General features: G+C 72.5%; 49 protein-coding genes and 1 pseudogene (2 of these 50 cut by a window edge). 23 read left to right on the top strand and 27 right to left on the bottom strand.

Translation table 11 applies throughout. From position 1 onward, the window contains the following. Positions 1-285 carry the 3' portion of an MFS transporter gene (locus ACZ6J5_RS18255; RefSeq protein WP_469392861.1) on the top strand. 2,136 nt of this gene lie to the left of the window's left edge, so only the last 285 of its 2,421 coding nucleotides appear in the window; its start codon lies beyond the left edge, outside the window; it ends in the stop codon at positions 283-285. 96 nt (positions 286-381) lie between these two features. Here ACZ6J5_RS18255 and ACZ6J5_RS18250 read toward each other — a convergent pair whose 3' ends face one another. Further along, entirely contained in the window at positions 382-1,146 is a 765-nt protein-coding gene (locus ACZ6J5_RS18250) for a response regulator (RefSeq protein WP_469392616.1), read from the bottom strand. A gap of 312 nt (positions 1,147-1,458) precedes the next feature. Here ACZ6J5_RS18250 and ACZ6J5_RS18245 point away from each other — a divergent pair, with 312 nt between their 5' ends. The 9 genes from ACZ6J5_RS18245 to ACZ6J5_RS18205 all read left to right on the top strand — a co-directional run bounded on the left by ACZ6J5_RS18245 (position 1,459) and on the right by ACZ6J5_RS18205 (position 11,384). Continuing rightward, complete coding sequence (locus ACZ6J5_RS18245) at positions 1,459-2,682, top strand: arginine deiminase (RefSeq protein ID WP_469392614.1); 1,224 nt, start codon at positions 1,459-1,461, stop codon at positions 2,680-2,682. Positions 2,683-2,879: 197 nt separating this feature from the next. Next, on the top strand, positions 2,880-3,881 hold the full coding sequence (argF, locus tag ACZ6J5_RS18240) for an ornithine carbamoyltransferase (RefSeq protein WP_469392612.1): 1,002 nt from the start codon (positions 2,880-2,882) through the stop codon (positions 3,879-3,881). Positions 3,882-4,046: 165 nt separating this feature from the next. After that, positions 4,047-5,012 (top strand): carbamate kinase, encoded by a 966-nt coding sequence (gene arcC / locus ACZ6J5_RS18235; RefSeq protein ID WP_469392609.1) that lies wholly within the window; start codon positions 4,047-4,049, stop codon positions 5,010-5,012. Then, positions 5,009-6,589, top strand: a complete 1,581-nt coding sequence (locus ACZ6J5_RS18230) for a YfcC family protein (protein ID WP_469392607.1) — start codon at positions 5,009-5,011, stop codon at positions 6,587-6,589. The genes arcC and ACZ6J5_RS18230 overlap by 4 nt, the downstream gene beginning before the upstream one ends. Next, positions 6,589-6,879 carry an arginine repressor gene (locus tag ACZ6J5_RS18225; RefSeq protein ID WP_469392605.1) on the top strand — a complete coding sequence of 97 codons (291 nt, stop codon included), beginning with the start codon at positions 6,589-6,591 and terminating at the stop codon, positions 6,877-6,879. Before ACZ6J5_RS18230 ends, ACZ6J5_RS18225 begins: the two co-directional genes overlap by 1 nt. 205 nt (positions 6,880-7,084) lie before the next feature. Beyond that, complete coding sequence (gene argS / locus ACZ6J5_RS18220) at positions 7,085-8,860, top strand: arginine--tRNA ligase (protein ID WP_469392603.1); 1,776 nt, start codon at positions 7,085-7,087, stop codon at positions 8,858-8,860. Positions 8,861-8,980: 120 nt separating this feature from the next. Then, positions 8,981-9,622: a DUF1326 domain-containing protein gene (locus ACZ6J5_RS18215; RefSeq protein ID WP_469392601.1), complete on the top strand. Its 642-nt coding sequence runs from the start codon at positions 8,981-8,983 to the stop codon at positions 9,620-9,622. Between the two features lie 236 nt (positions 9,623-9,858). Next, positions 9,859-10,689 carry a thioredoxin family protein gene (locus ACZ6J5_RS18210; RefSeq protein ID WP_469392599.1) on the top strand — a complete coding sequence of 277 codons (831 nt, stop codon included), beginning with the start codon at positions 9,859-9,861 and terminating at the stop codon, positions 10,687-10,689. Between the two features lie 95 nt (positions 10,690-10,784). Beyond that, positions 10,785-11,384 (top strand): hypothetical protein, encoded by a 600-nt coding sequence (locus tag ACZ6J5_RS18205; RefSeq protein ID WP_469392597.1) that lies wholly within the window; start codon positions 10,785-10,787, stop codon positions 11,382-11,384. A gap of 26 nt (positions 11,385-11,410) precedes the next feature. Here ACZ6J5_RS18205 and cynR read toward each other — a convergent pair whose 3' ends face one another. Beyond that, positions 11,411-12,316, bottom strand: coding sequence for a transcriptional regulator CynR (gene cynR / locus ACZ6J5_RS18200; protein ID WP_469392596.1), 906 nt, complete (start codon positions 12,314-12,316; stop codon positions 11,411-11,413). Positions 12,317-12,440: 124 nt separating this feature from the next. Between cynR and ACZ6J5_RS18195 the strand changes: the two genes are divergently transcribed. The 5 genes from ACZ6J5_RS18195 to ACZ6J5_RS18175 all read left to right on the top strand — a co-directional run bounded on the left by ACZ6J5_RS18195 (position 12,441) and on the right by ACZ6J5_RS18175 (position 16,185). Next, a complete protein-coding gene (locus ACZ6J5_RS18195; RefSeq protein WP_469392594.1) occupies positions 12,441-13,031 on the top strand; it encodes a carbonic anhydrase in 591 nt (196 codons plus the stop codon). Positions 13,032-13,106: 75 nt separating this feature from the next. After that, positions 13,107-13,577: a cyanase gene (gene cynS, locus ACZ6J5_RS18190; RefSeq protein WP_469392593.1), complete on the top strand. Its 471-nt coding sequence runs from the start codon at positions 13,107-13,109 to the stop codon at positions 13,575-13,577. Between the two features lie 174 nt (positions 13,578-13,751). Further along, a complete protein-coding gene (locus ACZ6J5_RS18185; protein WP_469392592.1) occupies positions 13,752-14,252 on the top strand; it encodes a nucleoside deaminase in 501 nt (166 codons plus the stop codon). A 368-nt stretch (positions 14,253-14,620) separates the two neighbouring features. Then, a complete protein-coding gene (locus ACZ6J5_RS18180; RefSeq protein WP_469392590.1) occupies positions 14,621-14,821 on the top strand; it encodes a hypothetical protein in 201 nt (66 codons plus the stop codon). Positions 14,822-14,943: 122 nt separating this feature from the next. Then, positions 14,944-16,185 carry a phenylacetate--CoA ligase family protein gene (locus ACZ6J5_RS18175; protein WP_469392588.1) on the top strand — a complete coding sequence of 414 codons (1,242 nt, stop codon included), beginning with the start codon at positions 14,944-14,946 and terminating at the stop codon, positions 16,183-16,185. A 195-nt stretch (positions 16,186-16,380) separates the two neighbouring features. Here the strand turns inward: ACZ6J5_RS18175 and ACZ6J5_RS18170 are convergent, their stop codons facing one another. The 10 genes from ACZ6J5_RS18170 to ACZ6J5_RS18125 form a co-directional block, all read right to left on the bottom strand. Beyond that, on the bottom strand, positions 16,381-17,181 hold the full coding sequence (locus tag ACZ6J5_RS18170) for a hypothetical protein (RefSeq protein WP_469392586.1): 801 nt from the start codon (positions 17,179-17,181) through the stop codon (positions 16,381-16,383). A gap of 145 nt (positions 17,182-17,326) precedes the next feature. Continuing rightward, entirely contained in the window at positions 17,327-18,136 is an 810-nt protein-coding gene (gene ehuA / locus ACZ6J5_RS18165) for an ectoine/hydroxyectoine ABC transporter ATP-binding protein EhuA (protein WP_469392585.1), read from the bottom strand. Beyond that, positions 18,126-18,761: an ectoine/hydroxyectoine ABC transporter permease subunit EhuD gene (gene ehuD, locus ACZ6J5_RS18160; RefSeq protein WP_469392859.1), complete on the bottom strand. Its 636-nt coding sequence runs from the start codon at positions 18,759-18,761 to the stop codon at positions 18,126-18,128. Before ehuD ends, ehuA begins: the two co-directional genes overlap by 11 nt. Further along, positions 18,761-19,438 (bottom strand): ectoine/hydroxyectoine ABC transporter permease subunit EhuC, encoded by a 678-nt coding sequence (gene ehuC / locus ACZ6J5_RS18155; protein WP_469392583.1) that lies wholly within the window; start codon positions 19,436-19,438, stop codon positions 18,761-18,763. Before ehuC ends, ehuD begins: the two co-directional genes overlap by 1 nt. 12 nt (positions 19,439-19,450) lie before the next feature. Then, positions 19,451-20,368, bottom strand: a complete 918-nt coding sequence (gene ehuB / locus ACZ6J5_RS18150; protein WP_469392581.1) for an ectoine/hydroxyectoine ABC transporter substrate-binding protein EhuB — start codon at positions 20,366-20,368, stop codon at positions 19,451-19,453. 32 nt (positions 20,369-20,400) lie between these two features. Next, on the bottom strand, positions 20,401-21,300 hold the full coding sequence (gene thpD, locus ACZ6J5_RS18145) for an ectoine hydroxylase (RefSeq protein ID WP_469392579.1): 900 nt from the start codon (positions 21,298-21,300) through the stop codon (positions 20,401-20,403). 80 nt (positions 21,301-21,380) lie between these two features. Continuing rightward, positions 21,381-21,785 carry an ectoine synthase gene (locus ACZ6J5_RS18140; protein ID WP_469392577.1) on the bottom strand — a complete coding sequence of 135 codons (405 nt, stop codon included), beginning with the start codon at positions 21,783-21,785 and terminating at the stop codon, positions 21,381-21,383. Positions 21,786-21,814: 29 nt separating this feature from the next. Next, positions 21,815-23,086, bottom strand: a complete 1,272-nt coding sequence (ectB, locus tag ACZ6J5_RS18135; RefSeq protein ID WP_469392575.1) for a diaminobutyrate--2-oxoglutarate transaminase — start codon at positions 23,084-23,086, stop codon at positions 21,815-21,817. A gap of 65 nt (positions 23,087-23,151) precedes the next feature. Then, entirely contained in the window at positions 23,152-23,700 is a 549-nt protein-coding gene (gene ectA / locus ACZ6J5_RS18130; protein WP_469392573.1) for a diaminobutyrate acetyltransferase, read from the bottom strand. Positions 23,701-24,017: 317 nt separating this feature from the next. Continuing rightward, positions 24,018-25,325, bottom strand: a complete 1,308-nt coding sequence (locus ACZ6J5_RS18125; protein WP_469392572.1) for a YhgE/Pip domain-containing protein — start codon at positions 25,323-25,325, stop codon at positions 24,018-24,020. A 261-nt stretch (positions 25,326-25,586) separates the two neighbouring features. Here ACZ6J5_RS18125 and ACZ6J5_RS18120 point away from each other — a divergent pair, with 261 nt between their 5' ends. Beyond that, positions 25,587-27,905 (top strand): SpoIIE family protein phosphatase, encoded by a 2,319-nt coding sequence (locus ACZ6J5_RS18120; protein WP_469392571.1) that lies wholly within the window; start codon positions 25,587-25,589, stop codon positions 27,903-27,905. A gap of 64 nt (positions 27,906-27,969) precedes the next feature. Here ACZ6J5_RS18120 and ACZ6J5_RS18115 read toward each other — a convergent pair whose 3' ends face one another. From ACZ6J5_RS18115 to ACZ6J5_RS18105, 3 genes are all read right to left on the bottom strand, one after another. After that, a complete protein-coding gene (locus ACZ6J5_RS18115; protein WP_469392570.1) occupies positions 27,970-29,421 on the bottom strand; it encodes a PP2C family protein-serine/threonine phosphatase in 1,452 nt (483 codons plus the stop codon). 153 nt (positions 29,422-29,574) lie between these two features. Continuing rightward, a complete protein-coding gene (locus ACZ6J5_RS18110) occupies positions 29,575-30,120 on the bottom strand; it encodes a TetR/AcrR family transcriptional regulator (RefSeq protein ID WP_469392568.1) in 546 nt (181 codons plus the stop codon). Between the two features lie 103 nt (positions 30,121-30,223). Next, positions 30,224-31,723: an MFS transporter gene (locus ACZ6J5_RS18105; RefSeq protein WP_469392566.1), complete on the bottom strand. Its 1,500-nt coding sequence runs from the start codon at positions 31,721-31,723 to the stop codon at positions 30,224-30,226. A gap of 300 nt (positions 31,724-32,023) precedes the next feature. Here ACZ6J5_RS18105 and ACZ6J5_RS18100 point away from each other — a divergent pair, with 300 nt between their 5' ends. Further along, complete coding sequence (locus tag ACZ6J5_RS18100; protein ID WP_469392564.1) at positions 32,024-33,301, top strand: Vps62-related protein; 1,278 nt, start codon at positions 32,024-32,026, stop codon at positions 33,299-33,301. Positions 33,302-33,544: 243 nt separating this feature from the next. Here the strand turns inward: ACZ6J5_RS18100 and ACZ6J5_RS18095 are convergent. Beyond that, positions 33,545-34,929 (bottom strand): annotated as a pseudogene (locus ACZ6J5_RS18095) (glutamate decarboxylase). A 356-nt stretch (positions 34,930-35,285) separates the two neighbouring features. Here ACZ6J5_RS18095 and ACZ6J5_RS18090 point away from each other — a divergent pair. Then, on the top strand, positions 35,286-35,885 hold the full coding sequence (locus tag ACZ6J5_RS18090) for a DUF421 domain-containing protein (protein ID WP_469392563.1): 600 nt from the start codon (positions 35,286-35,288) through the stop codon (positions 35,883-35,885). Positions 35,886-36,102: 217 nt separating this feature from the next. On the opposite strand, the gene ACZ6J5_RS18085 is transcribed toward ACZ6J5_RS18090, so the two are convergent. The 4 genes from ACZ6J5_RS18085 to ACZ6J5_RS18070 form a co-directional block, all read right to left on the bottom strand. Next, positions 36,103-36,714: a YdeI/OmpD-associated family protein gene (locus ACZ6J5_RS18085; protein ID WP_469392561.1), complete on the bottom strand. Its 612-nt coding sequence runs from the start codon at positions 36,712-36,714 to the stop codon at positions 36,103-36,105. A gap of 113 nt (positions 36,715-36,827) precedes the next feature. After that, entirely contained in the window at positions 36,828-37,001 is a 174-nt protein-coding gene (locus ACZ6J5_RS18080) for a hypothetical protein (RefSeq protein WP_469392559.1), read from the bottom strand. 356 nt (positions 37,002-37,357) lie between these two features. Continuing rightward, on the bottom strand, positions 37,358-38,404 hold the full coding sequence (locus tag ACZ6J5_RS18075; RefSeq protein WP_469392557.1) for a GDP-mannose 4,6-dehydratase: 1,047 nt from the start codon (positions 38,402-38,404) through the stop codon (positions 37,358-37,360). Next, positions 38,401-39,615 carry a UDP-N-acetylglucosamine--N-acetylmuramyl-(pentapeptide) pyrophosphoryl-undecaprenol N-acetylglucosamine transferase gene (locus ACZ6J5_RS18070; RefSeq protein WP_469392555.1) on the bottom strand — a complete coding sequence of 405 codons (1,215 nt, stop codon included), beginning with the start codon at positions 39,613-39,615 and terminating at the stop codon, positions 38,401-38,403. The genes ACZ6J5_RS18075 and ACZ6J5_RS18070 overlap by 4 nt, the downstream gene beginning before the upstream one ends. Before the next feature lie 72 nt (positions 39,616-39,687). On the opposite strand from ACZ6J5_RS18070, the gene ACZ6J5_RS18065 reads away from it, so the two are divergent. Together ACZ6J5_RS18065 and ACZ6J5_RS18060 are read left to right on the top strand one after the other, a co-directional pair. After that, on the top strand, positions 39,688-40,422 hold the full coding sequence (locus ACZ6J5_RS18065; RefSeq protein WP_469392553.1) for a response regulator transcription factor: 735 nt from the start codon (positions 39,688-39,690) through the stop codon (positions 40,420-40,422). Positions 40,423-40,595: 173 nt separating this feature from the next. After that, positions 40,596-42,023 (top strand): sensor histidine kinase, encoded by a 1,428-nt coding sequence (locus tag ACZ6J5_RS18060; RefSeq protein ID WP_469392551.1) that lies wholly within the window; start codon positions 40,596-40,598, stop codon positions 42,021-42,023. A gap of 14 nt (positions 42,024-42,037) precedes the next feature. Here the strand turns inward: ACZ6J5_RS18060 and ACZ6J5_RS18055 are convergent, their stop codons facing one another. After that, a complete protein-coding gene (locus tag ACZ6J5_RS18055; RefSeq protein WP_469392549.1) occupies positions 42,038-42,763 on the bottom strand; it encodes an NAD-dependent epimerase/dehydratase family protein in 726 nt (241 codons plus the stop codon). A 271-nt stretch (positions 42,764-43,034) separates the two neighbouring features. On the opposite strand from ACZ6J5_RS18055, the gene ACZ6J5_RS18050 reads away from it, so the two are divergent. Next, positions 43,035-43,958 carry a serine hydrolase gene (locus tag ACZ6J5_RS18050; protein ID WP_469392547.1) on the top strand — a complete coding sequence of 308 codons (924 nt, stop codon included), beginning with the start codon at positions 43,035-43,037 and terminating at the stop codon, positions 43,956-43,958. Between the two features lie 31 nt (positions 43,959-43,989). On the opposite strand, the gene ACZ6J5_RS18045 is transcribed toward ACZ6J5_RS18050, so the two are convergent. The 3 genes from ACZ6J5_RS18045 to ACZ6J5_RS18035 all read right to left on the bottom strand — a co-directional run bounded on the left by ACZ6J5_RS18045 (position 43,990) and on the right by ACZ6J5_RS18035 (position 48,885). Beyond that, positions 43,990-44,508: an anthrone oxygenase family protein gene (locus tag ACZ6J5_RS18045; protein WP_469392545.1), complete on the bottom strand. Its 519-nt coding sequence runs from the start codon at positions 44,506-44,508 to the stop codon at positions 43,990-43,992. Positions 44,509-44,696: 188 nt separating this feature from the next. Further along, positions 44,697-48,062 carry a S8 family peptidase gene (locus ACZ6J5_RS18040; protein WP_469392543.1) on the bottom strand — a complete coding sequence of 1,122 codons (3,366 nt, stop codon included), beginning with the start codon at positions 48,060-48,062 and terminating at the stop codon, positions 44,697-44,699. Positions 48,063-48,417: 355 nt separating this feature from the next. Beyond that, positions 48,418-48,885: an NUDIX hydrolase gene (locus ACZ6J5_RS18035; RefSeq protein WP_469392541.1), complete on the bottom strand. Its 468-nt coding sequence runs from the start codon at positions 48,883-48,885 to the stop codon at positions 48,418-48,420. 104 nt (positions 48,886-48,989) lie between these two features. Between ACZ6J5_RS18035 and ACZ6J5_RS18030 the strand changes: the two genes are divergently transcribed. Beyond that, positions 48,990-49,454, top strand: coding sequence for a hypothetical protein (locus ACZ6J5_RS18030; protein ID WP_469392539.1), 465 nt, complete (start codon positions 48,990-48,992; stop codon positions 49,452-49,454). Then, the gene (locus ACZ6J5_RS18025; protein ID WP_469392537.1) at positions 49,448-50,071 is read left to right on the top strand and encodes a hypothetical protein; all 624 of its coding nucleotides are present in this window, start codon (positions 49,448-49,450) and stop codon (positions 50,069-50,071) included. The genes ACZ6J5_RS18030 and ACZ6J5_RS18025 overlap by 7 nt, the downstream gene beginning before the upstream one ends. Here ACZ6J5_RS18025 and ACZ6J5_RS18020 read toward each other — a convergent pair. From ACZ6J5_RS18020 to ACZ6J5_RS18010, 3 genes are all read right to left on the bottom strand, one after another. Further along, a complete protein-coding gene (locus tag ACZ6J5_RS18020) occupies positions 50,043-51,080 on the bottom strand; it encodes a YihY/virulence factor BrkB family protein (RefSeq protein WP_469392535.1) in 1,038 nt (345 codons plus the stop codon). The genes ACZ6J5_RS18025 and ACZ6J5_RS18020 overlap by 29 nt on opposite strands. A 91-nt stretch (positions 51,081-51,171) precedes the next feature. Next, positions 51,172-51,411, bottom strand: a complete 240-nt coding sequence (locus ACZ6J5_RS18015; RefSeq protein WP_469392534.1) for a hypothetical protein — start codon at positions 51,409-51,411, stop codon at positions 51,172-51,174. 140 nt (positions 51,412-51,551) lie between these two features. Continuing rightward, a protein-coding gene (locus ACZ6J5_RS18010; RefSeq protein WP_469392857.1) for a DNRLRE domain-containing protein crosses the window boundary here: on the bottom strand, positions 51,552-56,698 show its 3' portion. 952 nt of this gene lie beyond the right edge of the window; the window shows 5,147 of its 6,099 coding nt (coding positions 953-6,099); the start codon falls outside the window, past its right edge; its stop codon occupies positions 51,552-51,554.

Here is a 56,698-nt window from a genome sequence, read left to right as displayed (position 1 = left end):
GACGCCGGTGCGGTGATCTCCGTCGTGCCCGCCCTCGCGGTTGGCGGGTTCGGCGCCGGACTCGCGCTCGCCGCGCTCTACGCGGACCTGGCCGAGGACGCGCCTGTCGGTTTCGTCGGGGCCGTTGGAGCGCTCGCCGCCGCGGCGGCCCAGGCCGGAGAGAGCATCGGCACCGCGCCCATGGGATTCGGCCCCTCCGTGGCTGTCCTGGTGGGTCTGGCCGCCGCCCTGCTCGCCGCCCTCGTCGGCGGCACCCTGCTGGGCTCCCGCCGGACCAGCTCCTGAAAGCGCCACCACGGTCGGGTGAGCTGTGGGGCCGGGCCGCTGTGCGGGACGTGGGTGGTCCTCGGGTGCGGTGGTCGGCCGGGCCCGGCCCGGGTCTCAGTCGGCGAGGGCGCCGCCCGCGGCCGCGGCGAGAGGCGCGTGGCCGGGACGGTGCGGCGGTTCGGCGGGCCGGGGCCCTTCGCCGGGGCCGGGGTCGGAGTCGGGGGTCTCCAGGCCGTTCAGCCAGGCCCATCGGGCCAGTTCCACGCGGTTCTTCGCGGCGACCTTGCGCCGGCAGTGCGAGACGGTCTTCTTGACGGCGGAGACCGACACCCCCCGGCGGTCCGCGATCTCCTGGTCGGTGCGGCCGGCCGCGACGAGGCCGGCGACCTGGAGCTCGCTGGGGCTCAGCGGGTGCGTGGGTTCGGTGGGCAGGTGTCCGCAGCCCTCGTCGGGCAGGTGCCGGCAGCCGTTGAGGAGCCCGCGCAGGCTGTCGGCGGCCGAGGGCGAGAGGGCGTAGGCGCCGGAGGCGGCGAGGCGGATGCCCTGGCGGAGGAGGGGTGGGGAGAGGCTCTTGGCGAGGAAGGCGTGGGCCCCGCCGCGCATCGCCGCGCAGAAGTCGTCGTCCGAGGTGGAACTCGTGAAGACCACGACCCTGCACCCGGTGCCGGTGAGGGCGCGGACCACGGCGAGGCCGTCGAGGCCGCCGAGGGTGGTGCCCATGACGCACACGTCGGGGCCGTCCGCGAGGGCCCGTTCCACGGCCTCCTTGCCGTCCCCGGTGTCGGCCACGACCTCGAATTCCGTACCCGACGCCAGGATGGCGCGCAGGCCGACCCGGACGACTTCCTCGGCGTCCGCGATCAGCACCCGTGTGGGCATTTCGTCCTCCCCAAATCCCGCCACGCGGGGCGGAATTCCGCCCCTGCGGGCTCGTCATCCCAACGTACGCGGACCGATGGTCGAGTCGGGTGGGGCACAAGGACAGCATCCACCCGGCCTAAGGTCCCGATACCCACAGCCCAGGGGTGCCGGAAAGATCAGGGCTAGGGGGGTGCGGGAAACCTGACAGGAAGGACAGGGGACCTTGGGAAACGCAGGTCTTTTCGCTACAAGACCATGGATTCACAGGGAATACGTTTCTTCCACGAGGTCGACGCAACGGCGCGGCGGCCACGGACCGAGGAGGACCCCATGTCTTTCCATGTCGATTCCGAAGCGGGCAAGCTCAAGCAGGTCATCCTGCACCGTCCGGGCCTTGAACTGGAGCGCCTGACGCCCAGCAACAAGGACGATCTCCTCTTCGACGACGTGCTCTGGGTCGAGAGGGCCCAGGAGGAGCACGACTACTTCGCGCAGACCCTGCGCGACCGCGGTATCACGGTCCATCTCTTCACCGACCTGCTCGCCGAGACCATGAAGAACGACGAGGCCCGCTCCCTCGTCCTCGGCCGCCTCTTCGACGAGCGCGAGTACGGCCCCATCGCCACCGACCGGGCCCGCAACGTCTACGAGGCCTTCGACACCGAGGAACTGACCAGGCATCTGGTGGGCGGCATCACCAAGAGGGAGCTCGTCGACAGGATGGGCAGGCCGCGATCCGTGCGGGTCCAGGTGATGGACGACGAGGACTTCGTGATCGCCCCCCTCCCCAACCACCTGTTCACCCGCGACACCTCCTGCTGGGTCTACGACGGCGTCTCCATCAACGCCATGAAGAAGACGGCCCGGCGCCGCGAGACGGTCCACTTCGAGGCCATCTACCGCTACCACCCGCTGTTCGCGGACCGTCAGTACAAGGTGTGGAACGAGGGCCAGAGCTCCTACCCGTCCACCATGGAGGGCGGCGACGTCCTGGTCATCGGCAACGGGGCCGTCCTGGTCGGCATGAGCGAGCGCACCACCCCGCAGGGCGTCGAGGACCTCGCGATCCAGCTGTTCAAGGAGGGCTCCGCCCAGCGGATCGTGGCCCTGGACATGCCCAAGGGCCGGGCCTTCATGCACCTGGACACGGTCATGACCATGGTCAACGGCAACACCTTCACCAAGTACGCCGGCCTGGGCATGCTGCCCTCCTACACCATCGAGTCCCAGGGCGCCCCGGACGACCTGAAGGTCACCCGGCACGCCCCGGAGGAGATGCACACGGTCATCGCGAACGCGCTGGGCCTGGACGAGATCAACATCCTCACCCCGCGTCAGGGCGCCTTCGCCGCCGAGCGCGAGCAATGGGACGACGGCTGCAACGTCCTCACCATCGAGCCGGGCGTGGTCGTGGCCTACGACCGCAACGTGGCCTCCAACAAGTACCTGGAGGAGAACGGCGTCGAGGTCATCCGGGTGCGCGGCAGCGAGCTGGGCCGTGGTCGCGGCGGTCCGCGCTGCATGAGCTGCCCGATCGAGCGCGAGGCGGTCTGAGCCGAGGGCCCGGCGGGGCGCGACGGCGCACCTCCGGGGCACGAGACCCGGGGGTGGGCCCCGCCCTCTCACACCCTCGCCCCTCGCCCCTCGCCCTCGCACGCCCTCGTCGGCCGACCCCCGTCCGTTCCCCGTCGGTCCCGTGACCCGGCCCGACGGGCCCCACGCCCCCCCACTTCCAGGAAGGCGCCACCGACATGGCCCTGAATCTGCGCCACCGCAGCTTCGTCAAGGAAATCGACTTCACCCCCGCCGAGCTGACGCACCTGATCGACCTGGCGGCCGAGCTGAAGACCGCCAAGCGGATCGGGACCGAGCGCCCCCGCCTGACCGGCCGCAACATCGCGCTCATCTTCGAGAAGACCTCGACCCGCACCCGCTGCGCCTTCGAGGTGGCCGCCCACGACCAGGGCGCGCACGTCACCTACCTCGACCCCTCCGGCTCCCAGATCGGCCACAAGGAGTCGATGAAGGACACCGCCCGGGTGCTCGGGCGGATGTACGACGGCATCGAGTACCGGGGCTCCTCCCAGGTGCTCGTGGAGGAACTGGCCGAGTTCGCCGGTGTGCCGGTCTGGAACGGTCTGACCGACGAGTGGCACCCGACGCAGATGCTCGCCGACTTCCTCACCATGCGCGAGCACTCCGGCAAGCCGCTGCACGAGATCTCGTTCGCCTACCTCGGCGACGCCCGCAACAACGTGGGCAACTCCCTGCTCGTGATGGGCGCCCTGATGGGCGCCGACGTGCGGATCGTGGCCCCCGAATCGCTCTGGAACGACGTGGAGACCATCGCGACCGCCGCCGAGATCGCGGGGCGGACCGGTGCGCGGATCACCCACACCGAGGACGTGACCGACGGCGTCGCGGGCGTGGACTTCGTCTACACCGACGTGTGGGTCTCCATGGGCGAGCCCAAGGAGGTGTGGGACGAGCGCATCGCGCTGCTCACCCCCTACCAGGTGACCGCCGAGGTCATGAAGGCCACGGACAACCCGCGGGCCAAGTTCCTGCACTGCCTGCCGGCCTTCCACGACCGGAACACGAAGGTGGGCGCGGAGATCCACGCGAGCCACGGCATGGAGGCCCTGGAGGTCACCGACGAGGTGTTCGAGTCCGAGCGGTCGGTGGTCTTCGACCAGGCCGAGAACCGGATGCACACCATCAAGGCGGTGATGGTCGCCACCCTCGGCGACTGATCCCGCCCCCGCGCCACGCCGGGCGCGGCCTCGTCCTCCCCGCCGGCCCGGTGTCGCGGATCGGTCCGTTCCCCCCGATCCGCGCGCCGGGCCGGCGTTCTCCCTCCCCCACCCCCTCCTCCCTTCGTCTTCTTCCCTCCCCCTCTCCCGATCGGAGACAACAACGTGCGTGTAGTGGTAGCCCTCGGCGGCAACGCCCTCCTCAAGCGGGGCGACAAGCCCGACGCCGACGTGCAGCTGGCCAACGTACGCCGCGCCGTGGCCGCGCTGGCCCCGCTGGCCGAGGAGCACGAGCTGGTCGTCACCCACGGCAACGGGCCCCAGGTCGGGGTCCTCGCCCTGCAGAGCGCCGCGGACCCGGCGCTGAGCAGCCCGTACCCCTTCGACGTGCTGGGCGCCGAGACCCAGGGCATGATCGGCTACTGGCTGCTCCAGTCCCTCCAGAACGCCCTGCCGGGCCGGCAGGTGTGTTCCCTCATCAACCAGACGCTGGTGTCGGTCGTCGACCCGGCGTTCGCGAACCCGACGAAGTTCGTCGGCCAGGTCTACGACCGGGAGACGGCCGAACGGCTCGCCGAGGAGCGCGGCTGGACCGTGCGCCAGGACGGCGCGTACTGGCGGCGTGTGGTGCCCTCGCCGCTGCCGCAGCGGATCGTCGAGACCCGGCTCATCCGCCAGCTCCTCGACCAGGGGGCGATCGCGGTCTGCGCGGGAGGCGGCGGCGTGCCGGTGATCCGTGACGACGCGGGCATGCTGACCGGGGTCGAGGCCGTGGTCGACAAGGACCTCACGGCCGCGCTGCTGGCGGAGGCCCTGGAGGCCGACGCGCTGATCCTCCTCACCGACGTACCCCGGGTGGTCCGCGGCTTCGGGACCCCGGAGGCCGAGGAGATCACCCACAGCACCCCGGGCGCGCTGCGCGCCGAGAACTTCCCGGCCGGGTCCATGGGCCCGAAGGTCGACGCGGTGTGCCGGTTCGTGGAACTGACCGGGGACATGGCCGCGATCGGCGCCCTCGACGAGGTCGTCGACATCATCCAGGGCCGGGCCGGGACGATCGTCACGCCCAGCGGCGGCTACGCCGGCAAGCAGGCCGGCCCGGCCCGAGTCCCCGAGGGAGCGGTCTCATGAGCACCGTCACCCCCGCCGGGGCCCGTTCCGAGGGCGAGACCGAGGCCGAGGTCAGGGCCGAGGCCGAGACCGCCGAGTCCACGGGGCCCCCGGGCGGTTCCGGGGCGTCGGCCCCACAGGGGAAGAAGGAACGGAACTTCAAGTTCCCGACCGCCTTCACCGTCCTGGGCATCGTCACCCTCGGCGTGTGGCTCCTCGCCTTCCTGATCCCGGCCGGCGCCTACAAGCTGGATGCGGACGGGGCCCCTATCCCGGGCTCCTACCACACGGTGGAGAGCTCCGCCGGGTTCATGGACCGGCTCCGCGACCTGTTCCTCTCCCCCGCCAACGGCCTGTACGGGATCACCTCCGAGGGGCACACCTCCCCCGGCGGAGACGGCTCGCTGATGGGCGCGGCGGCGGTGTTCCTGTTCATCCTGGCGGTGGGCGCGTTCATCACCGTGGCGATGAAGACCGGAGCGCTGGACGCGGCCATCGGACGGCTCGCCCAGCGCCTCGCCCACCGCAAGTCCCTCCTCGTGGTCGCCCTGATGGTGGTCTTCTCGCTGGGCGGCACCACGTACGGCATGGCGGAGGAGACCCTCGGGTTCTACGCCCTGGTCGTGCCGCTGGCCCTGAGCCTGGGCTACGACCGGATGGTGGGCGCCTCGATCATCATGATCGGCGCCGGCATCGGCACCCTGGCCTCCACCGTGAACCCGTTCGCGACCGGAGTCGCCTCCGCCTCCGCCGGCATCGGCACCGGTGACGGCATCGTGGTCCGGTTGCTGATGTGGGCGGTGCTCACCTCGATCGCGATCTTCTTCGTCCTGCGGTACGCGAACAAGGTGGCCAAGGACCCCTCGGCCTCCCTGGTCGGCCACGCCGGCGACGAGGCCATGTCCTCCGGCGGGGCGCTGCCGCCGCTGACCGGCCGGCAGAAGGCGGTGATCGGCGTCTTCGCCGCCACCTTCGTCCTGATGATCTTCTCGGTCATCCCGTGGGCGGACTTCGGCATCACCGCCGTCCCCACCCTGGGCTGGTACTTCCCTGAGCTGGCGGGCCTGTTCCTCGTCTCCGCCATCGTGATCGGCCTGATCGCGGGGCTCGGTGAGAAGGGCACGGTCGACGCGATCGTGTCGGGCGCGGGCGACTTCATCGGCGCGGCCCTGATCATCGTCCTGGCGCGCGGCGTCACGGTCATCATGAACAACGCGCAGATCAGCGACACCATCCTGAACGCGCTGAACAAGGCGGTCGAGGGCACCAGTTCGGGGATCTTCACGGTGCTGACCTTCCTGGTCAACATCCCGCTGGCCTTCTTCGTCCCCTCCTCCTCCGGACACGCGACGCTGGCGATGCCGATCCTGGCACCGCTCGCCGACTTCGCCGGGGTGCAGCGGGCCATGGTGGTCACGGCCTACCAGTCCGCCTCCGGCTGGGTGAACCTGGTCACCCCGACCTCCGCGGTCATCATGGGCGGCCTGGCCCTGGCGAAGGTCCGCTACGACAAGTACCTGCGGTTCATATGGCCGCTGATGGCGACCCTGTTCGTGGTCTGCCTCGGCTTCATGCTCCTCGGGGCGGTGATGGGCTGATGCCCGGCTCCGCCACCGCGACCTCCCCCGCCCCGCCCCCCGCCGGCGAGGACGCAGGCCCCGAGGGGACCGCCCGGGACATGGTCATCCGGGCCGGGCAGGCCGGGGAGACCCTGGTCCTGCACACCCCTCCGGGAGCCGCCCGCTACCTGGCCACCCTCGTGGACGCAACCCCCGGCCTCGACGTGCGGGGCTGCGTGGCCGGCAACGACGTCGTCCTGGTCGTCTGCCGGGGCTGGGAGGGGGCCCGCAAGGTCCTGCGGTTCTTCCGCGTGGAGGCGGAGTCCTGAACACCCCAGCGGACACCCGCCCGTCACCGGCGCACGAACGCCGGTGACGGGCGGGCCTTTCGCATCCCCACCCGCCGAACCCCATCCACCCCGTGACCCGTCCACCCCGTGACCCACCCACCCCGTGACCCGTCCACCCCCTGGCCCCATCCCGCCCGTCCCGCACCGTCCCGTCCCGTACCACACCGTCCGACAGGAGATCCCCGTGACCACCGTGCCCACCCTCGCCCACCTCGCCCACCGTCGACTCGTCGAGGCGGTGGCCCGCGCCCTGCCGGCCTTCGCGGGCGCCGACCCGATGCTGCGGGCCAGCGACCGGGCCGACTTCCAGGCCAACGGCATCCTGCCGCTCGCCAAACGGCTGGGCTCGAACCCGCGCGAGGTGGCCGAGCGGGTCATCGAGTCGGTGGACTGCGCGGGGCTGCTGGAGGACGCCTCGGTCTCCGGCCCCGGGTTCGTGAACCTGCGGGTGCGGGACGCGGCGATCACCGCGAACCTCGCGGCCCGCGCCGCCGACCCGCGGCTCGGCGTGGCCCCCGCCGACCGGCCGGGCACCACGGTCATCGACTACGCGCAGCCGAACGTGGCCAAGGAGATGCACGTCGGGCACCTGCGCTCGGCCGTGATCGGCGACGCCATGGTGCGGATCCTGGAGTTCACCGGCGAGAAGGTGGTGCGCCGGCACCACATCGGGGACTGGGGGACGCAGTTCGGGATGCTGATCCAGTACCTGATCGAGCACCCGCACGAGCTCGACCGCTCCGACACGGGACGGGCCTCCACCGAGGAGTCCGGCGCCCAGGCCATGTCGAACCTGAACCGCCTCTACAAGGCCGCGCGCACCCTCTTCGACTCCGACCCCGAGTTCAAGACCCGGGCCCGCGCCCGGGTGGTGGACCTCCAGGCAGGCGACGAGCTCACCCTGGAGCTGTGGCAGAAGATCGTGGACGAGTCCAAGCTCTACTTCTCCTCCGTGTTCGAGAAGCTGGACGTGGAGATCCGCGATCCGGACGTGGTCGGCGAGTCCGGCTACAACCACATGCTGGACGAGACCTGCCGGCTGCTTGAGGAGGCGGGGGTCGCCGAGATCTCCGAGGGCGCCCTGTGCGTGTTCTTCGACGACGTGCTCGGACCGGACGGCAACCGGGTGCCGTTGATCGTGCGCAAGTCGGACGGGGGCTACGGCTACGCCGCCACCGACCTGTCCGCGATCCGCGACCGGGTGGGCGCGCTGCATGCCTCCACCCTCCTGTACGTCGTGGACGCGCGACAGTCGCTGCACTTCCGGATGGTCTTCGAGACGGCCCGCCGGGCCGGCTGGCTGAACGGCAACGTGCGGGCGGTGCAGTTGGCCTTCGGCACGGTGCTCGGCGCGGACGGCAAGCCGTTCAAGACCCGCGAGGGCGAGACGGTGCGCCTGGTGGACCTGCTGGACGAGGCGATCGGACGGGCGGCCGTCGTGGTGCGCGAGAAGGCCCGGAACCTGACTCCGGAGGAGGTCGGGCAGCGGGCCGCCCAGCTGGGCATCGGCGCGGTGAAGTACGCGGACCTGTCGACCTCCGCGATCCGCGACTACAAGTTCGACCTGGACCAGATGGTCTCGCTGCACGGGGACACCTCGGTGTACCTCCAGTACGCGCACGCCCGGGTCCGCTCCATCCTGCGACGGGCCGGGGACACCGGGCCGGTCGGGCACCCGGATCTCGCCCTGGCCCCGGCCGAACGGGCCCTCGGGCTGCACCTGGACGCCTTCGGGACGGTGGTCGAGGACGCGGCGCGGGAGCACGCCCCGCACAAGCTCGCCGCCTACCTGTACCGGCTGGCCTCGCTGTTCACCTCGTTCTACGACGCCTGCCACGTGCTCGACGTGCGGAACCCGAGCGCCGTGGTGGAGAACCGGCTGCTGCTGTGCGAGCTGACCGGGCGGACCCTGTCCACCGGGATGGGGCTGTTGGGGATCGCGGCGCCCGAACGCCTCTGAGTCAGGGGCCGACGCGCCGAGTCTCGGCACGTCCTCGGGGCGGTGCTCACCGTGGCCGATTAGAGGGGAACGAAAGTTCGCATTCGCATACCCCCTGGAGGTATGGGGAACGGCTTGATCATGGACAAGACGAACTGGCACCTGCAAGGCGAGTGGTTCGACGTCTGCAGCTGCTCGCTACCCTGCCCCTGCACCTTCGCCCAGGCACCCACGAACGGCGCCTGCCTGTTCACCCTCGTGTGGCAGATCCACGAAGGGCACTTCGAGGATCTGCGGCTCGACGGCCTCGCGGTCGTCGCGCTGGGCGAGTTCGCCGGCAACATGTGGGCGGAGAACACGGACGCGCGGATGAGCGTGATGTTCTACATCGACGCCGGGGGAACCCGTGCGCAGCGCGACGCGCTGGAAGAGATCTTCCGGGGCAACGTCGGCGGATGGCCCGGCACCTTCGGGTCACTGATCGGGGAGGTGCGCGAGGTACGGTACGCCCCGATCGCCTTCGACGCCGCCGAGGACCTGGCGTACTGGCGTGCGACCGTGTCGGACCAGGTGAGCGTGGGCGCGAAGGCACTCACCGGCCCCACCAGCGACCCGGCTCGGCGCGTCCAGCTGATCAACGCTCCGGGAGCGGAGGTCGGGCCGGGACAGGTGGCGACGTGGGGCGTCGTGCGGGCGGACCGGGCCGAGGGGTTCGAGTTCTCCCGCCCGTACCGAGGCGGGTCGAGCAAGCACTTCTCCTTCGACTGGCGGCCCGAAGCCTGACCCCACGGGTGCGGGACCGGCCCGGACGACGGGCCGTTCCCGCGCCTCGGGATCACTCGTTCACGCTCCGGACCTCATCCGCGCCTTAAGGCTTCCTGATGGGTGGCTTCAGGACGGCTTCGCGGGCGGTCTCGGCCCCTAGGCTCACGAGCGGTCAGAACGTTCGCTCTGGCCCCGCTCCGACGGCGCCGCTTCCAGGCCCCGGAGATCTCACCGGCAGAAGGGGTTGATCCGCCATGGGCGCGCATCGTCGCACTCCACGCTCGACGGCCGTACAGGGCCTCGTTCGATTCTCCGCCGTCGCCCTCACCGTCGGCGCCGCCGCCGTGGCCACCGCCTTGGGCGGACCGAAGAACGACTCGGCTCAGGACCTGGCCACGGTCGCCGTCCTCGATACACCCACCGACCACGATGACGGGAATGCCGGGGACAGGGCACCCTCGGGGGCGCCGACCGCTCCCGTCTCCCCCGCCCCCGCCTCCGCCTCCGCACCCGCCCCGGTGCCGACGCCACCGACGGCACGTCCGACCTCCGCTCCCGCCGCGCCGCCGCCCGTGGCCAAGCGAACCGTCGCGCCCAAGGCCGTGCCGCGCGCCGTCAGGACGACGCCCGTCTCGAAGCCGGCCGCCCGGGCCAAGCCCACCACCCAGAAGCGCGGTGCGGCACCCGGGTCGTCGGGCTTCACCACCGGCTACCCGACCGGCCGCGACGCCCGGGAAGCCGTCGACTCCGCGCTCGCCGCCGCCAAGGCCGACGGCAAGAAGGTACTGATCGACTTCGGCGCCAACTGGTGCGGCAACTGCAAGGCCGCCGACGAGGCGTTCGCCACGACGGGTGTGGGCGCGCTGCTCGACGCCTCGTACCACGTGGTCAAGGTGGACATCGGCGGGTCGGACTCCGCCGCCTTCAGCCTTCTGGGCGACTACTGCACCGGCGAGGACGCTTACAAGATGCCGGTGCTGGTCGTCCTCGACGGCAACGGGAAGGTCCTGACCGAGACGCACTCCACCGGCAACCCCGACCTGACCGAGGCGGGCCTCGGCGCGTTCCTGCGGAACTGGGCCTGATGGCGCTCCGCCCGCGCCGGCACGGCGGTGGCGCGACGGTCGCCGCCCTCCCCCGGGACACGAGAAAGACACCGAACGACGACATGGCCTTGAACATGACACTCCGGCACGCCGCCCACCGCCCCTCCCGTCCTTCCCGCCTCTCCCGCCCCTTTCGCGCTCACCTGGCCCGGGGCGCCGCCACCGCCCTGCTCGCGGCCGTCTCGCTGACCGCCTGCGGGCAGGGCTCCGCGCCACGGCGCCCCGCCCCGGTCACCGAGTTCAACGAGAACGGCGTGACCGTCCGGCTGAGCGTGACCGAATGGGAGTCCGCCGCCGGCACCCTGGTCGCCACGTTCACTCCGGACGACGCGGGCTTCCACCTCTACAGCACCGCACTCCCGGTGCAGGGTGTCGACGGGGTGGGGCGGCCCACCCAGGTCCGTCCCGTCGGCGCGGTCGCCCCCACGGGCACGATGACGGTGGACAAGCCGGTCAAGACCATCCGTGTCCCCGGCGTGCGCAGCGCCGTCCCCGTCTACCCCGACGGCCCCGTCACCGTCACCCTGCCGATCCGGGCGACCGCCCCGGGAGAGGCCAAGGTCCTCATCGGTTACGCGAGTTGCAGCTCGACCGAGGGCTGCACGATCCCCGTGGCCGACCGGGCCGTGGCCCTGCGCACGAGCGAGGACGGCGTGTCGTTCGACGCGCAGTGACGGCCCGGGCCGTCCGCCGCGCACCCTCACCGCCCCACGGGCGCGTACCCCCGCTCCTCCACCACCTCGCGCAGCACCCGCGCGAAGGCCCCCGCCGCCGCGCTGCGGTAGGCGTCCGCGCGGCTGAGCAGGGCCACCGTACGCGTCGGCAGCGGCGGCTCCAGAGGGACCGAGGCCAGGTGCGGGTGGTCGTGCGCGATGGCGTCGGGCAGCACCGTGGCGAGCGGCGTGCGGCGGACGATCTCGCTGAGGGCCTGGATCGAGTTGGCCTCCACCGTGACGCGCGGGCTGACGTGGTGCTCGGTGAAGTACGCGTCGATGTGACCGCGCGTCGCGAAGTCCCCGCTGAGCAGGGCGAGCTGACGCTCGGCCACCTCGATGACGGACCAGGGACGGTGGGCCGCCTCCCCGCCGCCCGTGACCAGGCTCAGGGTCTCGGTGAACAGGGGCTCCGCCTCGACCCCGGGCAGGTGCCCGCCCGCGAAGGCGATCCCCAGGTCCAGCTCGTCCGCGAGCAGGTCCGCCTCGATCCGGTCCTGCGTGGCTTCGCGGACGGTGAGCGTGAGCCCCGGATGGCGCGCGTGCAGTGCCGCGACCAGCGGCCCGACCAGGTACGCCGTGAAGGTGGGGGTCACCGCGAGGCGCAGGTGCCCGCGCGAGAGGTCCCGCACGTCGTGCAGGGCCCGCTCGGCGGCCGACAGATCGCGCAGGGCGCGTCGTGCGTGCAGGGCGTATGTCTCGCCCGCGTCGGTCAGCCGCACCGCCCGCCCCGTCCGGTCGAGCAGCTGCACCCCGAGCATCCGCTCCAGCTGCTTGACCTGCTGCGACAGCGTCGGCTGCGAGATGTGCAGCTCCTCGGCGGCGTGGGTGAAGCTGCCGTGGTCGGCGACGGCGAGCAGATAGCGCAGGTGGCGCAGTTCGGGGGAGGCCATGAGCCAGAGTATAGATCAGATCTATAAGAGTCATGGGTAGTAGGTATTGGACGCTATAGATGCAGCTCGGGCATGGTGGATCCCGTCGCCCCCACCGGGTGGCAGCGATCGAAGGGAAGTGACCATGCGAGACCTGGCCGACGGCGTCACACGGTTCCAGCGGGAGGTCTTCCCGGCCCGGGCGGACCTCTTCGCCCACCTGGCCGGGCACCACGCCCCCCACACCCTGTTCATCGGCTGCTCCGACGCCCGCGTCGGGCCCGAGCTGATCACCGGCAGCGAGCCGGGCGAGCTGTTCGTCGTCCGCACGGCCGGCAACCTCGTGCCCGCCTACACCCCCGGCGCCGACGGTGTCGCCGCGAGCATCGAGTACGCCGTCGCCGTCCTCGGCGTCCGCGAGATCGTCGTGTGCGGCCACTCCGCCTGCGGCGCCATGACGGCCCTCGCCGAGGGCCACGACCTCGGCACGGCCCCCGCCGTCGCGGGCTGGCTGCGGCACGCCGACGCCTCGCTGGCCCGGACGGCCCCCGGCACGGACGTGCCCACGCTGGTCCGCGAGAACGTCCGCGCCCAGCTCGCCAACCTGACCACCCACCCCTCGGTCGCCCGCGCCCTCGCGGACGGCTCGGTGCGGCTGCACGGCTGGGTCTTCGACATCGCCACCGGGCGGGTCGAGGAGCTGGCGGCCACGGACCGCACGCCGTCCCACGCCTGAGGGCCGGCCACCGCACTCGTACGCAACACCGCACCGCTTTCACATCACCCCGCACGAAGAGAGAAGGAACCCCTCATGGTCCACGCCCAGTTCGACCCCACCGCCCGCGAGCAGCTCGCCATCCGTGCCGTCGAGGCGAAGATCCGCAAGGACCTCACCTGGGAGCGCGTCGCGGAGGTCTCCGGCTTCTCGGTGGCGTTCACCACCGCCGCCGTGCTCGGCCAGCACGCCCTGCCGGAGGACTCGGCGAAGGCGGTCGCGGAGCTCCTCGGCCTGGACGAGGACGCGGTCCTGCTGCTGCAGACCATCCCGACCCGCGGCTCGATCCCCGGCGGCATCCCGACCGACCCGACCATCTACCGCTTCTACGAGATGCTCCAGGTCTACGGCACCACCCTCAAGGCCCTGGTCCACGAACAGTTCGGCGACGGCATCATCTCCGCGATCAACTTCAAGCTGGACGTGAAGAAGGTCGCCGACCCCGAGGGCGGCGAGCGCGCCGTCATCACCCTGGACGGCAAGTACCTGCCGACCAAGCCCTTCTGAGACCGCCCCTTCACCGCACCTCTTCCACACCTCTACCGCACCTCTCCGCCCCCTGCCGGACGAGTCCACGGGCAAGCCCCTTCCGCCCCGGACCCCGGCAGGTCCGGGGCGGGCCGCTCCCCGTACGACGGCCCGCCCCGGCCCATCCCCACCACGCCCCTGGAGGAACACGTCATGGACTTCGCACAGCGCACCATCGACCTCGCCCGGCAGAACGTCGCCGAGGGCGGCCGTCCCTTCGCCACCGTCATCGTCAAGGACGGCGAGATCCTCGCCGAGAGCCCCAACCGGGTCGCCCAGACCAACGACCCCACCGCCCACGCCGAGATCCTCGCGATCCGCGAGGCGTGCCGGAAGCTGGGCACCGAGCACCTGACCGGCGCCACGATCTACATCCTGGCGCTGCCCTGCCCGATGTGCCTGGGCGCCCTCTACTACTGCTCGCCGGACGAGGTCGTCTTCCTGACCACCCGCGACGCCTACGAGCCGCACTACGTGGACGACCGCAAGTACTTCGAACTGGACAGCTTCTACGCCGAGTTCGCCAAGGACTGGGACGAGCGGCGGATGCCGATGCGCCACGAGCCGCGCGAAGCCGCCGTGGACGTCTACCGGGCCTGGCAGGAGCGCAACGGGGGCAGCCGCCGCGTCCCGGGAGCACCGACCGCGGCCTGACCCCGGGCCCCGGCGCGCCAGGACCAGTGCCTTGTGCGCGGGGGCAGCGATGCCTGCCCTTCGAGGCGGCGGACGCTGCCTGCACACGTGCCCCGCGAGTCATGCTGGAGGGGGCACAGGCGTGGGAGTTTTCTGCGTCGTCGGTTACTGATCCCGTGCGGGAGACGGGTGTGAGGCACCTGACCGCGTCCTCGTGTCGTTTCGACAAGCGGTCAGCGGTACTTGACGGTTTTCCTTTCTCGCGCACAGCCCTCGCACTCGCCCGGCCCGTGGCCTGTGACCCGCCCGGGTCACCCGCGGTCCGGGCGGGCGAGCACGTCGTTTCGACCGACGCACCCGGACCTCTTCCACCGCATAGGAGATCGCCCATGCTCAACGGTATGCCCGAGATCACGGCGAAGCGCGCCGCGGCCCTGCTCACCTTCGGCGCCGGGCTGGCCGTGGCCACCGCCGTGGTCGCGAGCCCGGCCTCCGCGACGACGACGCAGGCGGGTTGCCGGCTCACCGCGGTCGCCCCGGCCGAGTCATCCGCGTACGCGCCCCTGTTCGTCACGCCCACCTGCCGCTGATCACCGGCGCCGCCCCGCGGTGACCGACAGACCGCCGGTGCGGCCCGCCGTGCGCTCCGCCGCGACGGGGAGCGCACGGCCCGCACCCGGGCACCCCATCCACTTCCCCAGGAGACGGTCCAGTGCAGCCCACCCTCACTGAGCAGCGCCTCATCGGCCTGGCCAGAACGCTGACCCGCGCCCGGGAGGGAAGCCCGTTCTACCGTGAGCTGATCCCGGCCGGGGAGATCCGGCCGGACAACGCCCCCGCCATCCTGCGCCGGCTGCCCCAGTTCGATCCCGACGGTTGGTCTTCGGCCCGTGCGCGGCTTCGATCCACCGCCACCGACGGCGTCGTCACCGGGTTCACCAACGGCACCTCCGGCGTCCCGAAGGCCTTCTGCTCCACCGAGGCGGAGCGGGCAGCCCTGAGGTCGAGCCGCCTGGACGACGGCCGCCGCCGTCTGCACCTGGCAGGCATCAGCCATGGGGCCGTTGTCGGGCTCGACCTGGCCGAGGAGGGCGACTTCGTTCCGCTCCTCTCGATGCGCTACGCCGACATGGCAGCCGACCTCATCGCCCACGGCGCCGCGGACGGCGCCCGCATCCGCGTCCTGGTGGGCACGACACGCCACATCAAGATCCTGACCCTGCACATGCTGGAACGCTTCGGCGACCTCTCCGCCTTCGGCATCGAGACGGTCGAGGTCGGGCGCGACTTCCTCTCCCCCACATGGGAGTCACGGCTGCGGACGTGGTGGGGAGCGGACATCGAGTGCGTCTACGGCTTCTCCGAACTGCGCATGTGCAACGCGCGCAAGTGCCGTACCTGCACCCATCACCACTTCCCTCCCTCGTGTGTCGCCGAGGTCGTCGATCCCGCCGACCCGGAACGGTACGTACCGCTCGGCGGGCGTGGCAGCCTGCTCGTGACGGCTCTCCACCCCTACGTGGAATTCGAACCCCGGATCCGCTACCGGCCCGGGGACATGGTCGAGATCGCCCCGCGCCCCTGCCCGGAGTGGGGCGAGCCGGGATTCCTCCCCCTGGGGCGCGAAGCGCACTGCGTGACGACCGGCCGGAGCGGCGGCTACCTCACTCCCGGTGACTACGTGTCCGTCCTGGCCGACCTGCCGCAGGTCGCGGTCGCCTTCGACCACCTGTACCCCGACACCGACCAGCGGCACTACGAGGCGGGGAACCCCCGCTTCAGGCTCGTCGACGGTGGCACAGGTCCCGAGGTGCACGTGGAACTCCGGTTCGATCCGCTGGTCTGGCCGCGTCAGGCCGAGGAGGTCGCCGCCACGGTGCGCGCCGCCGTCCCCGCCGATGTCCGGGTTCACCTGTACGGCCCCGACCGACTGCCCAAGCCCATTCTCGTGTGACACCTCCTCGCACCTGCGCGTCGGGATGCCGGCGGTGTCCCGAAGGGCACCGCCGGAGCCCGTTCACCCGCACCAGGCCGCGCACATTCACCTACTGCTCCGGCCCGGGATCCCCGGTGATCAGGAGCTTGGGCACGTCACACGAGGTGGCCCACCCGGAGGTCGCCGCCCCGCCGGAGCGGCGGACTCCTCTCCTCAGTCGGTGAGGTCCATGCGCAGTCGCGCCCGCGCCGTGGCGAGAAGCCCCGGCAGCGCCGAGGGCCTCGCGTCGTACTGCTGGTCGTTGACGTGGAGTTGGTAGACCTGGCCGTCCCCGCCCGCGACGAAGATCTCGGTCCGGTGGCACGGGATCTCCCGTGCCGGCCAGTGGTAGTCCATCTCCAGCCGCACGGCGGGCTTCCCGCTCTGCCGGTCCGGGTGGGGCGTGGCCTTCAGAGCCTCCATCTTCGACTCCTCCGTCCTCCGGTACCAGGCGAGTTGGCCGATGGCCGCCGATTGCGCGGTGTGCCCGTTGGTGCTGTCCCGCTTCACGCCGATCACGTAGCGGTTGTCCGGAGAGACCCAGGTGGACTGCAGGCCGGTGTCCACGTCGAGCTTCCAGCCGTCGGGTACGGCGACCTCAAGCCGGAGCGCCCTCGACCTGACGACATGCCAGCCGCGCGGCAGCGGCGGGGGTGCGGAGGCCGGGGAGGGCGAGGGGGGCGGCGGCGCCGAGTCGGGCGGGTGGGCGGGCCGGGTCCCGGTGGCGCCGGCCGACGGGGATTCCGCCGGCGGTGCGGCCTCCCCTGTCGGCCGCCCGGTCCCGGCACCGCGCCCCTCGCCTACGGAACCTCCGGGGCCGATCGTGCCCAGAAGCCCGAACACCAGGGCCGCCAGCGCGGTCACCGCGGAGACGACGGCGGCCAGCTCGGCCGCCTTCCTGGTCCTGCCGCCGCCGCGGCCCCCGGTGCCGCCGGTGCCCCCAGCGCCGTCCTCGTCGTCTGCGGGCGTCACCACGTCGCTCATCGCACCCCCCGGTCACGAACGCCGCTCCAAGCGTACGGCAGGCGCCGGAATCGGCCGGGCTGTCCGGGCGAAGGCGATGGCCTCGCGGATGCCCGGCCCGGACGGTCGCGTGGCTACCGGAGCGCCTCGGCGGCGCTCACGCGATGGTGCCGAGGAAGGCCCGGGTGCGCTCGTGCTCCGGTGCGTCGAGGAGCTGTTCCGGTGGCCCCGATTCGAGCACCCGGCCGTGGTCGAACATGAGGACGCGGTCGGAGATGTCCCGGGCGAAGCCCATCTCGTGGGTGACGCAGAGCAGGGTGATGTCGGTGTCGCGGGCTATGTCGCGCAGGACGTCGAGGACTTCGGCGACGAGTTCGGGATCGAGTGCGGAGGTGACCTCGTCCAGCAGCAGGATCTCGGGGCGCATCGCCAGGGCGCGGGCGATGGCGACGCGCTGCTGCTGGCCGCCGGAGAGCCGCGTGGGATGCGTGTCCTCCTTGGCGGCGAGGCCGACGAGGCCGAGGAGTTCGCGGGCGCGGCTGACCGCCTCGTCCCTGGGCAGCCCGAGGACGTGCAGCGGCGCCTCCACCACGTTCGCCAGCACGCTCATGTGCGGGAAGAGGTCGAAGTGCTGGAACACCATGCCGACACGCCGCCGGCGTGGCGTCAGATGGCGTTCGCTCGCCGGGACGAGCCGCCCGCCGGGGCCCGTCGGCATGTGGGAGTAGGGCTGCCCGTCGACGTGGATCATGCCGTCCGTGACCCGTTCCAGGGTCATCAGCAGGCGCAGGATGGTGGTCTTTCCCGAGCCGCTCGGGCCGATGAGGGTCACCTTCTCGCCGGGGGCGACCGCGAGGTCGAGTCCGGCGAGGACGGTGTGTTCCCCGTAGCGTTTGGTCACCCGGGTGAAGCGGACCTTGTCCGCGGGAGCGGAAGGGCCTCCCGCGGCGGTGGTGTCAGTGGGCAAGGCGGGCCTCCAGGCGGCGGACGAGCAGGGACGTGGGCCAGCTCGCGAGCAGGAAGACGGCGGCGGCCAGGGTGAGGCTCTCCAGGTAGGCGAAGTGGGTGCTGCCGAAGGTGCTCGCCTCGTGCACCATCTCGCCGACCGTGATGACCGACAGGAAGGGGGTCTCCTTGAACAGGGAGACCGCGTAGTTGCCCAGCGAGGGCAGCACCTTCCGTACGGCCTGGGGCAGGATCACGGCCCGCCACACCCGGCCGCGCGGCAGGGACAGCGCCGCGCACGCCTCCCACTGGCCCTTCGGCACGGCGTCGATGCCCGCGCGGTAGACCTCGGAGAGGTACGTGGCGTAGTGCAGCCCCAGGACCAGGACGCCCAGCGTCAGCGGGTCCAGGCCCGGCACCAGCACCCAGGCGGCGAAGAGCTGCACCATCACCGGGGTCGAGCGCACGAAGGCGGCGAGCCAGCCGACGGGCCGGGCGATCCAGCGGGCCGCGGACCGCCGCACCAGGGCGATGGCCAGTCCGGCGACCACCGCCACCGCGAAGCCGAGGACGGTGGCGAGGAGCGTGACGCCGAAGCCGGACAGCACCACGGGCAGCGCCGCGCGGGCCGCGTCCATGTCCCACATCACGCACCACCGCCTTCCTGGCCCAGGCGTACCTTCGCCGCTCGTTCCAGCGCGTTCATGCCGGCACTGAGCAGCGCCGCCACGCCGAAGTAGACGAGCAGGAGCAGCAGGTACGCGGACACGGTGGCCCCGGTCGCGGAGCGGAGCTGGTCGACGCGGAAGGTCAGCTCGGCCACGGTGACCAGGGACAGCAGCGGCGTCGACTTGAGGAGCTGGATGAGGAGGTTCTCGAAGGGCGGGAGCATGAGGACGTACGCCTGGGGCAGCACGACGCGCCGCAGGCGCTGCCCCGGCCCCATGCCGAGGGCGATCGCGGCCTCGGTCTGGGCGGCGGGCACGGCCGCGATCGAGCCGCGCACCACCTCCGCGCCGTAGGCCCCGTAGTTGAGGCCGAGGGCGAGGACCCCGCAGGCCAGGGGCTCCAGCCGGAAGCCGAGCATCGGGAGCGCGAAGAAGAGCCAGAAGAGCTGGACGTACAGCGAGGTCCCCCGCAGGAACTCGACGACGACGCGGGTGGCGGCGCGCGCGAGGAGGTACCGCGAGCGGGAGGCCAGGCCCAGGGCGAAGGCGAGGACCAGCGCGAGGGCCGCGCCGAGGCCGGTGGCCTCCAGGGTCACCAGGACGCCTTCGCCGAGGGCCGGGAGCGTCCGGCCCAGTTCGGGGAGGAAGTCGGCCATTCCCGTGTCCCGTCAGGCCGCGCAGAGATCGGCGGTGCGCAGGGTGCGGGGCGGCACCTCGCGCGCGGTGAAGCCGTACTTCCCGATCAGGCCCACGTACCGGTCGGGATCTCCCGTGATCTTCGCGAGCTCGGTGTCGAAGGCGTCGCGCAGGCTGGTGGCCCCGGGCCGGAAGACCGCGCCGCCGGGGCTGTACCGGGCGACGCCGTCGACCGTGGGCACGAACGGTTCCAGGACCCGCACGGCGGCCCCCCGGTTGGCCCGGGCGAGCCAGCGCAGCGAGATGGCGGTGAGGGCGAAGGCGTCGATCCGTCCGGCGAGCAGGGCGTCCAGGCCGTCCTGCTGCTTGGCCAGCGTCTTCACCGAGCCGTCCGGGACGCCCGCCGCCTTCGCGTACGAGGCTTCCACCGCGGCGGTGAGGACCCCCACGCGGGCGCCCTTCTCCCCGCAGGACCGGAGGTCGCTCAAGCCCTTGGGGTTGCCCTCGCGGACCATGAGCGCGGCGGGTGAGACGAACTCGGGCTCGGAGAAGATCACTTTCGCGCAGCGCTCGGGTGTGATGGCCATGCCGGCGCTGACCACGTCGAAGCGTCCGGCGAGCAGTCCCGGCACGAGGGCGCCGAACTCGGTCAGCGTGGCCCGCAGTTCCCCGACGCCGAGGGCGGTGAAGATCTCCCGGTGCAGCGTGGGCGCCTCCCCCGCGAGTTCGTCTCCGTCCTGGAAGCCGTACGGCGCCTCGCCCGCGAAGCCGATCCGGACGTGGCCCTGGCGGCGCAGCTCGGCCAGCAGGTCCGCGTCCCCTTCGGGCCCCCCGCCGCCGACGTCGGTACGGGTGCAGGCGCCGAGCAGGGCGGGGGCGGCGACCAGGGTGCCGATGCCCAGGGAACGGGTGAGGAAGCGGCGGCGGTCCAGCAGCGGGGGCCGGCTCATGGGGTCCTTTCCGGGGGACGTGCGCACGGCGGTCAGCCGATGGGCGCGGTGTCGTGGGCGGCGATGTAGGAGGGGCGGCGGACGGGAGCGGCGAAGGGCAGTTCGGGCGCGTTCTCGACGCTGTTGAAGACCAGGAACACGTTGCTGCGGGGGAAGGGGGTGATGTTGTCGCCGGATCCGTGCAGGGCGTTGCAGTCGAACCAGACCGCGGAGCCGGCGTCGCCGGTGACGTGCTCGATCCCGCACGCTTCGGCGAAGGTGCCGAGCGCCTTGCGCGAGGGGATGCCCGCGTCCTGCATCCGCAGGGAGCGCTTGTAGTTGTCCCTGGGCGTCTCGCCGGCGCAGCCGAGGAAGGTGCGGTGCGAGCCCGGCATGATCATGAGGCTGCCGTTGGTGGTGAAGTTCGGGGTCAGGGCGATCGACACCGACACGGCCCGCATCCGGGCCAGCCCGTCCTCGGCGTGCCAGGTCTCGAAGTCCGAGTGCCAGTAGAAGCCGCTGGCGCCGAAGCCCGGCTTCACGTTGATCCGGGACTGGTGGATGTAGACGTCGGAACCGAGGATCTGCCGGGCGCGGTCCACGAGCCTCGGGTCGGCGGCCAGCCGGGCGAACACCTCGCTGATCCGGTGCACTTCGAAGACCGAGCGGATCTCCCGCGAGCGCGGCTCGACGATCGCGCGCTCGTCCTCCCGTACGCGGGGGTCGCCGACGAGCCGGTCGAGTTCGGCGCGCAGCCCGCCCACCTCCTCCGGGGTCACCAGGGCGTCGACGGCGAAGAAGCCGTCGCGCTCGTACTCCTCCAGCTCGCGCGGCCAGAAGGGGCCGGGGGTGCCGGGCTCGGACCAGACGACCGGCTCCTTGCGGTCGACGAGGGCCTCCTCGGAGCCGCGGGTGGGGTACGGGTCGACGGGGCGGGCGGGAGCGGTGATCATCGTGGAGCCGGCCTTTCTCGTGGGGTCGGGAGGGTCGTCGGGCGCCGAGCGCCGGACGGTCAGGCGTCAGGCGTCAGGCGTCAGGCGTCGCCGGGTTCGGTGAGCAGCGGGTAGACCCCGTTCCGGTCGTGGTCCTCGCGGCCGGTGACCGGCGGGTTGAAGACGCACAGGCAGCGGAAGTCCTCCTTGACCCGCAGGGTGTGCCGCTCGTGGCCGTCGAGGAGGTACATGGTCCCGGGGACGATGGCGTACGTCGTGCCGGTCTCGTGGTCGGTCAGTTCGGCCGCGCCGGCGGTGCAGACGACCGCCTCGACGTGGTTCGCGTACCACATGGAGGTCTCGGTCCCGGCGTACAGGACGGTTTCGTGCAGGGAGAAGCCGACGCGCTCGCGGGCGAGGACGATGCGCCTGCTCTCCCAGGTGCCGGAGGCGGACCGGACGTGCCGCTCGGTGTTCTCCAGCTCGTCGAAGGTGCGGACGATCACGGGATGGGCCTTTCTCTCGTGCGGGCTGTTCAGGCGGTGTGGCGGACGGCGCGGGAGAGGATGCCGAGCCCCTCGTCCAGTTCGTCGTCGGTGGCGGTCAGCGGCGGCAGCAGCTTCACGACCTGGTCGCGCGGCCCGGACGTCTCGACCAGCAGGCCCAGTTCGAACGCCCGACGGCAGACGGCCTCGGCGCGCCCCTGGTCCGGGAACTCCAGCCCCCACACCAGGCCTCGGCCCCGGTACGACACGCCGAGCCGCTCCTGTCCCGCGGTGAGCTCGCCCAGGGCGCCCGCGAGGTGGCCGGCCCGCCGCCGGGTGCGGTCGCGCAGCGCGGTGTCCCGCCAGTAGGTGTCGAGGGCGGCGGTGGCGGTGACGAAGGCGGGGTTGTTGCCCCGGAAGGTGCCGTTGTGCTCGCCGGGCTCCCATACGTCGAGCTCGTCGCGGAACAGGCACAGGGACATGGGAAGTCCGTAGCCGCTGATGGACTTGGAGAGGGTGACGATGTCGGGGGTGACGCCGGCCTCCTCGAAGGAGAAGAAGTCGCCGGTACGCCCGCAGCCCATCTGGATGTCGTCGACGATCAGCAGCATGTCCCGTCGGCGGCACAGGTCGGCGAGGCCGCGCAGCCACTCGGCGCGGGCCACGTTGACCCCGCCCTCGCCCTGCACGGTCTCGACGATCACGGCGGCCGGGTGGTCGAGGCCGGAGCCGGTGTCCTGGAGAAGCCGCTCGAACCAGAGGAAGTCGGGGGTCCGTCCGCCGAGGTAGTGGTCGTACGGCATCTGGGTGGTGTGGGTCAGCGGTACGCCCGCCCCGGCGCGTTTGCCCGCGTTGCCGGTGAGGGCGAGGGAGCCCAGGGACATGCCGTGGAAGGCGTTGGTGAAGGAGACCACCGTCTTCCGGCCCGTCACCTTGCGGGCGAGCTTCAGCGCCGCCTCGACGGCGTTGGTGCCGGTGGGCCCGGGGAACATCACCTTGTAGGGAAGGCCACGGGGGGCCAGGACGGTCTCGTGGAAGGTCTCCAGGAAGCGCCGTTTGGCCGTCGTCGACATGTCGAGACCGTGGGTGACGCCGTCGGCCCCGAGGTAGTCGAGGAGGGGGCGTTTGAGGACGGGGTTGTTGTGGCCGTAGTTCAGCGAGCCGGCGCCGGCGAAGAAGTCGAGGAAGGGGCGGCCGTGCTCGTCGAACAGGCGGCTGCCCGTGGCCCGTTCGAACACGGTCGGCCAGGAGCGGCAGTAGCTGCGGACCTCCGACTCCACGGTCTCGAAGACGGTCGGGGCGTTCTGGGCGGCGAGTGTCATGGCGTTCTCCGGTGGTGGGGGGGGTGGGGGTGCGCGGTGTTCCCGGTGGCGGTCGCGTGGGGAGGTCAGAAGGCCAGGGGCGCGATGCGGTGCAGCACCTCGGCCTCGTGGCCGGGCGCCGGGAAGGCGCCCGCCGGGAAGAGGACCGTGCGGTCCACACGGGCACCGTGCCGCCGGGCGAAGGCGTCGAACAGGCGTTCCGAGGCCGCGTTGTCCGGCGTGATGGTCGTCTCGACGGCGTCGATCGCGTGGGTCTCGGCGACGTGGGCGCAGAGACGGTCCAGGAGCGCCCCGGCGATGCCGAGTCCCCGGTGCGGGGCGCCCACCGCCACCTGCCAGACCAGCAGCGTCCCCGGCGCGTCGGGGCGCAGGTACCCGGTCACGAAGCCCACCGGCGCGCCGTCCGCGTCACGGGCCACGGCGGAGGTCTCGGCGAAGTCGCGGCACCACAGCAGGTAGCTGTACGAGGAGTTCACGTCGAGGGTCCGCGAGTCGCGGGCGAGCCGCCACAGCCGGGCTCCGTCGGCCACCTCCGGCCGGCCGATGGTCCAGCCGGGGGGCAGGTCGGGGGGCGTCGTCCGGTCGCGTTCGGGTGCTGCGTGGGCCGTGGTCATGGGCGCCGAAGTTACCCAGCGAGATCGCGAACGTCCTGGACCGAAGGGGTTTCGCGGCGGGAGGGACTCTGCTACGCGCGAAGGGTCGGCGGGCCCCGAAATCGGCTTTCGTTCGTATCGCTGGGGTGTCAAATGATGTTTTAGCCGGGCGAATCCTCGCTCTATAACGACGAGGTAACACCTTTGCGGTGTCTCACGATCGCTATCCGAGCGTTACGGCATTGTCGATCTCGTAGACGTTTGCTCCGGCTGGGCCGGGTTAGGTATCCGCCTCGCCGACGGCGGCCCCCCGTCCGCCCTTTCCGGGCGCCGGCCCGTCAGGCGGTCCGCGCGGGGCGGGTGCCGGCGGTGTCGTCGGGCTGGGGGGTCATGCGATGCAGGCCCCGGCGGTCGTAGTAGCGGGTCATGGCGAAGCCGAACACCAGCGCCGCGACGGTGCCGATCGCGATCATGGTCCAGCCGCGTGCCAGGCCGGCGTCGGCCTGTGCGTCGAAGTACAGGATGGAGCGCACCCCGGAGCTGAGCTGGCGCATGGGCGAGAAGGCGCCGAGGAAGCGGTAGAAGCCGGGGGTGGCCTGGAGCGGCACGGTGGCGCCGGAGGAGGGCAGGGCCAGGGCGATGAACACGAACATGGAGACCAGTTGGCCGATGCTGCCGAAGGCCGCGTTGATCGCCTGGACGCCGAGGCCGACGGAGAGGATCGCGCAGTACGAGAAGAGCCAGAGCATGGGCAGGTGCGAGGCGTCCATGCCGATGACCGTGATCGTCGCCACCATGAGGAGCGTCGTGGTGAGGACGGAGATGCCCGCGGTGATGAGCATCTTCAGGGCGAGCGTCTGGCTTCGGTCGACGGGCACGGTGGGGCGGCGGGTGTGCAGGGGGCCGAGCTCGATGTCCGCGTACCCCAGCGAGGTGTCGGTGAGGGTGTGGACGATGGTGGCGCTGATGAAGCCCGCCAGGACCAGCAGCAGCGTGTAGTAGAAGGCGGTGAGGCCCAGGCCGCTGTGCGATCCGATCGGGTGGCCGACCGCCGTCACCACGCGCACCGGGTCGGCCAGGAGCAGGCGCGTGGTGGAGTCGGCGCCGGGCGCCCCGGCCACGAGCTGTTCGCCGATGTGCCGCGACGCCTCCCGGGCGGCCCGCTCGTTGAACTGCGTGGCGAGGCTCGAGCCCAGGCTGCCGGCGGCGGGGTTGGTGAGCACGCTGATCATCGGCCGGGCCTGGGCCTTGTCGGCGGCGAGGGCGGCGACGGACGCGGTGAAGTCCTTCGGGACGACCAGGGCTCCGTACACGGTGCCGCTGGAGAGCGCGTCGTTCGCCTCCGCGCGGTCGAGCCGGCGCCAGTCGATGGTGTCGCCGTTCTCCTTCGAGGCGGCGACGGCGTCGGTGAACTGCTTGCCCAGGTTCTCCCGCTGCCCGGGCAACGGGTTGCCCTGGTCCTCGTCGACGAGGGCGATCGGCAGCTTGTGCAGGCTGCCGACGGGATTGACGGTGCCGCCCATGTAGAGCAGGGACAGCAGCAGGGTCACGAGGCAGGCGAGCACGGCCGGCGCCAGCCACAGATGCGCGCTCCGCGCCAGGGCCAGGGCACGGCGTCGAGGGGAAGGAGAAGCCGGGGAGCTCATGCGCCCATCGTTCCAGCTCGACCCGGCCAGACGGATAATTGAGACAAAAAGCCGCATTCCTGGCGTGTCACGGGATGGCCGGTTCGTTCGGACGGGCCAGCGCGCCCGGCGCGCGGGCGGCGGTGACAGCGGCCTGACCGCTCTCTCCTATGTCATAGATTGCCATGTGCTGAATGTGTTTCACTATCAATTTCACACATTGGATACTTTTACCCTCTCCTGCTGGAGTCCTGGAACGGACCGCCGAGAAAGAGGACCGTGATGGCTGCTGGTGCGGACAGGACGCCCGAAGCGGGTACGGCGCCGGGCGGTCCGGAGTGGAACAGACCGGCCTTGATCGTCCTGGGCTGCGGAGTCTCCCTCGGTGTCCTGGTCCCGCTCCTGCACAACGTGACGCTGAGTCAGGCAGGCGCCGAACTCGGCATGACACACCACGAGCTGAACATCGCCCAGGTGCTGGGCGTCGTCGCGGCGATCGCCGGTCTCTTCGTGGCGGGCCGGGCCGTCGACGCGCACGGGACCCGCCGGGTCGTGCTCACCGCCCTGGCCGGAACGGTCGCCGGCGGACTGCTCCTCGTCTGCGCGACGGGCCCGTGGACGTACTGGGCAGGACGCGCCGTGGAGGTCGGTTCCGTGATGGGGCTGGTCGTCGGCTATCTCGCCTCGGTGCGCGTCCTGCACCTCGCGGGAAGGATCGGCCGGGCGATCGGCGGTGCTTTCACGGGGCTCGCGGCAGTACTGCTGCTGGGACTGCTGCTGCGCGTCGCGGCCGGGGAGGTCGGCAGCAGGGCGGCGGAGGCCGTACCGCTGATCGGGGCCGCGGGCCTGTGGTGGGCCGCGCGCCGGTCGCTCCCCCGGGACCGCCCCAGCACCCCGGTGGCGCGCGTCCTGCCCTTCTACCCGGTCGCGTCCGTCGCCTTGGTCGTCGTCGCGGGCACCCTCCAAGCGACCCCGCTGCGGGGCTGGTCGGACTTGCAGGTAGCGGTGCTGCTCGGTGTGGCCCTGCTGCTGCTGACGCTCTGCTTCCTGCCGGGCGGTCCTCGGCTGCGGCGGCTCCCGGGCAGGCTCCGGAGGTCCACCACGGGAAGCGCCCCCGAGGCCCCCGTGTTCCAGGTGGCGGTCGCCGGAGCGGTGCTGGGGTTCCTCCTGATCACTCTGGTGACCGTGGTACCCGTGCTGCTCGCCGCGCGCGGCGCGGGGCAGGCGCACAGTGCCGTAGCGCTGGGCGGCTTCTGCGTCGGCGTCTGCGCCGCGGGACTGTTCGCACGCCGGCGGGAGGTCACCGCGACCTCGGGCGCCTCACTGGGACTCACGTTCGCCGCGGTGTCGATGGCCTTCCTGACGGCGCTCCCCACCGGGCCCCTCGCCGCGACCGCGGTGGCGACCGCCCTCACCGCGCTGATGGCCTTCGGCACCGTCCTCGCGCAGGTGCCGTGCCTGGCGGGATTCCTCACCTGGGCACCGGCGCGAGCGGCCGGAGCCTGCGCCGCCGCGTATCCCGTGGCCATCGTGCTGGGAGGCTCCGCGATCACGGCCCTGCCCTACGAGACCGGGCTCTCCGCGCCGCAATGGGCGGCGGCCTTGTACGAGGTGCTGTGGATCGCCGTGACCACCACCGCCCTGGCCGCCGTGGTCCTGGGGCGCTCCGCGGTGGCGATCTCGGTCGCCTCCGCCGCCGCCGCCCAGTACTTCCTGGTGTCCATGATCGCCGACGAGCAGCACGCCCGCCGCCCCCTGTCCATGACCGCCTTCCTCACCGTCGGCGTCATCGTCGGCCTGGCCGTCTGGGCCCAGGGCAGACAGGCCGAGCGCTACGCCCGCACCCGGTCCGCGGCCGAGGCCCTCCAAGAGGCGGTCCTCCGCCCCCTGCCCTCCCGCCTGGGCACCCTCGACATCGCCGGGCTCTACCGCCCCGCCACCGACGACACCGGCGTCGGCGGCGACTTCGTCGAGGCACTTCACACCCCCTACGGCACCCGCTTCCTCATCGGGGACGTCCGGGGCAAGGGTCTGCAGGCCGTACAGACCGTCACGGACGTGCTCGGCTGCTTCCGCAGCCAGGCACACGAGACACCCGACCTGACCGAGCTGGCCGCCCGCCTCGACCGCCAGCTCCAGCGCGCCGCGACCGCGCGCGGAGACACCGAGCTCTTCGCCACCGCGCTCCTGCTGGAGCACCCGGATGGCGGCGATCACGCCCTCGCCCTCAACCACGGACACCTCGCCCCCCTGGCCCTGGCCCCCGGGGACGTCCACGAAGTCGAGCTGCCCGCCCTTCTCCCCCTGGGATTCGGCATGCTGGACGGAGAAGACCGCCCCGCCCCCACGCCCGTCCCCCTGCCGCCGGGCACCGCGCTCCTCCTGTACACGGACGGCCTGACCGAGGCCCGCGACGCCGACGGCAGGTTCTACCCGCTGGTCCGACGAGCGGCGAGGCTCCCCCTCACCGGCCCCGAAACCCTGGTCCGCCGCCTGATGGCCGACGTCATGACCTGGACACCCCGGCTCAGCGACGACATCGCCGTCATCGCCCTCACCCCCGCCACGGACCACGACACCCCTCGCGACCCGGCCCGCTGACGGGCGCCTTCTCCCACCACCCCGGCACCCTCGGCCTCCTCGCCGACGTCGCCGGTCACTACACCTAGGGGGTGTCGCGTGCGACGGGCGCCCGGTCGTCGTGTTCCTCGACGGCCGCGGCGAGGACGGTGATGTCGTCGCGCTCCCAGTCGGCGCCGTGGTCCTCGATGGCCCGGTAGAGCGCGCCGACGACCGCCCGCGGGTCGGCCCCCGCGCCGGCCACGGTCGCGGTGACCGCGTCCCGGCCGAGCATGGCGCCGCCTCGGTCCCGCGCGTCGGTGAGGCCGTCGGTGGCCAGGACGACCAGGTCGCCGGGGGCGAGCGCGCGGTGCCGGACGTCCCACACGCCGTCGGGGTCGGTGAGGAACGGGCCGACGACCGGGCCGGTGGTGCCGAGTTCCTCGACGGTGCCGTCGGCGCGGCGGAGCAGGACGATCTCGTGGCCGGCGTTCAGCCAGGCGAGGCGCTCGCCCCGGGGGTCGAGGACGGCGATGACGAGGGTGGTGAAGCGCTCGTCCTCGGGAGCGACGACGGCCCAGGCGGCGGCCGCCGCCGCGCGGGGGTCGGGGTCGAGGCGGAGGACCGCGACGACGGCGCTCTTGATCTGGACGGCGAGCAGCCCGGCATGGGTGCCGTGGCCGGCGACGTCGCCCTGGAGCAGGACCGTGGTGCCGTCCGGCAGGGGGAGGACGTCCAGGAAGTCGCCCGCGATGACGCCCTCGGCCGTGTGGATCCGCCCGTCCGTGACGACACCGGCCCCGGGGGAATGACGGGCGTTCAGGATGGCCCGTACTCCGGCGGACGCCGCCGCGTCGGTGCGCAGGGCCTCGCGGTCCCGGCCGGCCTGGTACTGGGACTGTTTCAGGACCCACAGGGTGTGCTCGGCCTGGCCGAGGATGCCGCCGAGCCATGGGGTGGGGCGGTGCGGGATGCGGGTGGCGGGGGCGGTGTCGGCGGCGGTGCGTCCCAGGTGGGATTCGAGGTCGGCGAGCGGCAGGACGATCCTGCGCCACACCGCGAGGGCCAGGCCGCCGAGGATGAGCAGGAGAGCCGTGACACAGGCCAGATGGAGAGTGAGCAGGGCCTTCTGGGCGGCGACGGCGTCCGCGCGGTCCTGCGCCTTGTGCTCGTCGAGAGCGACGGCCAGGACGTCGGCGGCGGTCAGGAGGGAGTGCAGACCGGCCTCGGGCCGGGCGAGCCAGTCGGTCAGCGCGGCGGAGAGCGCGGCGCTCTCCGCCTCCAGCCCGAGCGAGCGGGCGTCGCCGTCGATGCCCTCGGCCAGCGCCTCGATCCGGATCCGGTACGAGGCCGGCACCGGCCTCCCCCTCTCGGCGGCGGGGGCCCTGGCCCGGTCCTCGTCGGCGGCGTGGACGGCGGAGAACAGGGCGTCCACGCCGCGGCTGGCGCTGTCGGCGTGGCCGCCGGTCATGCCGGTGCCGGTGTAGACCCGGAAGGCGAACGCGAGATCCACCAGGGTCAGCGCGATGGCCACGATCACGGCCGCGACCAGTGCCACTCCGGCCGACCGGAACACGGAACGCCGTCTCGCCACGCTGCTCTCCGATCCACGGTCCCGGCTCGGGACCGGACCCCACAGCGTGACGGCCGCACGGGCGGGAAGGCGGTGATTAGGCCGAAAAGCGGCATGTTCCGCGCCCGAGCGGCGTGGTCAGCGGACGTCGTGGTCGAGGGTCTCGGCGATGCGTTCGGCGACGGCCCGCCGCAGCGCCGGGTCGAGGCGTTCGGCCGTCAGGGACTCGTACAGCCAGAGTCCGTCGGCGGCCAGGCGGGCGACGAAGCGGTCGAGCGTGTCGGGGCCTTCGGCGGGGGCGGGCGGGGGTGGCGCCCACCGTTCGATCACGGCGTTCCAGGGAGCCAGGTGCTCGGCGGTCGTCGCGCCTTCGAGCATGAGCAGCAGCTCGGCCCGGGTGGCGCTCTGGGTGGCCACCCGGGTGTAGGCGGTCAGGCGCTCGGCGGGACCGGCCTCGGCGGCCGGCTTGCCCGCCGCCGCGACCAGCTGCGCCTCCCACTGGTCGGCGAGGTGCTGGTGGATGGCCCGGACGAGGTCGTCGCGGGAGGCGAAGTGGTAGACGAGACCTCCCTTGGTCAGGCCCGCCTCGGCGGCGACGGAGTCGAAGGTGACGCTCTTGACCCCTTCGCGCTCCACGACACGGGCAGCCGCTTCGAGGATCTGGATGCGTTTGCTGGTCCGCATGCGTGCTCCCGGTGCGGTCTCGGTGATCCGGTCTCGGCGATCCGGTCTCGGTGGTGAGGTCCCAGTAGTACGGTCCCGGTGATCCGGTGGCGGTGGCGCCGTTTCAGTGGTGCGCGGAGGCGGTCATCGCGGTTCCGGGGCCGTAGCGGCGCAGCAGCAGGCCGGTGACGACCGTGCCGACGGCGAGGACGGCGACGACCACGGTCACCACGGCGGAGTAGGCGCTGTCGAACGCCTGCGAGGCCGCCGAGACCAGCGCGGGGTGGGTGTCGCCGGCCAGGGCGAGCGCGGAGTCGATGCTGTCGCGCGCCCGCTCGGGCACTCCCGCGGGCAGTTCGACGGTCGCGCTGTAGACGGCGGTCAGGAGACTGCCGAGGAGGGCGACCGCGATGAGGCTGCCGAACTCGTACGAGACCTCTTCGACGGAGGAGGCCATGCCGGCCCGGCGGGCGGGCACGTTGCCCATGATGGCGCTGGAGGCCACGGACATCGCCCCTCCGAGTCCCGCGCCGGTGATCACGAGGCCGGTCACGAGCAGCGCCGTGCTGGTGTCGAAGCTGGTCAGGACCACGGCGGTGCCGGCCGTGCCGAGGGCGAGACCGCCCGCGATGACGGGCAGCAGGCCGACCCTGTGCAGGATGGCGCCGCCGATCAGGGCCGACGGCAGCGCCCCCAGGGCGACGGAGGCGACGACGAGCCCCGCGCGCAGGGGGGTGAAGCCCTCCACGAGCTGGAAGCGCTGGGTGGTGATCAGCTGCATGCCCGCGATGGCGAAGAGGGCCAGCCCGGCGGCCAGCACACCGGCGAGGAACGCCGGGTTGCGGAAGATCGCGAAGTCCAGCAGCGGGTAGGGCAGCCGGCGCTGCCGGCGGGCGAACGCCCAGCCGCCCACGACGGCCGCGAGGACGGCGACGGCGATGACCAGCGGGGCACGGTCGGCCTTCGCCGTCTCCTTGATCGCGATCACGAGACCGACGAGGGTGACGAGCGAGAGCAGCGAGGAGGGCAGGTCCCAGCGCTTGGACGGGTCGGCGTCATTGGGCGGCGCGAGGAGCAGCGTGCCGACGAGCGCCGCGATGACGACGGGCACGTTGATGAGGAACACCGCCCCCCACCAGAAGTTGTTGAGCAGGACGCCGCCGACGATGGGCCCGAGCCCGCTGCCCACGACCGCGATGCTGCCCCAGATGCCGATGGCGAGGTTGCGCTCGCGTTCGTCCTGGAACGTGACCCGGATCAGGGCCAGGGTCGCGGGCATCATCGCCGCCGCGCCCACGGCCAGGAACGCCCGGGCCGCGATCAGCGCCTCGGGGCTCGACGAGAGCGCGGCCGCCAGCGAGGCGAACCCGAAGACCACCAGCCCGATCAGGAACATCCGCCGGTGCCCCACCCGGTCGCCCAGCGTGCCGCTGCCCAGCAGCAGCCCGGCCATGACCACCGGATAGGCGTTGATGATCCACAGGCCCTGCGAGCTGCTCGCGCCCAGGTCCTCCACGAGCGTCGGCAGCGCCGCGTACAGGATGGAGTTGTCCAGGGTGATCAGCAGCAGTCCCGCGCTCACGACCGCGAGCAGCAGCCAGCGCCGCTTCGAGTCCACACTCATGTACACATACCTCTAAAACAGTCGAAATCTAGCCTCACCATACCGTACGAAAAGTACAGTTATCGGCTTCCGATCGGCGGCGCATCGCGATCCGGCCGTTCGCACGCGCGCCGGGCCGACGGTGCACGGCCCCTCCCCTGGTCGCACGGGACGGCCGGGGCGACTTCACGCCGCGGGCGGGGGGCTCCCGCCGAGGCTCCGTATCCGCGCGGGCCGCCGGGTCCTAGGGTCGGTGCGTTCCGCGCGCAGGAACGCACCGCCTGGCATCCCCGCAGGGGAGCGACCGAGAGGGATCGGCCCGTGGCACTGACACCGAACTGGAAGATGACCTTCGGCGACTTGACCGTCGCCTTCACCAACTCGTACCACAAGGTGTACGACAACAACGGCGCCAAGTCCGACTACAACGGGACCTTCTACTACCCGCTGCCCACCGACCAGATGAAGGCGGACGGCGGCACCTGGTACTGGCTCGGCGGGACGATGGTCGCGGCCTGGAACACCACCCCGTCCATCCCCACCCCCATGTTCAAGGTCCCCGACGGGTCCGACATCCTGAAGGCTCCCACCGGCTGGTCGAAGGTGTGGGACGACGACAAGTCCGGCGCGGACATGTGGGGCTCCTGTTGGAACGCCAACGCGCCGTCCGGATACATGTCGCTCGGCCCCGCCTTCAGCTCCCAGGCACACCTGAACACCTACTACGCGCCGGGCAGCGGCGACGGCGTGGACACCTTCCGCTGCGTCAGGGAGGACTACGTCCACGCCGCGACGATCGGCTCCCGGATCTGGAACGACGACGGCAGCGGCGCCCAGATGGACCTGGCCTGCTGGAACGTCGTGGCCATCCCGCAGGGCCAGGACGCCTGGAACGACGGCTCCACCATGCTGATGGCGGTCAACTCGTACCTCGGCGTCGGCACCTACAACACGCCCTCGAACACCGTGTACGTCCTCAAGGTGCCGACCATCGGCGAGAGCACCGGCCAGGTGGCCCCGAAGCCGTCGCTGACCAGCGCGGCCGAGCCGCCCGAGTACACCGAGCCCGTGACCGACCACCGGGTCATCGTGCCCTGCAGCGCCATCCACGACCCCGGCAAGGACGCGGCCCACCAGGTCTCCGACACGCCCTTCTACACACTGGAACGGCAGGTCCGCTACCACCGGGTCCTCTACCGCGACAACACGACCGGCGACACCGACCAGGACCCGTACGAGGACGTCGCCGTCGGCGTCTCCGACAGCCAGAGCAGCACCTTCTCGGCCGACTACAACATCGACGTCGGCTTCTCCCTCGGCGTGTCCATCGGTTCCGAAGACAAGGGCAGTGTCGGCGGCCAGATCGGCGTCAACCACAGCGTCACCCTGGGGTACGCGACGACCACCTCCGTCGCCGTGATGCAGACGGACACCATGCACATGGACCTGCATGTCCCGGCGGGCCAGGCGGGCGCGCTGTGGGCCGAGAGCCACCGGATCAGCCCCCGCCGGATGAACGGCGAGAGCGTCGCCACCGACGACGGCATCGGCTACGACCTCAACGGGAGCACCGTCTCCAGCACCTATCCGCACTCCTGAACCTCTGAACCCCTGAACCCCTGAACCGCACCGGCTGGGAATCGGGGAAACCACGAACGCGCGAGCGACCGCGAGGAAGCCGATTCCGGCGAAGCCCCACAGGCCGGTGCGGACGCCTCCGGTGCGGTTCGCGGCGGTCATCACAGGCCCAGGGGCTCGCGTCGGGCTCCGGCGGCGCGCTTCGCGCCGCCGGAGCCCGACGCGAGCCGGAGCCGGGGCCCGAAGACCGCGTCCCGGCGGCCGTCAGTGGTGGAACCCGGGCTGCTCGGCGACGTGGTCCCGGGCCTTCGACAGGTGCTCGACCGCGGTGCGGATGTCGTCGACCAGCAGCGAGATCTTGTCGTAGCCCGTGCCGTGCCGGATCAGGACCCGCTGGATCACCGTCCGGTCGCGGTGGGAGGGCAGCGGGTAGGCCGGGACCTGCCAGCCGCGCCCGCGCAGCCGGTCGGTGAGGTCGTACAGCGTGAACGGGGACTTCTCCGGGTCGGCGAGCTTCCACGACACCGCCGGCAGCGCGCCCTCGCCGTCGTACAGGACCTCGAAGGGCCCCAGGCCGCCGATCGCCTTGGCGAGCCCCTGCGCGGTCCTCGCGCAGACTTCGTACACGTGGCGGTAGCCCTCCCGGCCGAGCCGCAGCAGGTTGTAGTACTGCGCGACGACCTCGCCGCCCGGGCGCGAGAAGTTCAGGGCGAAGGTCGGCATGTCGCCGCCCAGGTAGGACACCCGGAAGACCAGTTCCTCGGGCAGCAGGTCGGGCGTGCGCCAGACGACCCAGCCGACCCCGAGCGGCGCCATGCCGTACTTGTGACCGGAGGCGTTGATCGAGGCCACACGCGGGAGCTGGAAGTCCCACACGAGGTCGGGCTGGAGGAAGGGGGCGATGAAGCCGCCGGACGCGGCGTCCACGTGGACCGGGATGTCCCAGCCCTTCTCCTCCTGGATGCGGTCCAGCTCGGCGCAGAACTCCGCGATCGGCTCGTACGCGCAGGTGTATAGGTGACGCCGAGGATCCCGACGACACCGATGGTGTTCTCGTCGACGTACTCCTTCAGCTGATGCGCGCGCATCCCGATCGCGTCCGCCTCCAGCGGGACCTGGCGCAGCTCGACGTCGAAGTAGCGGGCGAACTTCTCCCAGCACACCTGGACCGGTCCGGCGACGATGTTGGGCTTGTCGGCGGGCTTGCCCGCGGCCTCCCGGCTCTTGCGCCAGCGCCACTTCAGGGCCAGGCCGCCCAGCATGGCGGCCTCGCTCGACCCGGTGGTCGAGCAGCCCATGGCGGTCTCGCCGGCCGGCGAGTTCCACAGGTCGGCGAGGATGTGCACGCAGCGGTTCTCGATCTGCGCGGTCTGCGGGTACTCGTCCTTGTCGATCATGTTCTTGTTGAGGCACCCGTCCATGAGCTCGTGCACCTCGGGCTCGGACCAGGTGGTGCAGAACGTCGCGAGGTTCTGCGAGGCGTTGCCGTCCAGCGCCAGCTCGTCGAAGATCAGCTGTCGCACCGCGACCGGCTGCGAGGTGGACTCCGGCATCCGGTACTTCGGAAGGGTCTCCTGGCTGATCGGCAGGGCGTACACGTCCTCGCCCCCACCGGAGCGCGAGACGTGATCGGCTTTGTGCAGGGCCATGGCGTTCCTCGGAGAAGGGGACGGCGGCGACGCCGCCGGACGGTACCGCCATCGTCGGCCGGACCGCACCGGCCCGCGCACGGCCGGACCGCCGGGCACCGCCAACGTGTGACCGGGCTGAGCCACCCGTACCAATCGGCCCGGCACCACGCCGCCACCCGGACGACGCGCCGCAGACTGAGCGGGACCTCCGCCGTCACCGGCCCGGTCGCCACCGCGGGCGGATGCCGCCCCCACCCGGAAGGACGACGCCGGCCCATGCCCCAGACCGACGCCGCCGCACGCCGCGCGGGCTCCCTCCGGGAAACCCGAGACGGTGCGACCGTCCGGAGCGGTCCCCGCGAGGTGCGGCCATGATGTCCGGAAAGACAGGGGACGCGGCAGCGATGTGGCACGACATGACGGCCCTCGGCATTCCCTACGCCGAGAAGGCCATCCGTACGATCGTGGTGTACTTCGCGCTGATCCTGCTGTTCCGCGTCGTCGGGAAACGCGGGATCGCGCAGCTCAACGAGTTCGATCTGGTGGTGATGCTGCTCCTGTCGAACGTGGTGCAGAACGCCGTGATCGGCCCCGACAACTCCCTGGTCGGCGGGCTGTTCGGAGCCGTGGTCCTGCTGACCGTCAACGCGGTCCTGCTGCGCTACGCCACGACCTTCCGCTGGGTCAGCTGGCTCTTCGAGGGCACCCCCTCGGTCCTCGCGGCCGACGGACGGTACAACTACCGGGCGATGCGCAGACAGGGGCTGAGACGCGGCGACCTCGACGTGGCCATCCACGAGCAGGGCGGCGACTCCGTCTCCGAGACGGACCTCGTCGTCCTCACGCCGGGCGGCACCGTCCTGGTCCGGCTCAACGACGACGACCGCACCGCCGACAAGGCCGACGTCCGAGAGCTCCTCCAGGCCCTCCACCGGATCGAGCGGCGCCTCGGCACCGAGGACCGCCGCGCATGACCGGACGGCCGTCATCGGCCCCGGCCGAGCCGTCGCCCCCGCCACCGCGCCGGGCCTCCGCGTACGGGCCGGTCATCGCGGACAGGGCGTCTCGCCGGTCATCCTCGCGTCCTCATGCGACTCGCCCTGCGCTGACACGCCAGACGGCGAGCCGGCTGTCGGCGGCCGGCCCCGTCCCCGTCGTGGTGCTCGCCGGTACGCTCCGGCAGGCGTTCCGTCACGGCGTCGGCGGGTGCGCCGGCTTGGCCCGCTGCGGATGGACGGTCTCGTGCCGGGCCAGCATCGCCACGTACTCGGCGACCTTCCGGGCGCGCGTCTCGGGTCGCTTGACGGCGTTGATCCGGTTGATGAGGGCGAAGCGGTTCGTCTTGGTCAGCACCTCGAACATCGCCTGTGCCGCCGGTTCGGCGGCGATCGCGGCCAGCAGGTCGGCCGGCGCCTCCGCCTCCGACGACGGGGCGTAGGCGGCCGTCCACCGCCCGTCGGCCCTGGCGGCAGCCACCGCGGCGAGGCCGGCGGGCGTCATCAGGCCCGCCGCCTCCAGCCGCGCCACGTTGGCGACGTTGCGCTGGGACCAGACACTGCGGGGCCGGCGCGGGGTCAACCGCCGCCAGGAACTCTCCTCGTCGCGCTTGCGTGCCTGCCCGTCGATCCAGCCGAAGCACAGGGCCTCGTCGACCGCCTGCTGCCAGGTCAGCGTGGTGACGGAGCCGCCCTTCCGTGTCAGGGCGAGCCACACGCCGGGCGAGGCCGCGTGGTTGTCCAGCAGCCACGCGCGCAACGCGACGCTGTCGGGAACGATCAGCTCATCCAGCTCGGCTCCGGTCACCGGCTCAGACTAGCCGCGACCGCCCGTACGGCGTCTTCCCAGCATGCTCTCCGCACCCGCGGAGAGCACGACCGGCCCCGGCCGCGCAGGCCCCTACGGGCCTCCGCGGGAGATCAGCAGCTGACCCAGGTGAGCCCCGCGACATAGATCGGGTTGCCGGTGGGAGCCGTCACCCGTCGGTACTGGGTCGAGCCCTTGGGGCCCACCCCCTCGGAGTGGATGTGCCCACCGGAGATCAGCTGCGCCGTCAGCCTCGGGCACCTGCCGTCCGCTTTGTCATCGGTCACGTCGGCCCACGCCCACGTCCTGCTGTCGCAGAGCCGGATCCAGGCGTGCCCCTCGGAGAGGGACGCATAGTACGGATCACCGCAGTCGGAAGCGGCGGAAGGCGCGCCTGCCGGTGCCGGTGCCGCTGCCGCCGAACCGCTCAGTGCCGTGACCGCCAGGAGCACAGCGCCCGTCAAGGACATCCATCTTGATCGCCGCACGAGAACCACATCCTTCGCCAGGTTGGACCGGTGAGTTCACCGTTCACCGGAACAACCATCGTGCTGGCGCACCGCCACGGGAGAGGCCCGATGGCCGGAACTCACGGATCGAAGGACCGACCGCGCAATCTTGACAGCGGCAAGTCCGCTCCGGGTCAGACCTGGTAGCGGTCCGAGGCGAACAGGTGCGGGTGGGCCTCGACCCATTCCGAGGTGCGGCGCAGGCCCTCGCGCAGGGAGACGCGCGGTGTCCAGCCCGCCCATTCCCGGGCCCGGGAGTTGTCCGACAGCAGGCGCATGACCTCGCTGCCGCCCGGCCGCAGCCGCGCGGGGTCCTCGACCACGCGGGCATCCCGGCCCGAGGCGGCGATCAGCTCCGTCGCCAGGTCGCCGACCGAGATCTCCCGCCCGCTGCCGAGGTTGACGACCTCCCCGATCGCCCGGTCGCAGCCGGCGACGGCGAGGAAGCCCTCGGCCGTGTCGGTGACGTACGTGAAGTCCCGGGTGGGGGCGAGCGATCCGAGCCGCACCTCGCTCGACCCGGCGTGCAGCTGGGACAGGATGGTGGGGATGACGGCCCGCGCGGACTGGCGGGGGCCGTAGGTGTTGAAGGGGCGGACCACCGCGACCGGCAGCTCGAAGGCGTGGTGGAAGGAGAGCGCCGTCATGTCGGCGCCGATCTTGGACGCCGAGTAGGGGGACTGCGGCTGGAGCGGGTGGTCCTCGGAGATGGGCACGGTGCGGGCCGTGCCGTACACCTCGCTGGTGGAGGTGTGGACGAGTCGCCGCACCCCGTGCCGGCGGCAGGCCTCGGCGATGTGCTGGGTGCCGACGACGTTGGTCGCCGTGTACGCGCCGGGCGCGGCGTAGCTGTACGGGATGCCGATCAGGGCGGCGAGGTGGAAGACGGTGTCGCAGCCGGCGACGGCGTCGCTGATCCGGCCCGCGTCGCGCAGGTCGCCGGCCCACATCTCGACGGGCCCGTCGGGGTCGCCGAGGTAGCGGGCGAGGTGGCCCTTCTCGGCGTACGGCTTGTAGTGCACGAGCGCGCGGACGCGGGCGCCGCGCGCCACGAGCAGGTCCACGAGGGTGGAGCCGATGAAGCCCTCGGCGCCGGTGACCAGGACGGTCCGGTCGCGCCAGTCGATCGCGTCGGTGCCGGTCGTGGCGGGGGCCGCCGCGGTGGTGGTGTGGGTGTTCACGCGTGCTCCAGGGAGGTGGGGTGGGCGGGGTTCGCGGGCCGGGCCCGGCCGGCCAGGCGCAGGACGTGGTCGGCCAGCAGGTCGGCGGCACGGGCGTGGGGGCCGGGGGCCGCGGCGCCGGCCATCGCGGCGAGGCGGTGCGGTTCGGCGAGGAGCGGTTCCAGGAGGGCCGCGAGGCGCTCGCCGGTGGTGTCGGCGTCGGGCAGCAGCAGCCCGGCGCCCGCGTCGGAGAGGACCCGCGCGTTGTGCGTCTGGTGGTCGCCGGGGGCGTGCGGGTAGGGGACGAGGACGGCGGGCACGCCGGTGGCGGCGAGTTCGGCGATGGTGGCGGAGCCGGCCCGGCAGACCACGAGGTCGGCGGCCGCGTAGACGAGGTCCATGCGGTCCAGGTAGGGCACCACGCGGGCCACGCGACCGCCGCCGCAGTCCGACGTGAGGTGGGTCAGCGCGTCGCCGGAGCCGGAGACCCCGGTCTTGACGAGCAGGTGCACGTCCTCGCGGTCCTGCCAGCGGCAGGCGAGCTCGGCGGCGGCCTCGGTGAGGCGGACCGCGCCGAGGCTGCCGCCGTTGAAGACGATCAGCCGGCGGCCGGGGGCCACGCCGAGGGCGGTGCGGGCCTCGTGGCGCAGCCGGGTCCGTTCGAGGGCGGGGAGTTCGGCGAGTCCGGCCAGGGCGGCGGAGATCGGCATGCCGGTGGTGACGGCGTCGGCGCCGCCCGCGAGGTGGTCGCGGCTGTGGTCGAAGGCGACGGCGATGTGCGGGGTGAGCCGGGCGGCGAACCGGTTGGCGCGGCCGGGGACGGCGTTGGACTCGTGGATCAGCGCGGGCAGTCCCGCCATGCGGGCGCCGAGCACGGCGGGGGCGCTGGGGTAGCCGCCCATGCCGACGACCACGTCGGCGCGGCGGGCGCGCAGCACCTCCCGGGCCTGTCGGCCGGCCCGCAGCAGGTCGGCGGGCAGCAGCCAGCGGCGGGCGCCGAGGGCGGGGTCGAAGGGGATCATGTCGACGGTGTGCAGGGGGTACCCGGCGTCGGGCACGAGCCGGGTCTCCAGGCCGCGGGTGGTGCCCACGAAGGCGACCTCGGCGTCCGGCACGGCGCGTCGGAGGGCGTCGGCGAGGGCGAGCCCGGGATAGATGTGGCCGCCGGTGCCGCCCGCACCGATCACGACGGACAGGCGCTGCCCGGTGTGTGTGGTGGGTGTGGTGGTCATGGCCCCACCCTCGCGGCGGGTCCTAAGAGGGTTCTAAGAGGTCGCCTTTGCCCGGTTTGACAGAGTGGGGGCATGAGGACGACGGATCGCGGTGCGGCGGGCGGGGGCGGTGGGACGGCGGTGCGCGGGCGGGTGCTGGTCGTCGACGACGAACCGGAGGTGCGGGCCGCCCTGGCCGACGCGCTGGTGATCGAGGGGTACGAGGTCCGGTGCGTCGCCGACGGCCTGGCGGCGCTGTCGGAGATCGCCGCGTGGGAGCCGGACGCGGTGGTCCTCGACGTGATGATGCCGGTGCTCGACGGGCTGGCCGTGTGCCGCCGGCTGCGCGGCGTGGGCGACCGCACCCCCGTGCTGGTGCTGACCGCGCTGGACGCGGTGAGCGACCGGGTGGACGGGCTGGAGGCGGGGGCCGACGACTACCTGGTCAAGCCCTTCGCGCTGGACGAGCTGCTGGCCCGGGTCGCGGCCCTGCTGCGGCGGGCCGCGCCCGATCCCTCGGACGCGGACGGGCCGCTCGTCCGCGGCGACCTGGTCATGGACCCGGTCACCCGCACGGGCCGGCGCGGTGAGCGGTGGATGGAGTTCAGCCGTACCGAGGCGGCACTGCTGGAGGTGTTCCTGCGGCACCCTGGGCAGGTCATGACCCGCGAGGTGCTGCTGGAGCTGGTGTGGGGGCGCGATTTCGGGCCGGACTCGAATTCGCCGGCGGTGTACGTGGGCTATCTGCGGCGCAAGCTGGAGGCGGGCGGGGAGCCGCGGCTGCTGCACACCGTGCACGGGGTCGGCTACCGACTGGACGACGCGTGACCGGGCCGGAGCCGTACGGCGGGGGCACGCGCGGCGGGGAGACGCGAGGCGGGGGCACCCCCGGCGAAGGCGTCCGAGGCAGGGGCACCCCCCGCGCGCGCACGCGAGGCTCGCGGCGGCGCGGGAGCGCATCGAGGCGGCGGCACGGGAGCGTGTGGGGGCGGCGGCGGCCGTTGCGGACCCGCCTGGCCCTCTCGGTGACGGCGGCGGTGGCCGTCGTGGCGCTGGGGGTGAGCACGGCGGCGTTCTTCGTGACCCGGGGCGCCCTGGTCGACCAGCTCGACCTCACCCTGACCCAGTCCGCGCGCCTGGCCGCCCAGCGCAATCCGGACGCGGCGCCGGGGGTGCTGGCCGGGGAGTGCCGGTTCCTGGCGGCGCCCGCCTGCGCGCAGGTGGTGGCGGCGGAGCCCGCGCGGGACGGCACCGGGCCGCCCTCGCTGCTGCCCGTGCCGCCGGAGGCCTTGGAGGTCGCGGCGGGCACCCGGCGGCCCTTCGTCACGAACATCACCGTGGCCGGGCACCAGGCCCGGATGCTGACCACCGACTACGCGCCCGGGCGGGCCCTCCAGGTCGCGCTGCGCTCGGACACGGTGCGGCAGGGTACCGAGGACGCGGCCTGGTGGCTGGCGTGGACGGCGCTGGCCGGGGTGCTGCTGGCGGGCGTGCTCGGCTCGTGGGTCTCGCGCAGCGGCCTGGCGCCCGTGACCCGGATCGCGGCGACCGCCATGCGGATCGCGGGCACCCGGGACCCGAGCCACCGCATCGAGGAGCCGCCGCCGGGGCGCGAGGACGAGATCACCCGCCTCGCGTCGAGCTTCAACACGATGCTGGCGGAGCTGGAACGGTCGGTCACGGCGCAGCGCCGGCTCGTGGCGGACGCCTCGCACGAACTGCGCACCCCGCTGACGGCACTGCGGACGAACGCGGAGCTGCTGGCGCGCGCCGACCGGCTGACCCCGGAGCAGCGGGACCGGGCGGCGGGAGCCTTGGGGCGGCAGTTGCGGGAGGTGTCCGGGCTCGTGAACGACCTGATCGAGCTGGCCCGGGACGAGGAGCCGCAGGCGCTGGTGGAGCCGGTGCCGCTCGTGCCGCTGGTCCGGCACGCGGTGGAGGCGGCGCGCGAGCACTGGCCGGCCGTCCCCTTCCACCTCTCCCTGCCCCCCGGCACCGATCCGGGCCCCCTCGTGCCGGGGGTGCCGGCGCGCCTGCACCGGCTGCTGGGCAACCTCTTGGACAACGCGGCCAAGTTCAGCCCGCCCGGCCGCCGGGTGGAGGTGGACCTGCGGGTGGCGGGACCGGACGGGGAGGTGGAGCTGACCGTCCGCGACCACGGCCCGGGCATCGCGCCCGAGGACCTGCCGTACGTCTTCGACCGCTTCTACCGGGCCGGCACGGCGCGGGCGCTGCCCGGTTCGGGGCTGGGCCTGGCCATGGCGCGGCAGATCGCCCGCGCCCACCACGCGGAGCTCACCGCGGAGCAGGCCCCGCAGGGCGGCGCCCTCCTGCGCCTGCGCTTCGCCCCCGGCCTCGGCACCGGCCTCGGCACCAGCCCCGCCCCGGGCGCAGGCCCCGGCCCTGGCATCGGCCCCGTCCCCCGCTGACCGCCCCCGCGCGGTCAGCGGCGGCGCGGTTCCCAGTGCAGCAGGTCGCGGGCCTTGGACTGGTTCCAGAGGCCCGCCTGGTCGGTCCCCGTGACGTGGAAGACGTCGAAGCCGGCGCGGTGCTCCAGCGCGGCCAGCACCGCCCGCGCCAGGTCGTCGGCGGCCAGGCCGTGCACCGGCTCGCCGTCGAGGGTGTGGGTCCGGGGCGGACGGCCGGGCAGCGCCCAGGCGGGCCATGCCTCGTCGGTGGTCGGCCAGGCCAGGCGCAGCACGGTCACCGTCATCCCCCACTCCGCGACGGCGGCGTGGCAGACCTGCTCGGCGAGGCGTTTGGTCAGGCCGTACAGGTCGGTGGCGTCCGGCGGCACCGTCTCGTCGAGCGCGCGTGCGGCGAGGTCGCGGAAGACGGACAGGCTGGAGAGGTGCACGACGTGGCGCACGCCGGCCTGCCGGGCGGCGGCCAGGGCGAGGTGGACGGACGTGACGTTGATGTCGAAGGCGCTCGCCGCGTCGGGCAGTTGCTGCCCGGTGGGGTGGGAGAGGGCGGTGTGCAGGACGACGTCCACACCGGCCATGGCAGCGGTCAGGGCCGCCGGGTCGCTCGCCGATCCGGCGAGGTGGGTGTGGGAGCCCCCCGCGCCGGGACGCGGGTCGAGCACGGTGACCTCGTGCCGGGCCGAGAGGGCGGGAAGGAACAGTCCGGCGACGTACCCACTGCCCCCGATCACCAGCACGCGCATGCCGTCACGCTAGCAGGCGGCCACGGGGCGGGCCCCGGGGCCCTTGGTCCGGCCGCCGCGACCCCGCGGACCTGGCGGGACGGAGAGCTCGCCGCGCGGCCCGGACGCGGACGCGGGACACCTGGCCGCCCGCTCTCCTCCCCCCCCGATTGTCACCGCTGTGCAACAGCCCGCGGCGAAGCGCCTGATGCGTACAACCATCCGCGTGCCCAGCCGTCATCTACGTCGGACAGGCCATCGGCTTGCCCGTTCAGCACTCAGGGGGACTCTCATGACTCATCACATATCCCTGCGCGCCCGCGTCCTTCCGGTCGTGGCCGCCGCCGGGATCCTCGTACCCGTCGTCGCGGGCGCCGCGCCCGCCTCCGCCGCCACCGCGCCGCAGGTCAGCTGCACCTCGGGCAAGGCCGGGCTCGCCGCGAAGCTGCAGCGGGACATCACCGCCGCGCTCGCCGGGCGCGCCGGTACCGTCGCCGTCAACGTGCGGGACCGCGTCACCAACACCAGCTGCACCCTGCGTGCCACCACCTCGTACGACTCGGCGAGCGTCGTCAAGGTGACGGTCCTCGCCACGCTGCTGTGGGACGCCAAGAAGCACAACCGGTACCTGACCACCCGCGAGTCCCAGCTCGCGACCGCCATGATCACCAAGTCCGACAACGCCGCCACCAGCACGCTGTGGAAGCAGCTCGGCGTCACGAAGGTCAAGGGGTTCCTGGCGGCCGCCGGCATGAGCAAGACGGTGCCGGGATCCGGCGGCTACTGGGGACTCACCCGGATCAACGTCACCGACGAGCAGAAACTGCTCGCGCTGCTCACCGCCAGGAACACCGTCCTGAGCGACAACGCCCGCGCCTACGCCCTCAAGCTGATGGCGAACGTCATCCCCTCCCAGAAGTGGGGAACCCCCGCCGGCGCGCCGTCCTCGGTGACCAAGCACGTCAAGAACGGCTGGCTGCAGCGCGCCACCCGCGGCTGGCGCGTGCACAGCATCGGCGCCTTCCAGGGCGGCGGCCACGACTACACGATCTCCGTGCTCACCGACGGCAACAGCACGATGAACTACGGCGTGCAGACGATCCAGGCCGTGTCCAAGGTGATCCACCGGGATCTGACCCCGAGCGCGGCCGCGTCGTCCCGCTACACGCCCACCGCGTCGCCGCGCGAGGCGTACGTCGCGGTGCCCCGCGGCTGACGCCCTCTCCGGGGAGCCGCACCACGGGCCGTCAGCCGCGTGCCCGTACGGCCAAAGCCCGCAGCAGGCAGCCGAATCCCGCCACCGTCAGCACCCCTCGGACGTCGTTCCAGACGACCCACGGCCCCTCGAAGGCCGCGCGGGCCCGCGCCGGGTCCACCGTGGCCGCGAGGGCGTCGTTGAGCGGGACGTTCGCGGCCGAGGTGACGGCGAACACCCCCACGTACAGGACCAGCGCGGCCACCGTCCAGCCGCGCGCCCTGCCGTCGGCCCTCGCCTGCCAGGCGGCCACCGCCGTGAGCAGCAGCGCGCCGAAGAACGGGGTGAAGAACACGGGGTTCTGGATGACGTCGTTGATGTTCCGCATCACCTCGACGTAGGTGCGGTCGTCGCTTCGCGCGAGCGCCGGCATCACCGAGCACACGTACGCGAACCACACCCCCGCCGTCAGGCCGGTCGCCATCGCCGCCGCACCCAGGACCGCTCCGGCGGCGCGCTTCGCGGCCGGGGCCGCCTGCTTCGTCTGCTTCGTCTGCCTCGTCTGGGTCATGTGCCCATTCAAGGGCCGCTACCGCCCCTGGAACATGGCCCCGCGTCGCACCCGCATACGCGGGCGTCCACGGGCGCGCGAAGGCCCGGCGTCACCAGGGGAAGAGGTGACGCCGGGCCGGGGCGTTAATGCCGCTCAGGTGCCTGGCTCGGATGCCCGTCTCAGGCGCCCGGCTCAGGCGCCCGGGTTCACTTGCCGAGGAAGGCGCTGTGGACCGTGAGCGACGAGCGGTTGTCCTGCTTGTCGGTGATGTCGGCCTTCAGGGAGAGGGCCTTGCCCTTCTCCGGCGCGCGCACGGTGATCTTCCCCGCGACGACCGGGACGGACCGCCAGTTCTGGCCGTCGTACGAGACCTGGACCCGCAGGGTCTTGAGGTTGGCTCCGGCCGCCGCGCCCTGGACGAGGACGGGGAAGGTCTGGAGCACGCCCGCCGGAGCGGTGGAGTCCAGCGCGAGCTTCGGCTGGAAGCGGACCGTGGAGACGGGCAGTTCCGTCGAGGTGCCGGCGCTGCGGGCCGAGGTGAACGTCCACGAGGCGTCGATGCGCGTACCGGTGCGGTTGGTCTTCGGGTCGCGGTTGAGCGTGGTCGCCACCGTGTACGTCGCGGACTCCGCCGGCAGCGTGAAGTTCACCCGGTCGACGGCGCCGTCCTTCTGCGCGTACAGCACACCGTCGCGGTGGACCGTGGTGGTCGCGCTGGTGTAGCGGGCGTTGCCGTAGTGGCCCGCTCCGTCGCTGACCATCGTGAACGCGCCGTAGAGGGTGTCGTCGGAGCGGACGATCCCCTCGCCCGGCTCCATCCGGGGCCCGACCACGCCGACGTTGACGTTCCTGGCGTACGTGGTCCCCGGCTTCAGCTGGGGCTCGGTGCCGAGGTAGTACGTCACGTCGACGGGCCGGCCGCCGTCGGCGCCCGCCTCGCCCAGGACGAACGCCGCGGTGCTCCAGCCGATCCCGTCGCCCGTGCTCAGGTACAGCTTCTGCGTGCCCGGAGCCGGGTGGGCGGGGTAGTAGTCGAGGAAGCCGCTCCCGCTCGGCAGCGTGCCCTCCGCGTAGAGCGCTCCGGCGACGCCGGGCGCGGACGCCCCGAAACCTACCTTGATCAGGGCGAGGTCCTTGGCCGCGTAGACCTTCTCGTAGCCGTCCGGCAGGTCCTTGACCTCACCGCCCGCGAGGGTCTGGTAGACGGTCGTGCCCTGCTCCCAGCGGGCGGACCACTGCTGGGTGAGGGTCGCGTCCGCGCCCACCGAGCCCTGCCGTGCCGTGCGGACGTTGTCGAAGCTCCGCGCGTCGAAGCCCCCGGAGTACCGGGTCTCGGGCGTCGAGACCGTGTAGAACATCCCCACCCGCGTCTGCCGGGCGGTCGCGTCCGGCACCTTGACCGTCACGGGCCGGGTGGTCCGGGCGTCGAGGGTCACGGTGGCCGGTCCGGTCACCGCGAGCCGGGGGTTGTGGATCAGGTCGAGGCCCTTGGCCGGGTCCGCGGGGTCGACCTGCATGTCGGCCTGGAGGTTGTAGCTGCCGCGGGGCAGGCGGACCGTCGCGGAGCCCGAGGACAGGTCCGGGAGGAACTGCTGCTCCGAGGCGAGGCCCTCGTAGCCGAACAGGTCCGCGCCCCAGACGGCGCCGGGCGCGTCGGGCCGCCCCACCGTCTTGAAGGTGACGTCGTACGACTCGACCTCACGGTCCACCGTGGCCGGGGTGCGCACGGTCTGGCCCGCTCCGGACGCGACGACCGTGGCCGCGTACGAGCCGTCGACCGTGCCGCCGATACGGGTGTCGGCCGTCAGGTCCACCGAGGCGGTGCCGCCCGCCGGGACCGTGATCCGCTGCGCCCCGAGGCTGAAGAACCCGGCGGGCGCGGGCTGCCCGTCGCCGCCGGTGGGCGCGTCGAGCGACACGTCGAGCGACACGTCGGCGGTGCCGGTGTTGCGGTAGGTGACCTTCTTGGTGACCGGGGTGTCATCGGCGTGGGGCCACTGCTGGCGGCCCAGGTGGAGCGGTCCGCCTTCGGCGAGGACGGTCTGGTCGATCGCCCGGTCGACGGCGAGCCGGCCCGCGCCCTGCTCGAAGACCGAGAACGTGCCGCCCTTGGCAGAGCCGGTCAGGGCCGCCTTGAGCTGCGCCCCCGTCCAGGTGGGGTTCTTCTGCTTGAGGATCGCCGCGGCGCCCGCGACGTGCGGGGTCGCCATCGACGTACCGTCCAGGCCGATGTAGCCCGGCGGGTTCTGGTCCGGGGTGCCGGCCGCGGCGGCGGCCGTGATGCCCACGCCGGGGGCGCTGATGTCGGGCTTGACCGCGTGGTCCTCCTTGCGGGGGCCGATCGCGGAGAACCAGGCGAGCTGGTCGGCGTCGTCGACGGCGCCGACGGTGAGGGCCGCTTCGGCGCTGCCCGGCGAGTTGACCGTGCCGGGGCGGGGATCCGGGAGGTTGCCCGCGGCGACGGCGAACAGGACGCCCTTCTCCGCCGAGACCTTGTTGATGTGGGCTTCCAGCGGGTCGATCCCGGGCCGGTCGGTGCTGCCGAGGCTCATGTTGATGATGTCGGCGCCCTGGGACACGGCCCAGTCGATGCCGGCGATGGACTCGGAGTCGCTGCCGGTGCCGTAGTCGTCGAGGACCTTGGCGCTGAGCAGCTTCGCCCCGGGAGCCACGCCCTTGAAGCGGCTGTCCTTCGCTCCCGTTCCGGCCGCGGTCGAGGCGACGTGCGTGCCGTGCCCGACGCGGTCCACGGTGTCCGCGGAGCGGCTGAAGTTGCGTGCCGCCACGACGCGTCCGGCCAGGTCCGGGTGGGTGTCGTCGATGCCGGTGTCCAGGACCGCGATCTTCACGCCGGTGCCGTCGAGGGACCGGTTCCAGGCCGCGGGGGCGCCTATCTGCCCGGTGGAGTGGTCGAGCGACGCCTTCCGCACGCCGTCCAGCCAGACCTTCGCGATGCCGGAGGTGCTCGCCGCCGAGCCGTCGGCCTGGGGGCGGGTCAGGGCCTCCCACAGCGACTCGGTGCTGTCGGCGGCACTCGTGACGGCGTCGGCGCCGAGGGAGGGCAGGGTCCGGTTGACGGTGGTGCCCTTGGCGGCCCGCACCTCGTCACGGGCGGACTGGGACGCCGCGCCCCGGTAGCCGACGATCACCTTGAGCCCGCTCCGGTAGGCCTTGCGGCTCTCCGGCTCGGCGAGTCCGGTGACGTCGAACAGCCGCTGGTCGAGCGTGCCGTCGGCGACGAGCCGCCGGGCGTCGCGCGGCATCACGTAGGTGCGGCCTTCGTGGACCTGGGTGAAGAAGGGGATGTCCTCCCGGCCCTTCGCCCGCTCGATGCCCGCGACCCGGCCCTTGGCGTCCACGAGGACCCGGTCGCCGGTGATCAGGACGACGGTCTGGACGTCCTTGCCTGGCCCGGCGTTCTTGCCCTGCCCGGCCTTCTTCGCGCCGGCCGGTGACGCTGCGGTGAGGACGCCGTCCTGTGCCGACACCGGGCTGGTCATGCCCGCTGTCAGAGCCACGGCGGCAGCGGCGGCGACCGTGACCGCGTACGCCTTGTTTACTGGTGTGCGCAAAACTCCCCCTGCTCAGGGATGAAGCGGGCGGGCGGGGGCCCGGCCCGAACGGGGGCGTACTCAGACAGGCGTACGCCCCGGATTCCTGAAGTATGCCGAGGGCGTTCCGGCGCACTCAATGATCGTTCTGTGACAGGACGTTGACCATACGGAGACGTGCCGGAGGGCGCGGGACAAGGCCGTCGCGTATCGACTTCGCCCACGCCGCTCGGCGGGCTGCCGCACAGCCTCGCGCTCGCGCCGGGCGAATGCCCGGGTACGTCCCGTACGCGGGCTTGCGCCCGGCACGCCGAGAGCACGCACCAGACGCCGCGAGGCCGCCCTCCGGGCGACGACGGGACTGTGACGACAGGCCCTAGTGCCGGATCAGGCCGCCGACCGGTACAGGGGCCGTGTGCCCGGTCGCCGGAAGGGTCCTGGCCAGGGCGAGGCCGACGTCGACCAGCGAGGACCGGCGCAGGTGGACGACGTCGGGGATCTCGGTCCAGACCGACTCGGCCACCTCACCGTTCGGCTCGGGCCGGAGCCGACCGCCGGTGACGCGGACACCGTAGAAGACCCCGACGTTCTGATGCTCGACTCCCGCGCGCGCTTCGGTCGCGGGAATGACCCGCGAGTCCAGACCGAGGAGCCGCTCGACCACCGCGACGCAGCCCGTCTCCTCGGCCACCTCACGGATCACCGCGTCGAAGGGATCCTCTCCGTGCTCCACCCGACCGCCCGGAAGGGACCAGGTGCTCTCCCCCGTCCGTGACACGTGGCGGGCGAGCAACACCCGCCCGCCCTCGACGCACACGGCGTACGCCGCCAGTCGAAAACTCATCCTCGTACCCCCCCCCGCCCCGACCTGCCCCGCGCCCTCGCGGAACCCGCACGCTCGCACCGTACCCGCGCCGGCCCGGACCGACGGCCTGGCAGACTGCTTCCGTGTTCGAATATCGCCTGTGGCTGGCCGCAGTCCCTCAGACCCTGCCTCTGCCCGAGGCCGAAGCCCGGGCCTACTGGAACCTGACGGAGCTCCCCACTCCCGCCTTCGACGAGGCGCTGAAGCAAGCGGGCTACCTCTACGTCGGGTCCTGGCAGGACAGGCATCAAGGGGACGAGCCGCAGTCCGGCCGCTGCCCCGCCGTCCGGATGTTCGACTGGCTGTTCTATCGCGGGACCATCGACCGCTATCAGGCACCGGTGCTGGACGCCCGGCTGCGCGACGAACTGCTCGCGCTCTGCCGGCCCCGGCCCGACGACCTGCCCGCGGAGTCCGTCGGCACGGAGGCGATCGCCGCCTTCCTCACGGCACACCTCGGCTGGAGTCTGCTCCCTGAGGAGGCGGCCCCGTCGGCCACCGCGTCAGCCGCGCGGGACGACCGCCCCGCGGGCCCCCGTCCATGCTGATCGCCCTGGGGATACTCTTCGCCGTCGCGCCCGCCGCCGTCTGGACGATGGTCGCCCGCACCCGCCCGGTCGGCCTGGCGATCGGCGGCGCGCTGCTCGCCGGAGCCGGTCTGCTGGTCGGCGTCCAGCGGGGCTGGATCGACGCCCCCGGGCCCGACGCCCATCTCCTGTTCACGATCCTGGCGCCGCTGCTCATCGCCTGTGGCGCGGGACTGGAAGGCCGGCGCGAGAGTTCTCCTCCCCCGGAGTGGATTCCCCGCCGCAACAGAGCGATCGGCTTCCTGGGGGCGCAGTTCGCCCTCACCCTCGTGGCCGGCCTCGTGTACGCGCTCCTGATCACCGAGGGTTCGGACGCCCCGCCGTCCGAGGCCCTCCCCTCCTTGCCGCCGGGCGTCAGCCTGGTCGGCGAGGGCATCGGCTGCGGTTCCGGCGGCTGCTGGCGCGAGGCGACGGTCACCGGCGGGGACGGCCTGTCCCGCCCGGAGGTCATCCGCGAACTGGGCCTCCAGCAGGAGAGCTGCAGCCCCAGCGGCTGGCTCCTCGACTGGCGCGACGTGTGCGTCGGAGCCAGGGACAACGGCGAGAGCGTCACCGTCTACGCCAGCTGGGGATACTGAGCGCCGACCGGGCACGTGGCCTGTCGCTGGTCCGGACGTCGTCCGGTTCCTGTTCCGGCTCCTGTTCCTGCTCCGGCTTCGGCTCCGGCTCCGGCTCCGGCTCCTGTTCCGGCTCCGGCTCCTGTTCCTGTTCCTGGAGCGGTGGGCCGAGCACGCGGTCCCTCTGGAGTTCGGCGGTGAACTGCGCGCCGGTGAGCAGGGACAGGTTGGACAGCCACAGCCAGATGAGGAAGACGACGATCCCGCCCAGCGAGCCGTAGAGCCGGCCGTACGTACCCACCATCGACGTGTACAGCCCGAAGCCGGCGGAGACCGTGAGCCAGAGGACGGCCGCCAGCACGCCGCCGGGCAGGGTGTGGCCCCGGTGGCGGGCGGACGGCGGGCCCGTACGGAAGACGACGACGACCAGGACCAGCACCAGGGACAGCATCAGCGGCCACCGGATCAGGCCCCAGACGACCGGCACCTCCGCGTCGAGGTGGAGCAGGGAGCCCACGCTCCCGGCTATGGGGCCGCTGAGGACGAGGACGAGCGCGCTCACGGCCAGCAGGACCAGCAGCACGAGGGCGGTCACGAGGATGCGGTGTGCCTTGCGCCACGGGGAGCGGCGGTCGGGCACGCCGTGCATGCGGTGCAGCGCCCGGCGGAAGACGGCCAGGTAGCTGCACGAGGACCACAGGGCGCTGACGGCGCCCGCGGCCAGCAGGGTCCAGGTGGCGGAGTGCTGGGCCAGCGCTCCGTCGAGCAGCCCGCGCAGTTCCGCGCCCGACTGGCCCGGGGCGTAGCGCGTGACGTGGACGACGAACCGCTGCGCGGTGTCCGGGTCGATCAGGGCGAAGGCCAGGACGGTGACGAGCAGCGCCGGCAGGATCGCGAGGATCGCGTAGTACGTCAGGGCGGCGGCGTAGTCGGTGATGTCGTCCCGCCACATGGTGCCGGGCGTCCGGCGCAGGGCACGCCACCAGGCACGGTGGCGCGCGGTGCGGGCGGGTGGGGTGGGGTGGCTCATGTCTACGGGGCGCCGATCGTGTCGAGGGGTCGAGCCCCTCCACGCTACTTACCCGGGGGCCCGAATCGCCTCGGGCCGGCGCGCCGGGCGGTCAGGACCGTCGTGCCGCCCCGCCGACCAGCAGCGTGAGCACGCCGAGGGAAAGCGCGGTGATGACGATCGCCGTGGTGGTTCCGGGCTCGACGCCGACGGTGCCGGGCAGGATGCCTCCCACGACGAGGACGGCTGCCGCGCCCCACAGGAGCGGGTCCCCGCGCCCGGAGGAACGGACGGCGATCAGGAAGAACACCGCCAGGCAGCCGAGGCCCAGAAGGACGTTCAAGGTGAGCATGTGCGGCTCCCGAGTCGCGGGTGGACGAGGAATGGGGGGGCTGCGTGGGGGGAGGAGCGGGAGGGGGTGTGGAGGCGGGCCCTTCGGCCCTTCCTCCACACCCCCATCATGTGCTGGGGATCAGCGGGTGCCTACCCCCGTCACCCCCATCTGCCGTCGTCCCACGGCGACGTCCGGGAGTAGCAGCCGACCCACGGGATGCAGGCCGTGATGCGGGACCGTTCGGCCCAGTTGTAGTAGCCGGTGGTGACCTTGCCCCTCTTCACCTTCCGGGCGCCCTTGACGTAACGCTCCCAGACGCCCCAGCGCTGCCGCGACTGCCAGAGCATGCTGTCGATGTAGATACCGGCCATGGTCAGCGACTGGAGTCCCTGGAACCAGGCCCGGAGCACGCGGGGCAGCTGGCTGTAGAACGACTTGTACCAGGGGCCGTTGACCCAGTAGGTGCGGATCCGCTTCCACGAGGTCGTCTTGGTCGGCTTCCTTCCGTCGAGGTCGTAGCCGTTGACCGGGTCGCCCAGGGCGTACCCGTAGGCGTTGTAGCCGGTGCCGTAGACGGAGTCCTGCGTCAGGAAGCGGCCGGTGGCCGGGTTGTAGAGGCGGATGCCCATCAGGGTGAGGCCGCCGGCGGTCTCACTGGAGCGCTTGGCCGCTCCGAGCCAGCCGTAGCGGGCGCCGGGCTGCCCCGCGCGGGCGTTGCCGTACTCGTCGGTGTCCAGGACCAGCGGTGCGTCCTCGGCGTCCAGCGGGAGCTGGAGGGCGACGTCGCCGTGGACGCTGGTCAGCTGCAGGACCACCCCCGCCTGGGCACCTGTCGAGGCGACCAGGTCCCCGGTGACGAAGTCGACGAGGCGCGTGACGCCGCCGTCGTCGACGTCCTCTTCGATCCAGCGGGGGCTGTCACCGTCGTTGGCGAAGTGGTTGCGCCGGGCGGCGGTCGTCGTCCACGCTCCGGCGCCCTCCTCGACGGTCCAGGAGCGGAACCGCTGCGCGGCGTCGAGCTGCCAGGTCTGTCGGACGTCGCCCTGCGTCTGCTGGTGGACGAGGTCGTTGGCGTAGTAGCCGACCTGGCTGCCGGGCAGGGCGGTGGTGCGGCCGAAGGCGTCGTACACGTACCCCGGGTCGACGGGCCGGTCGGCGCTGTCGTACGTGGTGGCCGTGGACGTGCCTCCGCCGGCCGGGCAGGCCGCCCCCGCGGCGCCCGCCGCGGTGGTGAGGGAGGTGCGGTTGGTGCGCTTGTCGAAGCCGTACGTCCGGGTGGTGCAGACGTCGCCTACGGTGTCGGCGACGCCGGTCAGGCGGCCTGCGGCATCGTAGGCGTAGTCCTGCGTGGACCAGCCGGAGTGCTCGGTGACCTGGCCGTGGACGGATTCTGCGACGGTGTCGGAGTAGACCACCTGCTTGTCGCTGTCGCGCGTGTAGACGCGGGAGTCGACCGTGCCGGTCGTGTCCTTCCCGACGGTGAGGGTGTAACCGCCGGGCAGCTTCTCCTCGGCGACTCCGCCGTCGGCGTCGTAGCGGACGGAGAAGGTTCCGGCCACCGAGTCGGTCATGGACGTGGCCATGCCACCGGGCTCGGAGGCGGCGTCGTACTGGTACGTCACCGTGGACGGCACGCTGTCGGAGACCTTGACCTGCCGGCCGAGGAGGTCGTACTCGGTGCGGGTGACCCCGCCGTCGGCGTCCGTGTACGTGATCGGGCGGCCGAGCTTGTCGAACTCCTTGCTGATCGTGCCGCCGGTCGGCGAGACCGCCTTGACGGCTCGGCCGGTGGCCGGGTCGTACTCGGTCGTCGCCTCCGGCACCGCCTGGCCGAGCCCGCCCGTCATGACGTTCCTGGTCGGACGGCCCGCGTTGTCATAGGTGCTGGTGGACGTGCGGGTGACGCCGTTCGCGGTCTCGGTGACCTTGACCGGGTTGCCCCACCAGTCGTACTCCGTCGTGGTGACCGGGAGCTGGTTCGGCTGGGTGCCGCCGCCGGTGATCGTGCCCGCCGGGCCTGTCGAGCAGACCTGGTCGGCCCACTCCGGGCGCCCCGCGCAGGCGCCGGTGCCGGTCGCGGACCAGTAGCTGGTCACGCGGGTGGCGGCGTCGGTGCCGGTCGCCTCGGGCAGGAGCTGCTTGGTGACGCGGCCCTGGTCGTCGTACTCGGTGCTCTCGGTGATCGCGAGACCGGCCGGGTCCTTGACCGTCTTGACCGGCAGGCCCTTCGCCCAGTCGTAGAGCGTCTGGGAGACGCGGGCGTCGGTCATCGCCGTCGTGCCGTAGACCTGGGCACCGGACGTGACCTTGGTGACCTGGTTCTCGACCTTCGCGCTGCCGTCCGTCGGGCGGCCCGCGTCGTACTCGTTCACCGTCCACGAACGCGCCGCCGCGGACTCGGCCGTGCCCGTGAGGGTCACGCGCCGCAGCGGGCCGAACTCCTGCTCCGCCCTGAGTCCCTTGGCGTCGTAGACGGACTCCGAGGAGAGCAGGTCGGCGCGGTCCTTGGCGGGCAGGCCGATGATGCCGAGGTCGGTCAGCACCGCCTTGTCCGCGTCCGTACCGCCCAGCGCCAGGGCCCGGTTGGCCGCGGAGAGCCCGCGCACGGTGTTGCCGAAGCGGTCGTATTCCGTGGTGGTGACGTTGCCGCCGGGGTCGATCGTGTTGACCTGCCGCCCGGAGGCGTTGGTGTACGTGACCGTCGCGCGGCGGTAGTCGCCCGCTGCCAGCCCGTCGCCGGAGTTCGCCGCGGGAACGGCGTCGGCCGGGAAGACGGCGGTCGCGTCGGTCGGCGCGTCGCTCTGCCCCCACGCGTCGACGTCCGGCACACCCATCTTGTACGGGGCGTTGGTGCCGGTCAGCGGCACGTCGTAGACGACGCTCGTCGCGGCGGTCCCGGACACCACGTCCTTGCTGCCCTGCTGGAGGGCGTAACGGCTCGCCTTCGTCAGCATCCCCTCGCCGGCGGTGGCGGCGTTGCCCGCCTTGCCGTACGTGAAGGACCACGGCAGCTCACCGGGCGGCGTCAGACCCGTGACGCGGCCCGCGCTGTCGTAGCCGTACGCGGTGACGAGAGCGGGGCTGACCAGCGGGTTGTACGTCTCACGCAGCCGGCCCGAGGCGTCGTACGCGTACTTCTGCACCGTCTTCGCGGTCGCCGCGGCGGCGCCGGGCTCGGTCGACCAGGCGCGGATCTCCTTGACCTGACCCGAGAAGTCGCCCAGGACGCTGCCCGTGGCGGTCGTGCTCGTCGCGTAGACGAACTCCAGCGCGCGGCAGCCCTTCGTGGACGGCGTCGCCGTGCACGTCGTGGCGGAAGCGGCCGAGGTGGGGGCGATGACCAGCTTGGGGCGGGCCAGCTTGTTCGCGCCGACCGTCACCGTCTCCGAGATGACCGTGGTCGTCGAGTGGGCCAGGCCGTCCACGGTGCTGGACGCGACCTGCCAGGACGTGGCCGCCGCGTCGGGCTTCGTGAAGACGGTGACCGTGCCCTCCGTGTCCCGCAGCGTGAACGAACCCGTCAGCGAGCCCGTCAGCGTCAGGTCCTCCGAGCCCGGCTCCGGCTTCCAGCCACCACCGCTCTTCGCGGTGAAACCGACCTCCTCCGCGTCGGGGCCGACCAGCGCGACCGACGTCGCGGAGGTCTTCTTCACGTAGACCCACTCCGAACCGGTGAGCTCGGCGGACGTGCCGGAGCTCCACTGCGGGCCGAAGATCGCCACCTGTCCCTCGTCCGTCGCCCTCACATCGGGGTTGCGGGAGGAGGCCGTGCGCGAGACCGACAGACCGAACGCCGACGCGTCCGTGGCCGACAGGCCGTAGTCACCCGTCAGCAGGTTCACCGAACCCGGACCGACCGACTCGGACGGCGCCGTGCCCGCGTTGCGGTCCACGGTGATCTCGTTGACCGGCGAGTACGCCGTCGCCGAGCCGCCGTCCGTGAAGGCCGCGCGGACCTCGATCGGGCCGTCCTCGGCCAGCGTGTCCGTGACGTTCCACGTCAGCCCGGCCGGCTTGCCGTTCGTCACCGCGACCGGCCAGCCGGACACCGCGTTCGCACCCTGCCGCACATCGGCGACCGGCACGTTCTTCCACGTGTCCGTCTCACCACGCCGGTACTGGTACGTCACACCCGTGTACGACGCGAGGCCCTCCGCCGACAGGCCCACCCGCCGCGCCGGGCGCTCGCCCTGGCCGGGGGTGAGCAGTGCGGCGCCGGAGCCCGCGTAGAAGACGTGCGACGACTCCGCCGACATGTTGCCCGCCGGGTCCTTCGTGCGGACCGTCACGGTGTGCCTGCCCGCCGGGAACGACAGCGTCTGCGTGACCACCGCCCCCGTCGTGGTCGCCGTCGACCAGGCGCCGGAGTCCAGCTTGTACTCCACCGCCGCCACATCACTCGACGGCGGCGTGAACGTGAAGGCGCCCGAGAAGGCGCCGTTGGCGTCGGGGGCGCCGGACCAGGTGTTGGCCGGGAAGTCCGTGGACGTGACCGTGCTCGCGGCGGGCTTGGTGGTGTCGACGGTGAAGTACACCGACGGCGTCCAGTTCGACCAGGAACTGCCGTCGTTGACACGGCCCTTGAACCAGTACGTCTTGCCGTTGACCAGCTTGCCGGCCGGGACCTGGTGGGAGACCGTCTTGCCCAGGACGGGGTCGCCGGTGCCGGTGTCGTACACCTCCAGGTTGGTCGTGCCCTCCCACAGCTCCCACTTCTGCCGCAGGAAGTACGTCTCCGCGTCGCTCGCCGCGTAGGAGAGGTCCGGGGTGGTCGTGGTGACCCAGTTCTTGCCCGCGTTCGTGCGGCCCGGCGTCGCGGTCATCGGGTTCCCGGCGACCGGGATGGTGTTGTACGTGACCGAGATGTACGGGGTGTTGGTGGCCGCGTTGCCGGAGTTGAACCGCTTCCAGCCCGCCGGGTCGGCCTCGTTGGACGCCTTGATGCCCATCGAGTTCGAACCGTTGCCGTTGGCCGCCCACGCCACCGCCAGGTTCTTGATGTCCTGGCTCACCCAGCCGTCGCCGCACGCCGACGAGTAGCCCTTCGTCGACGTCGACGTGGCCCACTTGGCCGTGAACCCGGGCTGGTTGGTCCAGCGGCTCGCCGTGGAGGCGTGCGGGGTGTCCCACACCTCCCAGCCCGCCGGCGCACAGGACCAGGAGTGCGAGTTCCACAGGTTCAGCTTCGCACCCAGGATCTGCTTGCCCGAGATCCCCGCCATCGGGAAGTGCAGGAACGAACGCGCGATCTGACCCGAGCCGTTGTTCCCCAGCTTCAGCTCCGTCGCCGCCGACTGGTCCGTCG

Source organism: Streptomyces sp. NPDC042100 (assembly GCF_055582325.1).
Note: the sequence above shows the minus strand (reverse complement) of the source record. Positions and strands in the feature narration are given on the sequence as shown.

What these genes read in the sequence shown, in the direction of transcription:
- ACZ6J5_RS18230 (WP_469392607.1), top strand. Translation starts at nt 5,009, where the DNA reads ATGAGCACCGTCACCCCCGCCGGGGCCCGTTCCGAGGGCGAGACCGAG.
- ACZ6J5_RS18180 (WP_469392590.1), top strand. Translation starts at nt 14,621, where the DNA reads ATGCTCAACGGTATGCCCGAGATCACGGCGAAGCGCGCCGCGGCCCTG.
- ACZ6J5_RS18105 (WP_469392566.1), bottom strand. Translation starts at nt 31,723, where the DNA reads ATGAGTGTGGACTCGAAGCGGCGCTGGCTGCTGCTCGCGGTCGTGAGC.
- ACZ6J5_RS18195 (WP_469392594.1), top strand. Translation starts at nt 12,441, where the DNA reads ATGCGAGACCTGGCCGACGGCGTCACACGGTTCCAGCGGGAGGTCTTC.
- ACZ6J5_RS18110 (WP_469392568.1), bottom strand. Translation starts at nt 30,120, where the DNA reads ATGCGGACCAGCAAACGCATCCAGATCCTCGAAGCGGCTGCCCGTGTC.
- ectB (WP_469392575.1), bottom strand. Translation starts at nt 23,086, where the DNA reads ATGACACTCGCCGCCCAGAACGCCCCGACCGTCTTCGAGACCGTGGAG.
- ACZ6J5_RS18245 (WP_469392614.1), top strand. Translation starts at nt 1,459, where the DNA reads ATGTCTTTCCATGTCGATTCCGAAGCGGGCAAGCTCAAGCAGGTCATC.
- ACZ6J5_RS18210 (WP_469392599.1), top strand. Translation starts at nt 9,859, where the DNA reads ATGGGCGCGCATCGTCGCACTCCACGCTCGACGGCCGTACAGGGCCTC.
- ACZ6J5_RS18020 (WP_469392535.1), bottom strand. Translation starts at nt 51,080, where the DNA reads ATGAGCCACCCCACCCCACCCGCCCGCACCGCGCGCCACCGTGCCTGG.
- ACZ6J5_RS18015 (WP_469392534.1), bottom strand. Translation starts at nt 51,411, where the DNA reads ATGCTCACCTTGAACGTCCTTCTGGGCCTCGGCTGCCTGGCGGTGTTC.
- ehuC (WP_469392583.1), bottom strand. Translation starts at nt 19,438, where the DNA reads ATGGCCGACTTCCTCCCCGAACTGGGCCGGACGCTCCCGGCCCTCGGC.
- thpD (WP_469392579.1), bottom strand. Translation starts at nt 21,300, where the DNA reads ATGATCACCGCTCCCGCCCGCCCCGTCGACCCGTACCCCACCCGCGGC.
- ACZ6J5_RS18050 (WP_469392547.1), top strand. Translation starts at nt 43,035, where the DNA reads ATGACTCATCACATATCCCTGCGCGCCCGCGTCCTTCCGGTCGTGGCC.
- ACZ6J5_RS18065 (WP_469392553.1), top strand. Translation starts at nt 39,688, where the DNA reads ATGAGGACGACGGATCGCGGTGCGGCGGGCGGGGGCGGTGGGACGGCG.
- ehuD (WP_469392859.1), bottom strand. Translation starts at nt 18,761, where the DNA reads ATGTGGGACATGGACGCGGCCCGCGCGGCGCTGCCCGTGGTGCTGTCC.
- ACZ6J5_RS18035 (WP_469392541.1), bottom strand. Translation starts at nt 48,885, where the DNA reads ATGAGTTTTCGACTGGCGGCGTACGCCGTGTGCGTCGAGGGCGGGCGG.
- ACZ6J5_RS18185 (WP_469392592.1), top strand. Translation starts at nt 13,752, where the DNA reads ATGGACTTCGCACAGCGCACCATCGACCTCGCCCGGCAGAACGTCGCC.
- ACZ6J5_RS18045 (WP_469392545.1), bottom strand. Translation starts at nt 44,508, where the DNA reads ATGACCCAGACGAGGCAGACGAAGCAGACGAAGCAGGCGGCCCCGGCC.
- ectA (WP_469392573.1), bottom strand. Translation starts at nt 23,700, where the DNA reads ATGACCACGGCCCACGCAGCACCCGAACGCGACCGGACGACGCCCCCC.
- ACZ6J5_RS18025 (WP_469392537.1), top strand. Translation starts at nt 49,448, where the DNA reads ATGCTGATCGCCCTGGGGATACTCTTCGCCGTCGCGCCCGCCGCCGTC.
- ACZ6J5_RS18070 (WP_469392555.1), bottom strand. Translation starts at nt 39,615, where the DNA reads ATGACCACCACACCCACCACACACACCGGGCAGCGCCTGTCCGTCGTG.
- ACZ6J5_RS18090 (WP_469392563.1), top strand. Translation starts at nt 35,286, where the DNA reads ATGTCCGGAAAGACAGGGGACGCGGCAGCGATGTGGCACGACATGACG.
- ACZ6J5_RS18055 (WP_469392549.1), bottom strand. Translation starts at nt 42,763, where the DNA reads ATGCGCGTGCTGGTGATCGGGGGCAGTGGGTACGTCGCCGGACTGTTC.
- cynS (WP_469392593.1), top strand. Translation starts at nt 13,107, where the DNA reads ATGGTCCACGCCCAGTTCGACCCCACCGCCCGCGAGCAGCTCGCCATC.
- ACZ6J5_RS18125 (WP_469392572.1), bottom strand. Translation starts at nt 25,325, where the DNA reads ATGAGCTCCCCGGCTTCTCCTTCCCCTCGACGCCGTGCCCTGGCCCTG.
- argF (WP_469392612.1), top strand. Translation starts at nt 2,880, where the DNA reads ATGGCCCTGAATCTGCGCCACCGCAGCTTCGTCAAGGAAATCGACTTC.
- ACZ6J5_RS18205 (WP_469392597.1), top strand. Translation starts at nt 10,785, where the DNA reads ATGACACTCCGGCACGCCGCCCACCGCCCCTCCCGTCCTTCCCGCCTC.
- cynR (WP_469392596.1), bottom strand. Translation starts at nt 12,316, where the DNA reads ATGGCCTCCCCCGAACTGCGCCACCTGCGCTATCTGCTCGCCGTCGCC.
- ACZ6J5_RS18225 (WP_469392605.1), top strand. Translation starts at nt 6,589, where the DNA reads ATGCCCGGCTCCGCCACCGCGACCTCCCCCGCCCCGCCCCCCGCCGGC.
- ehuB (WP_469392581.1), bottom strand. Translation starts at nt 20,368, where the DNA reads ATGAGCCGGCCCCCGCTGCTGGACCGCCGCCGCTTCCTCACCCGTTCC.
- ACZ6J5_RS18250 (WP_469392616.1), bottom strand. Translation starts at nt 1,146, where the DNA reads ATGCCCACACGGGTGCTGATCGCGGACGCCGAGGAAGTCGTCCGGGTC.
- ACZ6J5_RS18215 (WP_469392601.1), top strand. Translation starts at nt 8,981, where the DNA reads ATGGACAAGACGAACTGGCACCTGCAAGGCGAGTGGTTCGACGTCTGC.
- ACZ6J5_RS18120 (WP_469392571.1), top strand. Translation starts at nt 25,587, where the DNA reads ATGGCTGCTGGTGCGGACAGGACGCCCGAAGCGGGTACGGCGCCGGGC.